The following is a 57,671-nucleotide window of genomic DNA, read 5'->3' as shown; positions in this document are numbered from 1 at the left end:
CCAAACCCATAAATGAGGTTATTCAAGAAGGGGATGTCAACATTGGTAGCCAAGGAAACAGAAACCAATTTGGTAATTATTACTGGGATGTCAGGAGCAGGAAAAACAGTAGCAGTTCAGAGTTTTGAAGATTTAGGTTATTATTGTGTCGATAATTTACCTCCTGCATTACTTCCAAAGTTTTTAGATTTGATGAGAGATGCTTCTAACAATATCGATAAAGTTGCGCTCGTGATGGACTTACGAGGGCGTGAATTTTTTGACATGTTATTTGAAGCATTGGATAAGCTTGGTAAAGAAGATTGGTTAGAGGAGCATATTCTTTTTTTAGATGCGAAAGATGAAACACTCGTTTCTCGATATAAAGAAACGAGAAGATCGCACCCGTTGGCACAAGATGGCTTACCATTAGAAGGGATCAAACAGGAACGGCGAATTCTTGATGAACTTCGAGGGCGTGCCCATCATATTATCGATACAACAAATCTTAAGCCAAAGCAATTACGAGAAAAAATTGTGAAAAAATTTGGGGAAAGGGAACAGCAAATATTCTCTGTTCATTTTGTTTCTTTTGGATTCAAGTATGGTCTCCCCATTGATTCAGATCTAGTATTTGACGTCCGATTTTTACCAAACCCACATTATGTTGAACATATGCGTCCATTAACTGGGTTAAATTCAGAAGTGGCTTCCTATGTGTTTAAATGGTCGGATACACAAATTTTCCTTGAAAAATTGTATGATTTACTTCAATTTATGATGCCGCAGTATAAAAAAGAAGGAAAGAGTCAATTGGTTGTTGCAATCGGATGTACAGGTGGTCAACATCGTTCTGTTGCTATTGCAGAACATTTTGCAAGGCAGTTTTCCAAGGGCTATATAACACATGCAAGTCATCGAGATATAGACAAAAGAAAGGGACATTAATCATATGAAGGAAAAGAGGAAACCGCAGGTAACTGTTCTTGGGGGTGGTACTGGTATGCCAGTACTTCTAAGGGGTCTTAAAGAATATCCCATTGATCTATCAGCCATTGTAACCGTCGCTGATGACGGGGGAAGCTCTGGAAGACTTCGAACAGAAATGGCGATGCCAGCTCCAGGAGATATTCGTAATGTCATTGCAGCGTTATCAGATGTTGAACCAATGTTAATGGAACTTTTTCAACATCGCTTCAAAAATGGAAACAGTCTCTCCGGTCATTCGATGGGGAATTTGTTGTTAGCAGCAATGACTGCTGTTACTGGAGATTTTTACAATGGAATTAAAGAAATCTCGCGAGTACTTAATGTAAAAGGAAACATTTACCCAATTGCAAACCAAAATATGTTCTTGCATGCTGAGATGGAAGATGGAGAAATAATCTCAGGTGAGTCTAATATACCGTTAGCAAATAAAAGGATTAAGCGAGTATTTTTAAAACCAGAACCGGTTCTGCCACTTCCTGAAGCTGTGCAAGCTGTTGAAAAAGCTGATCTTGTTGTCATTGCACCGGGAAGTCTTTATACGAGTACATTGCCAAACATGATTGTTCCAGAAATTGGGGATGCATTAAAAAATACGATGGGGAAAGTAGTATATGTGTGTAATGTCATGACACAGCAAGGGGAAACAAGTGGTTATTCAGCAGCAGACCATGTCCAAGCGATTACAGATCATATTGGCAAGGGAAGTATTCATTCCATCATTGTAAACAATGAACCGATTGTTGGCGACGTACGTAAGGTTTATGCGGAAGAAAATGCAGAGCCAGTTGTTTATGATACCGATCGCTTAAAAGAGATGGGGCTTGAAATTATTGAAGCGGACATTATTGATCATTCGAAAAAAATGCTGCGTCATGATACGGAAAAGGTCGCTAAATTGTTATATTCATTATTGATACAATAAATGGTTCGCTTGTTTTGACAGGGAGGTGATGAGATTGTCATTTGCATCAGATATAAAGAAAGAATTAACGAAAGTAACAAACCGTCCCTGTTGTGCACAATCCGAGCTCACTGCTTTGATTCGAATGAACGGGGCAATATCTTTTTCAAGACAGGAATATGTTTTAGATGTTCAAACGGAAAATGCTGCAATAGCTAGACGAATTTATACATTAATAAAGTCGTTATATCCATATCCTGTTGAGTTATTAGTAAGAAAGAAAATGAAACTGAGAAAAAACAATGTTTATATTGTTCGTTTGATTGAAGGTGCCCATATCATACTATCTGACTTAGAAATCTTGGAGGAACCCTTTCAGCTGATTCGAACAATCTCTGATAAATATACAAAAAAGACTTGTTGTAGAAGAGCATATTTGAGGGGGGCCTTTTTAGCGGGTGGTTCGGTTAATAATCCGGAAACATCCTCCTATCATTTAGAAATATTCAATTTTTATCAAGTACACAACGATGCTGTTTGTGAATTGATGAATTCGTTTCATTTACATGCACGCATATTAGAACGAAAAAAAGGATTTATCGTTTATATAAAAGAGGCAGAAAAGATTACGGAATTTCTGAATTATGTTGGAGCTCATCAAGCATTGCTCAAATTTGAAGATGTACGTATTGTTCGGGATATGAGAAATTCCGTCAATCGACTTGTTAACTGTGAAACGGCTAATTTGAATAAGACGATAGGTGCTGCTTTTCGTCAAGTAGAAAATATCCGCTTTATTGATAAAACAGTAGGTCTAGATGCCTTGCCAGATAAACTAAAAGAAATTGCAGTACTGCGTGTTCAACATCAGGATGTTTCGCTTAAGGAGCTTGGTGAACTTGTTTCTAATGGAAAAATTAGTAAATCAGGAATTAATCATCGATTACGAAAAATTGATGAGTTTGCAGAAAAGCTAAGAAACGGCGAGGCTCTTGAAAATTAAAAAAATTTTTTGAAAAATGCTTGTACTTATTTTCATCAGCGTTGTAGTTTTTGTTTTTTCCGTGATATAATAATAAAAAGCTCTCTTACATATTTTTGAAGAGAGCTTTTTAAAAAAACATAAATGATAGCGCTTTCTTTTGCGTGGGATGAGAGAGGAGAATGTTTATTGGTCGAGAAATCGGTAGTTGTCACGATTGATAGTGGTCTTCAAGCAAGGCCGGCAGCAGAGTTTGTACGAAGAGCAAATAATTTTACATCTGAATTATTTATTGAAAAAGGCGAGAAACGTATTAATGCAAAAAGCATTATGGGATTAATGAGTTTGGCAATAGCTTCAGGAGAAGAAATTACAATTATTGCAGATGGAGCAGATGATCAAGTTGCAATTGATGAGCTTAGTAATTTTGTTACAAAACAATAGGTTAAGGTTTGACATAAATAACAAAGGTCTAATCTTATTCATCGAACAGATTAGACCTTTTGTCTCCCTTTTATAAATGGATTTGTAAGAGCATTTTTTTATTCTGTTGCTTTTTTCTCCATTACTTTGTCAATTAAGCCGTATTCCTTTGCTTTTTGAGCTGACATAAAGTTGTCACGTTCTGTATCACGCTCAATTACATCTAAAGGCTGACCAGTACGTTCAGAAAGAATCTTGTTTAATTTTTCACGCATTTCAATGATTCGTTTTGCATGAATTTGAATATCTGTTGCTTGCCCCTGTGTTCCACCAAGTGGTTGGTGAATCATTACTTCACTATTTGGTAGGGCATAACGCTTGCCTTGCTCACCAGCTGATAATAGAAATGCACCCATGGAAGCTGCCATACCAATACAGATTGTTGAGACATTCGGCTTAATGAATTGCATGGTATCATATATAGCCATACCAGCTGTAATGGATCCACCCGGCGAATTAATGTATAAAGAAATGTCTTTATCAGGATCTTCTGCAGCTAGGAAAAGTAACTGGGAGACGATACTATTCGCAACATTATCATCAATCCCGCTTCCTAGCATGATAATGCGGTCTTTTAAAAGTCTTGAGTAAATATCATATGCACGTTCACCGCGGTTTGTTTGTTCAATAACTGTTGGTATTAAATTCATTTGAAATTTCCTCCTTTGTAATCGTTATGTCATCGATTAGGATGACTAACTACTTTCATATTAACTAATTGGTCAATAAAGGTCAAACAAAACACATTGCTTATTATGTAAAGGCTAGACGTGAAGATTTAAGGCTTTTTACACTTAATATACGTTATTTATGGAATAGAGAATTGATTAAAAATAATAATCAACGTACAACATTCAAATACCTAATTCTATCGTTTCCCGTTTTTAGTTGAAATAAACCTTTCAGAACAATTAACCCTATTGGTACGCCTCCTATCACATCTAGAATGTATGTTAGTATCCTATCTGTTATGCTTGTACTCAAGTTAAAGGACACTACAGATATCTTTGACATAAGTGTAGATAATTCCTCTATATAATGTAATAAAAGTAGGAATTTGTTAGGTCCATTTGAAATTGTCGCTATTATCAGTTATAATAATTTTTGTCCTATTTTAAAACCATTTCAATAATTATATATTTGCGCCCGTAGCTCAGGGGATAGAGCAATGGTTTCCGGTACCATGAGTCGGGGGTTCGAATCCCTCCGGGCGCGCTTACTTAGAAAAAGACAAGGAAGAGTGTTTCTCACCCTTGGATTATTTGGTATTACCATTAAGTATATTATAGAAGTTACTCATACACTTTTTTTGTATTGACAGTATGCATCTGCCATGCTAGACTTCTTGTTAATATATAAAGTGACCTGTTTCATAATCAAATAAAAGTGAATAATAACGTTCTTATCAAGAGAGGTGGAGGGACTGGCCCAATGAAGCCCGGCAACCATTAAGTCTATGACTTAAAAAGGTGCCAATTCCTGCTAAGCAAAGTGCTTGGAAGATAAGAGAGATAATATAAAGTATTAACCTCTCTATCTTCAGAGAGGTTTTATTATTGTAATAAGAAAGGTGGTTGTGCTTCCTATGAAGGTGAAAGTTGCCTTATCTAGGGATACGGGAACAGTTTCTATCGGTGATTTACAGCTTGAGTCAGGGAAGACTCTTAGAAATGTTGAACTTGCTTTTGAAAGAGTAGGATCAATAGACAACCCTGCTATCCTTGTGTGCCATGCATTAACTGGTACACAAAATGCTGTAGGAAGCGATGAAGACCCAGGTTATTGGGCTAAATTAATTCACCCCGGTGGCTATATTGATTTAGAAAAATTCCAAGTGATATCTTTTAATGTCATAGGGGGTTGTAATGGCTCAACTGGTCCGTTAAGTGAAAGCCCTGAAACTGGAGAACCATATCAAACAAGTTTTCCTTTTGTGACGATAAGAGATATGGTGAATGCACAAAAGCTTGCACTAGAGCAGCTGGGAATTCACCATTTAAAAGCAGTAGTGGGTGGTTCTTTAGGTGGAATGCAAGTGCTGGAATGGGGAATTTGTTATCCAAACGCAATGGATAGTTTGTTTCCACTAGCAGTAACGCCATATTTGAATGATTATGCGATTGCATTTAATAATATTGCGCGTTTAGCGATTTTACAAGATCCTAAATGGAACAATGGGCATTATTCCAAAGACTCTATCCCTGAACATGGTTTGAGTCTGGCTAGAATGATAGGGATGATTACGTATCGTTCAGGGGATTTATTTAATGAGCGGTTTGGGAGAGAGCAGCGTGGACCTGTTGGTGTATCACATGAAGAAATTGCTTATGAAATAGAATCTTATCTTGATTATCAAGGAAAGAAATTGACAAAGCGTTTTGATGCGAATAGCTATCTCTATTTATTAAAAGCAATGGATACGCACGATATCGGTAGAGAACGAGGGGGTTGGATGGAAGCAGCAGAAAACTTCCAGGCGCCTTTATATGCATTCAGTTATTCTGGAGATTTATTGTTTCCAACGAAAGAATTCAAGCAATTAACTGACTATTTGCAGAATATTGGGAAGGCTAGCTCCTTTGAAGAAATTGAAACGCAGTTTGGGCATGATGGCTTTTTAGTAGAGTTTGAAAAATGGGGCCATCTGATTCAAGAAAAACTTGATCATTTATAAGTAAAAAGTTCAAGCAACAATCATATTAGAAAATAGTCGAATTTTACAAAACTTTTGACAAAAACTGCGATACGTAGTACATTAAAACAAGTAATTTTTTAATAATTAGATAATTATATGGATCTCTTATCCAGAGAGGCAGAGGGACTGGCCCGACGAAGCCCAGCAACCATTAAGTTAGATATGCCTAACTTAAAAAGGTGCTAATTCCTGCAGGAAATTAATTTCCTGGTAGATAAGAGGAGGATTTATATAAACCCTCTTCTTAAGGAAGAGGGTTTTTTAGTACAGAATGAAACATTTTAGGAGGAATTATAAATGACTAAACCAACGAATACTACGTACGATCTTGAAACATTAACATTACATGGAGGTCAGGCACCAGATCCAACAACAGGTTCTAGAGCAGTGCCAATTTATCAAACAACTTCTTATGTATTCCATGATACAGAGCATGCAGAAAGACTTTTTGCATTAGATGAGCCAGGAAATATTTATTCAAGAATTGGGAATCCAACAGTAGACGTATTTGAAAAAAGAATGGCTCTTCTTGAGGACGGGGTAGCTTCGGTAGCAACTTCTTCTGGTATGTCAGCTATCACTCTATCAATTTTAAACCTAGCAAGTGCTGGAGATGAAATTGTAGCTGCTGTAAACCTTTATGGTGGAACCTATAACTTATTCGCAGTTACACTACCGAGATATGGAATCAATGTTAAGTTTGTTGATCCGAATGATCCAAATAACTTCCGTGAAGCAATTACAGATAAAACAAAAGCAGTATTTGGCGAAATTATTGGAAACCCAGGCTTACAAGTATTAGATGTAGAAGCAGTAGCGGATATTTCTCATGATGCTGGAGTTCCATTAATCATTGATAATACTTTTGCTACTCCATACTTATGCAAACCAATTACACTAGGTGCAGATATCGTTGTTCACTCTGCTACAAAATGGATTGGCGGTCATGGTACATCGATTGGTGGAGTAATTGTAGATGGCGGACGCTTTAACTGGAATTCAGAAAAGTACCCTGCATTTACGGAGCCAGACCAAAGCTATAACGGAATCCGTTATGCAGTAGATTTCGGAACATTGGCGTTTATTACAAAGGTTCGCGTCCAACTGTTGAGAGACTTTGGGGCAGCGCTAAGTCCATTTAACGCATTCCAATTACTACAAGGGTTAGAAACATTGCACCTACGTGTAGAAAGACATAATAACAATGCGGCAGAATTAGCGGAATTCTTAGAAAATCACCCAGCAGTAGAGTGGGTATCGTATCCAGGACTTGGAAATCATCCATCTCATCAGCTGGCTAAACGAATTTTAAATAATGGATTTGGTTCTATGATTGTCTTCGGTATTAAAGGTGGCCGTGATGCCGGAAGAGATTTAATCAATAACGTTTCACTTTGGTCTCACGTAGCAAACGTAGGGGATGCAAGATCACTAATTATTCACCCTGCTTCCACTACACACCAACAGCTAACAAAAGAACAGCTGGATGAGACTGGAGTATCAGAAGAATTGGTTCGTTTGTCCGTTGGAATTGAATCAGTACGAGATATTTCAAACGATTTAAACCAAGCATTGGCAAAAGCAACTGGAATATCTAATGGTGAAGATGAAGAAATTGTTATTAATGATGAAGGTGTCATTCGTTGGGCACTAAATTCTCCATATGAACGTGTGCAGGAGGATGGAGAAGAAAAAACAAGACAAAAGACACTGGCAATTGTTGGTTTGAGCGGGAAGGAAGCTCGCCCAAGTTACCGCTTAGCTAGGAAGATGCAACGTCTTGGTTACAAAATCGTTCCAGTTAACCCAAGAGAGACAGAAATTCTAGGTGAAAAGGCTTATCCAGATATTAAGAGTGTGCCTTTCCCGATTGATATTGTACAAGTGTTTAGAAGTCCAGAAGCAGCAATTGGAATTGCGGAGGAAGCTCTAGAAGTGAAGCCGAAAATTTTCTGGTTACAAGAAGGGGTTGTTTCACCAAAAGCAGCCGAGATTGCAAGAAAAGGCGGATTGCAAGTTGTTCATAACCGCTGTACTTATAAAGAAGCACAGCGATTAAGAGGAACGATTTCCACTTACGCTTGTGAAATTTAAGTTTATAGAACGAAAGAATATAGTTAATTGAAGAGATAGAAAAATGATTCACAAGGGAAAGCCCATTGAGAAATCATACATGGCAACTAAAGGGGGATGCTTTACATGACAGCGGAAGAAACAAAAACAATTTCACCTATTTCAGGTTCGTATAATTTAACAAACTATACTGAGGTAAGTAAATCATTTAATTGGGAAAGTGCAGCACAAGAGCTGAGCTTTCAAAAAACTGGTAAACTAAATGCGGCGTATGAAACGATTGATCGTCATGTAGATGAAGGCTTCGGAGATAAAATCGCTCTTTATTACGTAAATGGTGATGAACAACGGGAGTTAACCTTTCGTGAGGTAAAAGAAAAGACGGATCACTATGCCCGTATTTTAAAGGAGAATGGTGTTGTTAAAGGTGACCGAGTCTTTGTATTTCTTCCAAAAACACCAGAATGCTATATTGCAATTCTAGCTGTAATAAAAATAGGTGCAATTGCAGGGCCGCTGTTCGAAGCATTCATGGAAGATGCTGTGAAGGATAGAATAAACGATTGTAAAGGTACGGTACTAATTACTGATAAAGAACTAGTTCAACGGGTTCCACAATCGGATATCCCATCACTAGAAACGATTCTATTAGCGGAGGATATTGAAAATATCCCTTATGAAGCAAGTGAAAACAGTTTCGTTGAGTGGGTAGATGAAAATGATGGACTGATTATTCACTACACAAGTGGTTCAACTGGTAAGCCAAAAGGTGTATTACACGCACATCGATCTACGGTCCACCATTACCAATCTGGAAAATGGGTGCTAGATGTCAAAGAAGATGATGTGTACTGGTGTACTTCGCATCCAGGCTGGGTTACTGGTAGTGTTTATGGTTTATTTGCACCTTGGCTAAATCGTGCAACAATTGTTATTCAAGGTGGTCGTTTTAAAGCTGAAAACTGGTACCAGCTTATTCAAGATTTAAAGGTAACTACTTGGTACAGTGCCCCAACTGCTTTTCGTATGCTAATGTCTCAAGGGGATTTATTTAAAAAATACGATCTTTCATCGTTAAGGCATATTTTAAGTGTTGGAGAACCATTAAATCCTGAAGTTATTCAATGGGCTTGGAAGAATCTAGGGCTTCGAATTCATGATACGTGGTGGATGACAGAAACAGGTGGACACCTTATTGTCAACCTACCAGCAGAGAAAATAAAGCCAGGATCAATGGGTAGAGCTTTTCCAGGTATAACAGTAGGAATATTAGATGAAGAAGGAAATGAATTACCTAGAGGGTCTGTTGGACAGCTAGCTGTTCGTACTCCTTGGCCTGGATTAATGAAAGAAATTTGGGGAAATGAAGACAAATTTAATTCTTATTTTAAATATGAAGGCTGGTATATTTCTGGTGATTTAGCCTTACAGGATGAAGAGGGTTACGTCTTTTTCCAAGGCAGAAATGATGACATGATCAACTCTGCTGGTGAAAGAATTGGGCCTTTCGAGGTTGAAAGTAAATTAATTGAGCACCCTGCCGTAGCAGAGGCTGGAGTAATCGGTAAACCAGATCCTGTCCGTGGTGAATTAGTGAAAGCATTCATAACTTTACGTACAGGTTATGAAGAGTCAAAAGAATTAATCGAAGAAATTCGTCTATTCGTAAGAAAAAATTTATCGGCACACGCCGCTCCTAGGGAAATTGAAGTTGTTGATGAACTTCCGAAAACAAAAATCAGCGGAAAGATTCTTCGTAGAAAATTAAAAGAACGGGAGATTCAAAAAGTTCAGGCGTAGGAGGCGGAATATGAGCAGCTTAAAAATTGTATTATTAGGCTTTGGAACGGTTGGTGAAGGTGTTTACCAAACGATTCAAACTCATCAGAACCGTCTACAATCTCTACTTGGTAAAAAAGTAGAGATTGTAGGTGTTTTAGTGAATGATATAAATAAAAAACGAAAGATAGACCAGCATGTAGTGATTACTGATGACATGGATGATTTGTTAGAAATACCTGATGTAGATGTGGTCATCGAAGCAATTGTCGGTGTTGAACCGGGGTATTCTTATGTAAAAAAATCTTTAGACAAGGGATTTCATGTCATTACTGCCAACAAAGAGTTATTAGCTAACAAAGGCAAGGAATTAAAAAAGCAAGCAGTGCAAAATCATGTAAGATTAGAATATGAGGCTGCTGTTGCGGGTGGAATTCCTATCATTAGTACGCTTCGACATTTGTTAAGGGTTAATAGAATAACAAAAATAGAAGCGATTTTAAATGGAACGTCAAACTATATTCTTACAGATATAACGGAGAATCAAACGCCTTTCAAGGATGCACTTTATGATGCACAGCAAAAAGGGTATGCAGAAGCTGATCCAAGTAATGATATTGATGGCTGGGATGCTTTTTACAAGTTAATGATTTTAAGTGATCTATTATTTGGAACACAACCTTCATGGGATAGCATCGTCCATCGAGGGATTAGAAATGTTCGTGATGTTGATATCCTTGCTGCACATTCTATCGGGTGTAAAATAAAACATGTTGCATCTTTGGTGAGTGAAGATGGCGATGTAAAACTAGCGGTTGAACCTGTAGTACTGCCATCCTCTCATGCCTTATATTCGGTTGATGGAGTCGATAATGCGGTAATGGTAACTGGAGATATTGTTGGACAATTACAGCTTCAGGGGCCAGGCGCAGGAGCTCTTCCTACTGCTAGTGCTATTATTGAGGATTTAGTTAACATTTATCAAATAAAAGAAAATGTTTATGAAGAGAGTGCAGTTTCTTTTACATCGTTAAGTGAGTCTGCTTTGGAAGATTGGCTCGTCATAGGACTGGCTGATTCAATAGATTCACTAACCATTCAAGATAAATGGGAAATTTCTAAAGATGGAAGTACAACAACCTGCTGGAGAGTAACTGCTTCAGAAGCAGATGTTCAAAGCGTGGTTCAGGATCAACCAGGGGTAGCCTACTACCGGATGAATAGCCAATTCTCTGAAATTAAAAGCTTAAGTACTGTAGGTTAATTCTGCTGAATCATGTTATGGGTTTAGCACAGAAAAACGCTCAGATTAAATCTGAGCGTTTTTTAACGTTTGGAGTTTGGTTTTACGGACTCGCGGATTTCGTGTAGATGAGGGGTCTGACCCCTTTGATGTCACAAATAGCGATACAAATGCATATAAAGTACTCTATACAAATTATTTCCATTTCATTAATATTATTAGTAAAATTAAATTATCTAACACATATCATCAGGAGGCAAAAATGAAGAAAGTGGTTATGTACACGAAAGAAAATTGTCCATTATGCGAAGATGCAAAGGAGCTTCTATTAATCCTAAAGAACGAGGTCTCCTTTTCATTCGAAGAAATAGACATTTATACGGATGATCGATTACTAGAAAAATACCAGCTAATGATTCCAGTTGTTGAAATAGATGGGAAAGAGGTAGATTTCGGTCAAATCAGTATCGAGCATATTCTGTCAAATTTAACATAAAAAACTAAAATTAGACAAAATGGAAGAAAAGAGTTGTGGTAGAAACACCCATCTGATACAATTAATATTAGTTAAGGAATTTTTTTGCCGCATGCGGGACATATTATGACTAGCGGGGACAAAATCAACCCGGTGGATAGACGAAAAGGAGTCAAATGATGAGAGCATTGATTGATATTCAACAGAAATTATTCCCTGATTTGCTCAAAGTCATGCAGCGGAGGTATAAAATTCTTCATTACATACAATTAATGCAACCAATCGGACGGAGAAGTTTAGCCGATAACATTGAACTGGCTGAACGAATCGTTCGCAGCGAAGTTGATTTTTTTAACAAAAATGGTCTTATTGAAGTAACAGCTAAAGGAATGCATCTAACAAATGCAGGCATAGAACTTCTTAATCAGTTAGCAGCATTTATGAAAGAAGTTTCTGGATTTAGTGTTTTAGAACAGCATGTGAAGGACAAATTACAATTGAATCATGTAATTGTTGTTCCAGGTAATAGTGATGAGCATGATTGGGTAAAACAAGAGTTAGGTAAGGCATGTATACATTACTTAAAGACAATCTTACAGATGAAACAAACGATTGCAGTTACTGGAGGAACATCGATGGCAGCAGTTGCGGAAATGATGACTCCTTTTAACGGGGCCACGAATTGCATGTTTGTACCTGCTAGAGGTGGACTTGGCGAACGTGTCGAAAATCAAGCCAATACGATATGTGTGGAAATGGCTAAAAAAGCGCATGGTGAATATCGACTGTTGTATGTACCCGATCCAATAAGTGAAGAATCCTATCAATCGATTATTGAGGAGCCTTCTATAAAAGAAGTATTGGAGATTATTCGAGATGCGGATGTCGTTATTCATGGAATTGGAGATGCTGTAACGATGGCCAAAAGAAGGAAAGCCTCTAAGGATGTGCTAAACAAAATTGTTGATGGTAATGCTGTTAGTGAAGCATTTGGTTACTATTTTAATGAGTCTGGTGAAGTTATTCATAAAGTTCGAACAGTTGGCATTCAATTGGAGGATTTATACAAAACAGATTGCGTAATTGCTGTTGCTGGAGGTAAATCAAAAGCAAAAGCGATTAACTCCTATTTTAAACAAGGAAAAAGCAACGTTTTAATTACCGACGAAAGTGCTGCACAAGAGTTAATAAGGGAATTTTCCCTTTAAATATATATGTAAAAACCAAGGAGGAAATGAATCATGACAGTAAAAGTAGGTATTAATGGTTTTGGTCGTATCGGCCGTAATGTATTTCGTCAAGCATTAAAAAACAATGAGGTAGAAGTAGTAGCAGTAAATGATCTGACAGATGCAAATATGCTAGCTCATTTATTGAAATATGATTCTGTTCATGGAAAGCTTGAAGAAGAAGTATCTGTAAACGGAACTAACCTAGTAGTTGCTGGAAAAGAAATCAAAGTACTTTCTGAAAGAGATCCTGCTAACCTTGGCTGGGAAGATCTTGGAGTAGAAGTTGTTATTGAATCAACTGGTCGCTTCACAAAACGTGAAGATGCTAGTAAGCACCTTGAAGCTGGTGCGAAAAAAGTCGTTATTTCTGCACCTGCAAATGATGAAGATATTACAATTGTAATGGGTGTTAACCAAGATAAATATGACGCGGCTAGCCATCATGTTATTTCTAATGCATCTTGTACAACTAACTGCTTAGCGCCATTTGCGAAAGTACTTAATGATAAATTCGGTTTGAAGCGCGGTATGATGACAACTGTACACTCTTACACAAATGACCAACAAATTCTTGATTTACCACATAAAGATTATCGTCGTGCACGTGCTGCTGCAGAAAACATTATCCCGACAACAACTGGGGCTGCAAAAGCAGTATCACTAGTACTACCAGAATTAAAAGGAAAGTTAAATGGTATGGCAATGCGTGTACCTACTCCAGACGGCTCTTTAGTTGACTTAGTTGCAGAACTAGATAAAGATGTAACTGCTGAAGAAGTAAATGCAGCATTCCAAGCAGCGGCAGAAGGTGAATTAAAAGGAATCCTTGGATATTCTGATGAGCCATTAGTATCAGCTGACTATGTAGGTGATCCTCACTCTTCTACTATTGATGCTCAATCTACAATGGTAATGGAAGGAAACATGGTTAAAGTTGTTTCTTGGTATGACAATGAAATGGGATACTCTTCTCGTTGTGTAGACTTGGCTGTTTTCTTAAAGCAACAAGGACTATAAGTTGAATAATTTTTAACAAGATAAGGAACTGTTAATGGGGAGGGGGATCAATCCTCCTCCCCATTTCTTGTTTTAAAATGGAAACTTACATATGGAAGGTAAAGATAAGGAGGTTATTGGGTAATGAGCAAGCAAACGATTCGTGATTTAGACGTAAAAGGAAAAAAGGTTTTTTGCCGTGTTGATTTTAACGTACCAATGAAGAATGGTGAAGTGACAGACGAAACTCGAATTAAAGCTGCGATTCCTACTATTCAGTATCTAGCAGAGCAAGGAGCCCGCGTCATCCTCTCAAGCCATTTAGGCCGTCCAAAAGGTGAAGTTGTTGAAGAATTGAGACTAGATCCAGTAGCTAAGCGTCTCAGTGATCTACTAAACAAAACGGTAACAAAAACAGATGAAGTTTACGGTCCAGAAGTAGATAAAGCACTAGGTGACATGGAAGATGGCGATGTTTTATTAATAGAAAATGTTCGTTTTCATCCAGGTGAAACAAATAATGATCCAGAATTAGCCAAAGAATTTGCAAAAATGGCTGATTTATATGTAAACGATGCATTCGGAGCAGCTCACCGTGCCCATGCATCAACTGCAGGTGTTGCAGAGCATTTACCTTCTGCAGCTGGGTTCCTCTTACAAAAAGAGCTTGATGTATTAGGGAAAGCATTATCTGATCCTGATCGTCCGTTTACTGCTATCATTGGTGGGGCAAAAGTTAAAGATAAAATCGGCGTTATTGAAAATCTATTAGAAAAGGTAGACAATCTAATTGTTGGCGGCGGTTTAGCTTATACGTTTATTAAAGCAAAGGGATATGAAATTGGAAAATCTCTTTTAGAGGAAGACAAAATTGAATTAGCTAAAGAATTCATGCAAAAAGCAGAAGAAAAAGGTGTTAATTTTGTATTGCCAATCGATGTAATTGTTGCAGATGATTTTTCTAATGACGCAAATACAAAAGAAGTTGATATCGATAGTATTCCTGCTGATTGGGAAGCGTTAGATATTGGGCCAAAAACGCGTGAAAAATATGCCGGCATCGTTCAGGATTCGAAGCTTGTCATTTGGAATGGACCAATGGGTGTATTTGAACTAGAAACATTTGCGAATGGCACAAAAGCAGTTGCAGATGCACTTGCTAAAACAGAAGGATATACCGTAATTGGTGGTGGAGATTCAGCAGCTGCAGTTGAAAAATTTAACTATGCAGACAAGATGGATCACATTTCTACCGGTGGGGGAGCATCCTTAGAATTTATGGAAGGAAAAGTCCTACCAGGTGTAGATGCTTTAAGCGATAAATAATTTAGAGAGGGTGTTTAGATGCGTAAAAAAGTAATTGCAGGAAACTGGAAAATGAATAAGGTGCTAAAGGAAGCTGAACAATTTGTAGCTGATACAAAAGATAATATTCCTTCTAGTGATAAGGTGGAATCAGTTGTTTGTGCACCATATCCTTTTTTAGCTTCCCTTGTAGATAAAGCTGCTGGAACGGATTTGAAGGTTGCAGCACAAAATATGCATTATGAGGATAATGGAGCTTTTACTGGAGAGGTAAGCCCTGTTATGCTAAAAGATCTAGGGGTCACTTATGTAGTGATTGGGCACTCGGAGCGTCGTGAATTATTCGGGGAAAATGATGATACAGTCAATAAAAAAGTGCATGCAGCATTCAATCATCAATTAACTCCTATTGTTTGTGTTGGCGAGACACTTGAACAACGTGAAAATAATGAAACGATGACATTAGTAGAAAATCAAGTAAAGCAAGCACTAGCTGGATTAACGGATGATCAAGTGAAACAAACAATTGTGGCGTACGAACCGATCTGGGCAATTGGAACTGGTAAAACAGCTACTTCTGAACAGGCGAATGAAGTATGCACACACATTCGTAATGTTGTGAAGGAAGCATTTTCAGCGGATGCTGCAGAAGCTGTCCGGATTCAATATGGAGGTAGCGTAAAACCTGCCAATGTTGATGAATTACTTGCTCAATCAGATATTGATGGAGCACTAGTTGGTGGCGCTAGCTTGGAGGCAGACTCCTTCCTAACTTTAGTGGAGGCTGGTGCAAAATGAGTCAAGATAAATTAGCTGCACTGATTATCTTGGATGGATATGCAATTCGCGACGAAGATTTTGGTAATGCGATTAAACAAGCAAACACACCAAACTTTGATCGTTATTGGAACAGCTATCCACATAATCAATTGAAAGCAAGTGGAGAAGCTGTTGGCTTACCAGAAGGACAAATGGGTAATTCTGAAGTTGGTCATTTAAATATCGGTGCAGGAAGAATTGTTTACCAAAGTCTAACGCGAGTGAATTTATCGATTCGCGAAGGAGACTTTTTTGAAAATGATGCCTTACTAAAAGCAGTGAACTATGCAAGGGACAATGACAAAGCACTACATGTATTTGGATTACTATCTGATGGTGGTGTACATAGTCATATTGAACATTTATATGCAGTATTAAAACTTTCTGCAAAGCAAGGTTTGAAAAAGGTGTATGTTCATGGATTTCTTGACGGTCGCGACGTTGGTCCACAAACGGCCAAAAAATATGTAGAAGCTGCATTAGATACGATGAAAGAATATGGTGTTGGTGAGATTGCAACATTATCTGGACGTTATTATTCCATGGATCGTGACAAGCGATGGGATCGTGTAAAGAAGGCATATGATGCCATGGTTTATGGCGAAGGTCCAACGTATACAGATCCATTCGAATTAATCGATGATAATTATAAAAATGAAATCTATGATGAGTTCGTATTACCATCTGTGTTAACCGATGAAAATGGAAAGCCAAAAGCAACCATTGAAGATGAAGATTCTGTTATTTTTTACAACTTCCGTCCAGATCGCGCGATTCAAATTTCACGTACATTTGCGAATGATGATTTCCGTGATTTTGACCGTGGTGAAAAAGCACCGAAAAATATCCACTTTGTAGGTTTGACACATTTTAGTGAAACCGTTGATGGATTTGTCGCTTATGAGCCGGTTAATTTAGATAATACGGTTGGGGAAGTTTTAGCTCAAAATGATTTGAATCAACTACGTATTGCTGAAACAGAGAAATATCCACACGTGACATTCTTTATGAGTGGTGGACGTGAAAAAGAATTTCCAGGGGAAAAGAGAATTTTAATTGATTCCCCGAAGGTTGCTACTTACGATTTACAGCCGGAAATGAGTGCGTATGAAGTGACAGATGCTTTGTTGAAAGAGCTAGATGAAGGAAACCAAAATGCGATCATCTTGAACTTCGCAAACCCTGATATGGTTGGTCATTCCGGTATGCTGGAGCCTACAATTAAGGCAATCGAAGTCGTTGATGAATGTCTCGGCAAGATTGTTGACAAGATCATCGAAAAAGGTGGGCATGCTATTATTACGGCCGATCATGGTAATTCCGATGAAGTGCTAACTGAGGAAGGTAAGCCAATGACCGCACACACAACCAATCCAGTGCCAGTCATTGTGACAAAGGATGGAATTGAATTACGTGACGGCGGAATTCTTGGTGATTTGGCACCAACATTGTTAGATTTACTTGATGTGAACAAACCAAAAGAAATGACAGGTTCATCATTAATTAAAAAATAAAAAATCCTATAAAATAATGTGAGAAAAAGGAGAGAATGAATACAATGCCTTATATTACTGATGTTTATGCACGTGAAGTTTTAGATTCTCGTGGTAACCCAACGGTTGAAGTGGAAATTTTTACAGAAACAGGTGCGTTTGGTAAAGCACTAGTTCCTAGTGGTGCTTCTACTGGGGAACACGAAGCAGTAGAATTACGTGATGGTGATAAAGAACGTTACTTAGGAAAAGGTGTTTTAAAGGCTGTTGAAAACGTAAATGAAGTGATTGCACCAGAATTACTTGGTCTTGATGTTACACGTCAAGTTGTGATTGATGAATTACTTCTTGAACTAGATGGAACAGAAAACAAAGGAAAGCTAGGTGCTAATGCTATTCTTGGTGTATCAATGGCTGTTGCTCATGCTGCTGCAGATTACTTAGGTGTTCCATTATATACTTATCTAGGTGGATTCAATGCGAAGACACTACCAACTCCAATGATGAACATCCTAAACGGTGGAGAGCACGCAGACAACAACGTAGATATCCAAGAATTCATGATCATGCCAGTTGGTGCTCCAACTTTCCGTGAAGCACTTCGTACAGGCGCTGAAATTTTCCACAGCTTGAAAAAAGTTCTTAGTGGCAAAGGCTTAAACACCGGTGTAGGTGACGAAGGTGGATTTGCTCCAAACCTAGGTTCGAACGAAGAAGCACTTTCTACTATTATCGAAGCTATCGAAGCTGCTGGTTATAAGCCAGGTGAAGAAGTACAGCTTGCGATGGACGTTGCCTCTTCTGAATTTTATGAAGATGGAAAATATAACCTAAAAGGAGAAGGCGTTGTACGTACTTCTGAAGAAATGGTTGGATGGTATGAAGAAATGATTAACAAATACCCAATCATTTCAATAGAAGATGGCCTAGACGAAAATGACTGGGAAGGTCACAAGCTTTTAACAGAGCGTATTGGTGATCGTGTACAACTAGTTGGTGATGATTTATTCGTTACAAATACAGTGCGTTTGAAGCAAGGTATTGAGCAAGGTGTAGGTAACTCAATTCTAGTTAAGGTAAACCAAATCGGTACACTTACTGAAACGTTTGAAGCAATTGAAATGGCGAAGCGTGCAGGGTACACAGCAGTTATCTCTCACCGTTCTGGTGAAACAGAGGATGCAACAATTGCTGATATTGCTGTTGCAACAAACGCTGGTCAAATTAAGACTGGTGCACCTTCACGTACTGACCGTGTTGCGAAGTACAACCAATTGCTACGTATTGAAGATGAGCTAGTTGGTACTGCAATTTACGCTGGAAAAACTGCTTTTTATAACTTGAACAAGTAATGTAGTTTAATAAAAAGCTGCTGTGGGGAAGGAACTCTCTACAGCAGCTTTTTTGCACGGTAGGAAAGTATAAAATTTTAGCAAAGAAGCAATTCGAGTAGTGAAAATTTTAAGAAATGAAGGATAAGAAAAACTTCGACACTCGTTATAGGATGAGACGAATGTCGAGTTTTTCTAAAGGTTTATAACAATGTATTAAACGTGAAATTCATACCATCATTGCAATTAATCGATTGTACGAGACTGAATTTCTTGATAGGCCTGTTTTTGTTGTTCTAACTCTTGTCGAGCAAGGTCTATGGCTTGTTGGTTGTCAGTAATTTGTTCAGCTTGAGCAAGAGACTGTTCAGCTCTTTCTAATGAATTTTCAATCTGTTCAATCACTTGGTTATTTGGATGGCTTTGTGCCTGACTAATGGTATTTTGAAGATGTAAAATGGATTGGTGTGCTTGTGCAAGCTGATTTTGATCCTTCATGCTTGAAATATTATTACCTTTCACGGAATCATCCTCCTTTTTTTATTCGTTACTAATTTGCTTAAAAGAAGGTTTAAATATACATGTCAAAGAGATAAATCCATTTTGGGACACTGGACCTGTCCCTTTGTCCCAACAAACAGGGGTACGAATCGTTATACGATTTGTACCCCTGTTTTGAATTACTGATTTGTATTTTCTCTGATGAACTGTTCTACTTCATCAGCAGTATTCATGGATAGCAATTGATCCTTAAATGAAGCTAATTCTTCTTTTGATAGGTCTTTGATTTGTGTACGTGCTGGTAAAATGGACGTAGCACTCATACTAAATTCATCTAGTCCAAGACCTAATAATATCGGAATAGCGATGGAGTCGCCTGCCATTTCACCGCACATTCCAGCCCACTTACCTTCTGCATGTGCAGCTTCAATAACATTATTGACAAGGTTAAGGATGGCTGGGTGATATGGCTGGTATAAATAAGAGACACGCTCATTCATACGGTCAGCTGCCATCGTGTATTGGATTAAGTCATTTGTTCCAATACTGAAGAAATCAACTTCCTTTGCAAATTGCCTTGCAATAACTGCTGTTGAAGGGATTTCAACCATAATTCCTATTTCGATCTCATCAGAGACGTCAACACCATCGTTCTTCAGATTATCTTTTTCCTCTAGAAGTAATGCCTTCGCTTGACGAAATTCATCCAATGTAGCAATCATTGGGAACATGATTTTAAGGTTTCCATACGCACTTGCACGTAGTAATGCTCGTAATTGTGTACGGAAGATATCATCACGTTCTAAGCATAAACGGATGGCACGGAACCCTAGAAATGGATTCATTTCTTTTGGCAGATCTAAATAATTTAATTCTTTATCTCCACCGATGTCAAGTGTCCGTACAACAACAGGTTTATCACCCATTTGTTCTAGTACAGATTTATAGGCTTCAAATTGCTCGTCCTCTGTTGGAAGCTCGCTTTTGCCCATATAAAGAAATTCCGTACGGTAAAGTCCAACACCTTCACCCCCGTTGTTGATTACACCAGCAACGTCGTCTGGGGTGCCGATGTTAGCAACTAACTCAACATGATGATTATCTGCTGAAACAGTAGGTTCATCTTTTAATTGAGCCCATATTTCTTTTTGCTTCTCAAAATCTTCTTGCTTTTTCTTGTAAGTAGTAATTTCTTCTTCGGTTGGATTAATGATGACATCACCATCAATACCATCAACTATAATAAGATCATCTTTTTTTGCATCACTTGTAATGCTTTTTGTTCCTACAACTGCAGGAATCTCCAGTGATCTTGCCATGATAGCAGAGTGGGATGTACGACCGCCTATGTTGGTAGTGAACCCCTTAACGAAATTTTTATTTAATTGTGCCGTATCAGAAGGTGTCAAGTCTTCAGCGACAATAACAACCTCTTCGTCAATAAGAGCTGGGTCTGGAAATGTGACATTTAACAAATGAGCCATCACTCGTTTCGTCACATCTTGAATATCAGCAGCACGTTCTCTCATGTATTCATTATCCATTGCTTTAAACATATCAATAAACATGTTTGCTGTGTCTTCAAGAGCCGCTTCCGCATTAACTTTTTCTGTGTTGATTTTATCTTGAATCGGATTGATCATTTCTGGATCACTTAACACAAGCAAGTGAGCAGAAAAGATTTCTGCATGCTCATCACCAAGTGATTTTCGAGCGTTTTCTTTGATGACTTCCAATTCGTTTTTTGAAATTTCTAATGCTTGATTCAAGCGTTCAATTTCAGCCTCTGGATTGTCGATTGTTGTTTTCTCAAATGTTAGTTCAGGAACTGCTAGTTTATAAACTTTAGCAATTGCAATTCCACTTGATGCTGCTATGCCGCTTATATTACTCATTAAAATTTACTCTCCTAGTCCTTCTTTTTTGATAACTTCTATTAATGCATCTAATGCTTCTTGTTCATCGGAACCATCTGCGGTGATTTTAATCTCTGAGTCTTTTGGAATACCTAAAGACATCACACCCATGATGGATTTTAAGTTAACTGATTTTCCGTTATACTCCACTGTAGTATCTGCTGCGAAACTACCTGCTTTGTTTACTAGTACTGTTGCAGGACGTGCGTGAACACCTGTCGGATCTGTAATTTTAACTGTTTTTTCAACTGCCATAAAAAAAACCTCCTAAATAAATTTATAATACGGGTACACTACAATATAATTTTACTCCTTTTCTAGGTCCTTTTTCAAGAATCCTATAAGAAATGCACTGATAATTGTACCTATTAAAATGGCTAATAAGTATAATAATGCATTTCCCTCCACTAATCCAGCTACTACAATACCACCATGGGGAGCTCTAAGCCCAATATCAAACAACATCGTAAGTCCACCAGCAACGGCTGAACCAAGAATAATAGAAGGAATAATACGTGCTGGATCTGCAGCTGCAAATGGGATTGCCCCTTCGGTAATAAAGAAAGCACCTAACGCATAGTTGGATTTCCCAGCTTCACGTTCTTGTTTCGTAAACCTGTTTCTAAAGATGCTAGTCGCTAAACCTGTTGCCAGTGGTGGTACCATCCCGCCAGCCATAATTGCAGCTATAAAATTAAAGTTTCCAGCATCCAACATTGCTATTCCAAATGTATAGGCTGCTTTATTGATTGGACCACCCATATCTATTGCCATCATCCCACCAAGAATAATACCTAGTAACACAAGGTTTGTATTTCCTAAACCTTCTAACCAATGGGATAGACCAGTGTACAATGTTGTAAGTGGTGGATTGATTATTAACATGATAATACCAGTAAGACCAATGCTAAACACCGGATATAGTAGTACTGTTTTCAGACCATCAAAAACAGCAGGGAGTACTTCTAAAACTTTTTTTACGAATAGCGTTAAATAACCAGCTAAGAAACCAGCAATAAGTCCTCCTAGAAATCCTGATCCTCCGGAAGCACCTTCAATTCCTGTTGTTATTGCAATTAAACCAGCAACCATACCAGGTGCAAAACCAGGTCGATCTGCAATACTTGATGCAATAAAACCGGCTAATACAGGAACCATCAGGTAAAAGGCATTTCCGCCACCAATGGTCATTAGCATTTCTGCAAAACGATTATATTGCTCATGTGTTGGATCTGCAGAATGGATACCAAATAAGAAAGATATTGCAATTAAAATACCACCGCCAACAACAAAAGGCAGCATATTCGAAACACCGTTCATTAAGTGCTTATATAGACCAGTTCTACCTTTATCGTCAGATTTTTCATCCGGGGAAGAATCTCCACCTTGATAAGTAGGTGCGTCCTTTTTAATTGCTCTCTCTATTAACTGTTTCGGTTCATGAATTCCTTTAGCAACAGGAACTTGAATTAAAGGCTTTCCTTTAAAGCGTTCCATTTCAATTTTGGTGTCCGCAGCCACGATAATCGCGTCCGCCTTATCAATTTCTTCTGGAGTAATGCGGTTTTTCACTCCGCCAGAACCATTTGTTTCTACTTTTATTGAAATGCCCATTTCTTTGGCTGTTGCTTTCAACTTATCAGCAGCCATATATGTATGGGCAATTCCAGTCGGACAGCCAGTTACAGCTAAGAGATAGCGGTCTTGCTCAGGTGTTTGTTCATCCTCATCTTCTGTTTCATCTTGTTCCTTTTGATTAATCAGTTCAATAACTTCATCTTCACTGGTTGCTTGTTCAAGCTTTTGACGGAATTTGTCATCCATCAAAAAAGTAGATAAGCGGGACAATGTTTCCAAATGGGTTTGATTTGCTCCTTCTGATGCAGCAATCATAAAAAATAGATGTGAAGGCTGTCCATCCAATGCTTCATAATCAACGCCTTCCTTTGAGCGTCCAAAGGCAATGGCAGGAGTTTTCACTGCCTCGCTTTTCGCATGTGGAATTGCAATTCCTTCTCCAATCCCCGTTGTACTTTGTGACTCCCGAGCTAAAATAGCATCTTTAAAGCTTTGTTTGTCATGGAGGCGCCCAGCTTGATCTAGTTTATCTGCTAATTCATCAATGACAGAGGATTTTGAATTAGCTTCAAGTTGTAGAATAATCGTGTCTTTTTTTAATAAATCTGTAATGTTCATCGTTGAACCTCCTCAATCAATCGCCTCTACCGAAATTTGCTGTAATAGTTTTTCCACTGCATCTCTCGTGCATAAATCATTACTAAAAGCAGTTGCACTACCAGTAGCAATAGCATAACGGAATGCTTCTTTTGGTTGATTGGTTTTCGTGAAGGCAGATAAAAAGCCAGCTACCATGGAATCTCCTGCTCCAACTGAGTTCTTTACTTCCCCTTTTGGAGCGTTGGCAAATAAACATACATCTGTTCCTATGTAAACTGCACCATTTCCGCCCATTGAAACAATGACATGTTTCGCACCTTGTTCGTGAAGCTTTTTTCCATAACTTACTGCATCTTCAAAAGAGTCAATCGTTGTATCAAACAATTCTTCTAATTCATGCTGATTTGGTTTGACAAGAAATAATTCTGTACCGATTAGTTCTTTTAATGCTTGGCTAGACGTATCGGCAATCATGTTCACTTGTTTTTCTTTGCAAATATTAGCAATCTCTACGTAGAAATTATCTGGTACCGTTGATGGGATACTTCCAGATGCAACTAAAAAGTCACCGGTTTTCATCGAATGAATTTGATCATATAGATGAGAAAGCTGTGCCTCGGTGATTGACGCGCCAGGCCCATTAATCTCTGTTTCTGTATTGGACTTCAACTTCATGTTAATTCTTGTTACCCCGTTAACCTCAATAAAATTACTTTTTATGTTTTCTTTTTTTAGTTCACCTTTTATGAAATCACCTGTAAATCCTCCGAGAAATCCCAATGCCGTATTTTCGACACCAAGACGATTTAACACTCTTGACACGTTAATACCTTTTCCACCAGGGTAATAGTCAGGGTTTTCTCCTCTATTTAATCCACCAGCTTGAAAGTTCGGCGTATGAATAATGTAATCTACGGAAGGATTTAACGTGCAAGTATATATCATAACGACACAACCTTTACGCTTGTTTTATTTTGAAATGGAGTCACATCCACATCCACTTTCTCATTCGTTATCATTGTTGCCTGATGAATGTCAGCGATGTTGGCAAACGAAATCGTATTAAGTTTGGTATGATCTGCCAATACAAATTGCTGCTGTGCTAGTTCTAGAACTGACCGTTTGATCATTGCTTCTTCTGGGTCAGGAGTAGTGTACCCATAATGCTCGTGTACTCCATTTACTCCTAGAAAGCATTTATCAAAACGGTAGTTATTCAAACTACTGATTGCTCCGCTTCCTATTAGTGCTCTCGTATTATGCTTTACAAAACCTCCGAGTAAATACGTGGATATTTCATAACGTCCAAGTGCTTCTAAATGTGTTAAACCATTTGTAACAACTATGACATTTTGTTGTGCTAAATAAGGAATCATTTCAAATGTAGTTGTTCCAGCATCTAAGTAAATACATTCATTCGGTTCCACAAAGCTAGCTGCACATTTGGCAATCCCTTTTTTTTCATCGATATATTTCGTTGCCTTTTCTGGAAAGCTTAATTCTTGGTTTTTACTGTGCTTTAATGTAGCTCCACCATGGACTCTTTCGATTTTTTCAAGGCGCTCTAATTCACTCAAGTCTCTTCGAATTGTCGATTCAGATGCATCTGTAAGTTCTACTAAATCTTGAATAGTCACTGTATTATGTTTGTCAATGAAATCCAAGATTAATTGGTGACGTTTAGGAGTAAGCACGGAAATAATCCTCCTGACTTTTTCGTAAGGCTCAAATAAATAATAAAGCAAACCTTTTCACTTTTCAATCATAAAAAGTCACAAAAGTTTACATTTTGTCAAAAACAATCAAATATAGTCAATTGTCTTCGAATCAGACAATTGACTATATATACAGATGGCAATGGGTTGCAATCGTTATTGTTACTGTTCGATTATTTTTCCTATCCATTGATTTATATCATCATAGACTTGTTGTTTATTTATTTCGTTTAGTACTTCATGACGACTTTTTTCGTAAAAAATGTATTCGATATTTTCCATTTCGTGTTTTTGATATTGTGTAATTGCCTGTTTAACACCTTTGGATTTATTTCCAACAGGATCTTGATCACCACTAATAAACAACATCGGTAAATTCTTTTTAATTTGTGCAATATTCCTATTTTTTGCCATTAAACTCATGCCATGAAACATATCAAAATAGAAAGTCGTGGAAGGAATGAAACCTGTATGCGGATCATCGATATATTTTTTAACCTCACTTCGGTCTCTAGATAACCAATCAAAGTTGGTTTGAGCACCTGGAACCGTTCGTTCGTAATTTCCAAAAATTAACTTATTTAAACGGTGTGAAGGTGTTTTTGCCCCTTTCTTTTTTATTTCTCGTTTTGCAAGTTGTTTTAATAACTTCAGGATAACGGTTGGTTGATGACCAGTTCCAGATAATATGACACCAGCTAGCATCTCACTATGTGACTGAATATAATACCTTACTAAAAAAGAACCAAAGCTATGTCCTAATAAAAAAATCGGCAATGTTGGATAACTGTTTGTTATATTCTGTGTGATTTCAACTAAATCTTCAGACATTCGTTCAAATCCATTTTCATTTGAGGAAAACCCGATAGTGTCATATTTTTGTCCAGTTTTCCCGTGTCCGCGGTGGTCATTCCCATAAACAATGTATCCTTTTTTAGCAAAGTAAGTTGCAAAGTTATCATAACGATTAATATGATCGACCATTCCGTGCGCGATTTGGATAAGTCCTTTTGGTTCTAAACTTGAATCTTCCCATTTTTGCATATAAATACTGTGACCATCACGCATTGTTAACCAATAATTTTCCTTATTCATGTCTATCCCTCTTTTCCTGTAGAGGTTTTATCCTCAGTATACAAGTAGGACGGAATCGTTTCCATTCCATATAAATTAAACTTGCTAAAGGGACTACCTTTATGCTACATTATCATTATGTATTAGTGCGTTTTAGGAGGTGTGCGCAACATGGTTGGAGTTGCGGTAACGTTATTAGTTATTGATGCAATTGCTCTTATTGTTTTAGTTTTATTACAATCTGGAAAAAGCGCAGGATTATCAGGAGCCATTTCCGGTGGAGCTGAGCAGTTATTTGGAAAGCAAAAAGCTCGGGGTATTGACGCTGTTTTACACCGTTTAACAATTGTTACAGGTGTATTGCTATTCGTCCTAACGTTTTTCTTAGGGTATATACTATAGGATATATACGTGGTACTTAAGAAAGACCTTCGACTTTTAAAACCATAAAAAATCCCGAAAATCCCTTACCATAAAATGGTAGGGGATTATTTATTTTTTAAGATTGAGTCTTAATGTTTTTTTAGTTGAGGGTTAAGATAGGAAGAAGATGAAAGAAAGCACTAAGTTTAGGGTTGGCCTAGCCAAGTTTCTAAAAATGCACACGAAAAGTAAAATATGGATAACTTTGTTACGATTGGATTAGGCTATAATATAAAGAACTCGAGGAGATGAAGTTTCACCATGAAAGTAAAACAACCACAACCGTTCACGTTTGAAGCCGGAAAACGAGCGGTATTATTATTACATGGATTTACAGGACATACAGCTGATGTCCGTATGTTAGGTAGATTTTTACAAAAGAAAGGGTATACTTGTCATGCCCCGATTTATCGAGGGCATGGTGCACCACCAGAGGATTTAATTGCATCTAATCCGAATCAGTGGTGGGAGGATGTGCAGCAAGCCTTAAATCATTTACGGCAAATTGGGCATAAAGAAATAGCGGTAGCTGGATTATCACTTGGAGGAGTTCTCGGCTTAAAGTTAGCTTATTCAGAGCCAATGATGGGCGTTATTCCAATGTGTGCACCAATGTTTTTTGATAATGAAACACAGCTTACGAAAGGATTTAAGCAATTCTCTACCGAATACAAACAATTAGAGAAAAAAAATGAAGCTACGATTGAAGAAGAAGTAGAACAATTAATGGAGGGTTCAAAAGATCTTTTTCATCGGCTAGGGGGGCTTATCACTGAAGTCAAAGAAGAGGTGGACACCATTTATGCTCCTACCTTTGTCGTACAAGCAAGAAAGGATCAAATGATTAATACAGCAAGTGCTACTTACATATATGAGAATGTTGAAGCAGATCAAAAGGATTTAAAATGGTACGAAGATTCAGGGCATGTGATTACATTGGATAAGGAAAAAGATCAGCTGCATGAAGATATTTATCAGTTTTTAGAATCGTTAGACTGGTCTTAAGCCATACTAACAATAGAAAAATAGGTTATTTTAAGTAGTAAAGGAGGGTGAGCCTTGAGTGATCAAATGAAACAAAGCATCTTGGAATATTTTCGAGTAAATGCTTCTAAACCTTTAAGTGTTCAAGAAATTGAGGAAGTTTTGGAGCTTCAAGATGCTGAACAATTTAAAGAATTAATGAAAGTGTTAAATGAATTAGAAGAAAAGGGAGAATTGGTTCGAACGAGAAAGAATCGATATGGTCCCCCAGAGCGAATGAATTTAATTAGAGGAAAAATTCAAATGCACGCCAAAGGTTTCGCGTTTCTTATCCCTGATGAAGAGGGGCAGGATGATGTGTATATTAATCATGCTGACCTACAATCGGCAATGAATAATGACCGAGTACTCGTTCGGATTGAAGGAAGAGATGAACAAGGCAAACGACCAGAAGGGGTAGTCATCCGTATCCTAGAAAGAGCGGTTACAGAATTAATAGGTACCTATGACGATAATGGAAATTTTGGTTTCGTAATCGCTGATGACAAGCGTATCCCAAATGATATTTTTATCCCGAAAAATGCTTCTATGGGAGCAGTAAACGGACATAAAGTCATTGTTAGAATTACGAAATATCCTGAAGCAAGGATGAGTGCAGAAGGGGAAGTTGTCCAAATTCTTGGTCATAAAAATGACCCAGGGATGGACATTATTTCGATTATTTATAAGCATGGCATCGCAGTTGAATTTCCAGAAGAGGTATTGGATCATGCTGCTAATACACCAGAATCCATTACCGAAGAGGAAATTGCTAATCGACGAGATCTTCGGGATGAAATGATTGTGACGATTGATGGGGCAGACGCAAAGGATTTAGATGATGCGGTTACAGTGAAGAAGCTGGACAATGGCAATTATAAATTGGGAGTTTATATTGCTGACGTTACGTATTATGTTGAAGAAGATTCGCCAATTGATAAAGAAGCGGCCGACCGCGCAACAAGTGTTTACTTAGTTGACCGTGTTATTCCAATGATTCCACATCGACTTTCCAATGGGATTTGTTCTTTGAATCCACAAGTAGACCGTTTGACGTTAGGCTGTGAAATGGAAATTAGCCCAGATGGCGAAGTAGTAGAGCATGAGATTTTTCAAAGTGTGATCAAAACAAATGAGCGAATGACCTATAAAGACGTAAATAAAATATTGGTTGATAAAGATGAAGAAGTGATTGATCGATACAAAGACTTAGTTCCAATGTTTCAGGACATGGAAAACTTAGCTGCAGTCCTTCGTAAGAAGCGTTTTGGTCGTGGAGCAATTGATTTTGACTTTAAGGAAGCGCAAGTTTTAGTTGATGATGAAGGGAAGGCAACAGACGTTGTTTTACGTGAACGTTCTGTCGCAGAGCGATTAATTGAGGAGTTTATGCTTGCAGCTAATGAGACAGTAGCCGAGCACTTCCATTGGATGGACGTACCTTTTATCCACCGGATTCATGAGGACCCTGAGCCATCCAAGCTGCAGCATTTCTTTGAATTTATTGCGAATTTAGGATATGTGGTAAAAGGAACGTCAAATGAAGTGCATCCACAAGCACTACAAAAAGTATTAGATGAAGTGCAAGGGGAACAGGAAGAATTGATTATTTCGAAGCTGATGCTGCGATCGATGAAGCAAGCGAAGTATGATCCGAACAGTATTGGTCACTTTGGTCTAGCAACAGATTTTTACACACACTTTACGTCGCCGATTCGTCGTTATCCAGATTTAATTGTGCACCGTTTAATTCGAACGTATTTAGTAAACAAGCAATTAGATGAAAAAACGCAACAGCACTGGAAGGAAAAAATGCCTGATATTGCGCGACATTCATCGGAAAAAGAACGTGCTGCTGTTGATGCAGAACGTGAAACAGACGACTTGAAAAAAGCAGAGTATATGCAAGATAAAATTGGAGAAGAATTTGATGGCGTGATTAGCTCTGTGACAAACTTCGGATTATTTGTTGAGTTACCTAATACGGTAGAGGGGCTTGTTCATGTTAGTTACTTGACCGATGATTATTATTATTTTGATGAACGGTCTTATGCAATGATTGGAGAACGAACCGGAAATATCTTCCGTATCGGTGATGCGACTACAGTAAAAGTGGCCAATGTTAACTTAGAAGAGCGTGTGATTGATTTTGAAATTGTAGGCATGAAGCCACGGAAAGCTCGGATAGCACCTGAACGACCGAAAGTCATTTCCGCAAAGACTACTAAATCTAGTGGGAAGGTGAAGCCGCCGAAAGGAAAGGAACGGTCACAAAAAGGATCACCAAAAAAGAAAAACAAAGGCAAGAAAAAGAAGAAAAAATAGACGTGGAATTCGCCCACGTCTATTCTTTTGCTACCCATTTTCCATATAATACCCATCCGTCACTTACTTCAAAGGCATCGATATTTGGAATGTTAGCATACCCTTTTTCTGAAAAGTCCATCCAAGCCCTCATTGGTTCTGATTGCTCATTTATATAGTGAAAGGCAGTATCCCATAAGCCTGGCTGTTCAAAATGGTCATCCCAAAAGTACTTCACTTGTGCAAATTTTTCATGCTTTTCATCCTGTTCAATCACTATAAATCGATCTTGTGTTTGGTTTTGGTAAAACGTAGCAGCTTGTAACTTTTCATCTGTTATTAAATCTGAGCTGAATGGAAAAGGATAAAAAATTTCATATGGATAAACCCCGTCAGGAGAATGATCTTTGATTGATTCAAGTAATGCTCTCTTTTCTTTAATGGAATCGACTTCGTTCCAAATTGGACCATTCCTTCCTTGTAATAAAGATTTATCTTTTACCGGATAGGAATAAAGCTTTGTAAAGGGATGAAATCCTATTTTATCAAGCACACGTCTTGCAGGCTTATTACCAATGTTTGTATTTGCCCCTATCCATTTAATTGATGGATTCAATTCTAGTTCTGCTTTGATTTTACTTAAAATTTCCGTTGCATTCCCTTTGGATAATAGACTTTTATCACTTCTTAGTCGACCAAGCATTGCATATCCACCTGGAAATAGGCTGTATCCTGCAATTGCCAACAGTTGACCTTGTTCAAACAATCCATACATTGCATGCGTGTTTGATTCCACTAAATTTGGGTAGATATGTAATATGTAATCATCTTCTACCTTCGTGTTCATGTTTTGAACAAGTTCGAAATCGTCGATGGTTAGTTTCCTTAATTGTAACGTGTTTTGGCTCACTACTTTCTTCCCCCCAAAAAGCTTTTTCTTTTCTTAGTTTCTCATAAAAATTAAAGAAATGTCCATTACTTTAGGCTTCGTTAAGTATTAATGTAGGTTTTCTAATCACGCGAAAAAATTGGAATAACCCCTTATATCTGTTAAAATAAATTTCACGGAGAATAGGAGGATTGGTTATGCCAAAAGGTCAGGGAAAAGTATTAGCACAAAATAGAAAAGCAAATCATGATTTTTTTATAGAAGAAACCTATGAAGCAGGACTTGTATTACAAGGAACCGAAATAAAATCAATCCGTGCAGGCAGAGTAAACATGAAGGATAGCTTTGCAAGAATTGATCGTGGGGAAGCATGGTTGCATAATTTGCACATTTCTCCCTATGAGCAAGGGAATCGCTTTAATCATGATCCAACCCGAACACGAAAATTATTGCTTCACCGTAAGCAAATAGACAAGCTTATTGGAGAAACACAACAGCAAGGTTATTCCTTAGTACCCTTGAAAATCTATGTTAAAAATGGTGTTGCTAAAATGTTAATTGGATTAGGTAAAGGGAAAAAGAAGTACGACAAGCGTGAGGATTTAAAGCAAAAGCAAGCGAAGCGTGATATGGATCGTGCGATAAAGGAACGTTATTAATCAAATGATTAGCAGTCATTACCAGTTAGCATTACTTGAAATTTGAGCTATATTTGTTATAATTAATTATGTCGTTATGATTAACAATTGAATAGTAAGCGAAGAGTTCGCTATTCCTTTTCCGTTGTACCCTTTTTATCATGGGGACGTTACGGATTCGACAGGGGTAGATTGAGCTCAGGTTGCGTGCCGAGGTTACGACTCGTTAAACGTTATTCGCCTAAATATAACTGGCAAAGAAAACAATTACTCTTTAGCAGCTGCGTAAGTAGCTCTAAAGGATCCTTCCTACCATCGCCCATGTGGTAGATAGAAGGGTCTCAAACTTAGTGGGATACGCTGTTGTCCTCCGCCTGGGGATGGACAGAAGAGATGAATCAGGCTAGCTGCTAGGAAGCCTGTTGGTAGGCTGAATAGTTAGCGAATGATAATATACCAACTACGCATGTAGAAGCCTGAGTGGCGATATCTCTGGACGTGGGTTCGATTCCCACCGTCTCCACCAATACATAGTTGGTGGTTTTTATTTTGTCTTTTTGTAAAAGGGCTTTCATTAGATTGAAAGCCCTTTTTCCATGCGGGGCTATTTAGTTGCAGACTTAACTTTTACAAGCTTATCGGCCATTGCATCGGTTAATTCTAAAGTTTTTCTTTGAACGAGAGATGTTAGTACTGGATTTACTATCGTTCCTAACATTCCTCTAGTTGTAATATTAATATATCCTGTAATTTTTGTGTTTGTTTTAGAAAGTGCTTCGGCTTCAAAATATCCAACACCATCGAATTTTTCATTTAATCCTTTTATATCGAAAGTTACCTTCGTTGGTTCTTGCCATTTAATAATATCAATTTGTAAATTAACTTTTTTTTGTACATTGCCCACTTCACCTGTTAACTCCCATATCGATTGCTTTGGGTTACGAATCTGATGCTTAACATACCCCGGTACTAAAGGGGCCCATTTGTTAATATCACTAACAAACTTCCAAATAGTTTCAATTGGAACATTCAATTCTACTGAATGAGTCCCACTTGGCATAATTAACCCTCCTAAATATTTGATAAAACCAAACTGTGATTTTAAACGAAACAAAATGGAAAAATTTTGGACCAAAATACCTTTTTATATCCATTCGTAATTCTTTTCAGTTTAACGGCGGTTGTCCCACTAATAGGATATTACTGAAAAAATGGTTAAGACCTATCTATTTCGTAAATAATAGGAATTAGGCTTAAGCTGTATTAGTGTTAATCGGGTATTTTAATTATCAAACTTTGAAAATCTACACTACAAGAAAGGCGGGGAGTCGCTTGTTTTTTAAATATTTTAATAATCAGAGAAAACAACAAAATAATCAATTGAACCAGTCAGAACAAGAAGATTTTAAGGTTCAATTATTTAGAACGATAGATGAAAACATTGAAAATATTAAAAAACTATATGACTCACCGGATGACTTGATAACTAGGAAGTTTACGATCGGGAATACGAATCAAGAGTGTGCAATCATTTATATAGCAGGCTTAACAAACAAAACAGTCATCGATAATCGAATTATGCAATCGATTCAAATTGAATCTGTTGAAAGCGGTAAAAACGTAGAAGTTAAAGGTGATGCATTACTAAATACGTTACATGAAAAAGTACTCCATTCTAGTGTATCAAAAGTGGTGAACAATTTAGATGAAGTATCGTTAGCGATCCTCTCCGGTGATACCGCACTTTTTGTAAATGGGACTGACAAGGTATTAATTTTAGGAACAAAGGGATGGGAAAATAGAAGCATAGAAGAACCAATTAGCGAAGGTTTAATTCGGGGTCCGCGCGAGGGTTTTATCGAAAATATTCGAACAAACACGGTTTTAGTTAGACGGCGTGTACGAGATTCTAATCTGCGATTTAAAGCTTATCAGGTGGGGCGACGGTCAAAGAAACAGCTAGTTGTGTCTTATATTGAAGGGATTGTCAACCCTGATCTTGTAAAAGAATTAAACCGCCGGTTAGAATCGATCGATTTGGATGATGCTCCGGAATCCGGTTACATTGAACAGTGGATAGAGGATGATTTTTTATCCCCTTTTCCACAACTTTCCCATACGGAACGACCCGACAAGGTAGCATCCGCTCTCGATCAAGGAAAAATAGCAATCTTGTTAGATGGAACGCCGTTTGTTTTAATTGCTCCCATGACATTTGGCAATACGTTACAGTCTCCAGAAGATTATTATGAAAGATGGATTGTCAGCTCGCTAATTCGTTATTTAAGATATGTTGCAGCATTTATCGCCGTGTTTTTACCATCACTATACATAGCTCTTGTTTCTTTTCACCCAGGTATGATCCCATCAAAATTAGCATTTTCACTTGCTGCGACAAGAGAAGGGGTTCCTTTTCCTGCCTTGATTGAAGCTTTATTAATGGAAGCAACGATGGAATTATTGCGAGAAGCTGGGATCCGGTTACCAAAACCAATTGGACAAACGATTGGGATTGTAGGAGGACTTGTTATTGGGGAGGCTGCGGTAAGAGCAGGGATTGTTAGTCCAGTTATGGTTATTATTGTTGCTCTTACAGCAATAGCATCCTTTTCTATGCCGTCATATGGTATGGCACTATCTTTCCGCATGCTGAGATTTGGATTCATGTTAATTGCTTCTGTTCTCGGGTTATACGGTATCATTCTTGGTTATATTGCCCTTAATATTCATTTAGTTAACTTGAAGAGCCTTGGTGTTCCGTATTCAGCACCATTCGCACCTAGTTTTTATGGTGATTGGAAGGACTTAGTTATTAGAGCTCCAATTACGATGCTTACTAAACGTCCGAAATATACCCAAACAGGTGACACAGAGCGAATGGACAATAAGGGAGGGAATTCCACATGAAATCATTTGAATATGGCGACGGCGAAATAGGTCACACGGAGATATTTTACGCCGTTGCTTCAATGGTTATTGCTATTGGAATACTAAATCTCCCTCGAGATCTTGCCCAAGCAACGAATTATGTAGATGGGGTATTTTCACTTATTATTGCAGGTCTTTTTGCTATTCTTTTTACTTGGATGATAGCTAGTCTTGCTGCTAAATACCCAAAGCAATCCTTTTACTCTTACACCGCTTCACTTATTTCCAGGCCGATAGCATTTGTTATTACCCTGGGATTAACGATTCATTTTTTACTATTTGTCGCTTATGAAACGAGAATGATTGGTGTCATAGCAGCCCATTATATCTTTGATCGAACTCCGATTGAAGTTGCTTCATTCAGCTTTCTCATGCTTATCGTTTATGCCGTATCAGGCTCACACGTCGGTATCCTTCGTTTGAATTTAATGTTTTTGCCGATTATTGTTCTAATAGCGATTACCATTTGTTTGATGAATCTAGCCTATTTTGATACTGAAAACCTTTCACCATTTTTTACAACAGATCTAAAGGGATATTGGAAAGGGGTGCAGGAAAGTTATTTTTCCTTTTCAGGATATGAAATTCTATTATTTTATATCGTTTTAATGAATCGTCCGAAAAAGGCACCGAAATTTGCAGCTTTAGGTATGATAATTCCTGTCTTGTTATATGCCACCTTTTACGTCATAACGATTGGCGTTTTTTCTTATGACACAACTCAAACGATGGTGTTTCCAACCATTGAATTGGCAAAAGAAGTGGAAGTACCAGGAGGGTTTTTTGAAAGATTAGAATCTGTATTTTTCATCATTTGGATTATGGCAATCTTTAATACGGCTGCAATGGCTTATGACGTAAGCTTATTGGCTGCTCGTTCTATTTTTAAAAAAGTAAAGAAAAAAACTTTAATTTTTATATTCTCACCAATCATATTTTTAGCTGCTATGTTCCCGCAAAATTTAAACGAAATAAGAACAATGGCAACGTACATTAGTTACTCTAGCTTATTTGTTGTTGTTTTCATCCCAATCGTATTACTAGTTATTGCAAAACTGAGGGGGATAAAAGGAAGTGAATAGAGTGAAAAAAGGTTTCATCATCTTTTGTATGACATTAATTTTGCTTACTGGATGTTGGGATCGGGTTGAAATAGAGGATCGTGGATTTAATATTGGAGTAGCGATTGATTTAGAAGAACAAAGAGGAGAAGAGGTTGAACAGCCACAAGGGGATTATGTGTTTAAAGGGACTTACCAGCTCGTTGTACCCCGTGGATTGCAGCAAGGTGAAGGGGGAGCTGGCGGTGCAACAAAGGCTTATCAGAACCTTGTCTCTAGAAGTGATACGATGTTCGGACAAGTACGTAATTTAGCGGAAGAAACGAGTCGAACTCCATTTATGAAACACCTACAATTGATCATCATTTCTGATGAAGTGGCAAAAAAACCAAAAGTATTTGCTAATATTCTGGATTTTTTTCTCCGTGACCATGAAATGAGAAGAGGGATAAATGTTTTTATTTCGAATGGAGAAGCAGGTCCCATTTTTGATGTGGACCCAAACCCTGATAATCTACCAGTTATGTTTATCAATTCCATTGCTGAAAATGCTAGAAAGCGACCAGAAATGCTACCGGAACAAAGAATTGGGGATATCTATGAACGTTTAGTAGATCATCATAGTTACTTAGTTCCACAAATAAAGTTAGGCGGGGATAATAATATAGAAATAGAAGGGGCTGCTATTATTCATGGACATAATAACCGATTCGAGGAGTTTATTACAGGGGAAGAAACAGAAGGAGTTCGATTTATTAAAGGAGAATATGATGCAGGACTATTAAAAACGATGATTGAAGATAATTTAGTTGTTTATGAAGTGAAACGTGCCGATAGTAAAATTGAAGTAAACACGGAGGATAAGGAACAGATTGAATTTACCATAAATATTTCCACCGAAGGAAATATTGGCGAGTCTTTTGAAACATTAGATTACACAAAACCAGAGGTCATGGATAAAGTAAGGTCTGCTTTAGAAAAAGAAATTGAACGAATCGCTCAGACAACGATTAAAAAGCTCCATCAAGATTTAAAGGTAGATGCATTACAATTAGGCAGTTATGTGGAGCGAAAGGATTATAAAACATGGAAAGAGATTAAGGATAATTGGGATCATGGGGAAAATTACTTTGCCAAAAGCAACATTAAAGTGAATGCAAAAGCAATGATACGTACATCAGGTTCTGTCATACAAATTGAAAAATGATAAAAAGGTGGTGAATCAGTGAATGTGGGAAAAATTTCTTGGACGTTTTCCTTCCAATTTAATCATTTTTTTAACATTTCTATCTGTCGCATTGCCATGGGCTACTTATAAAATAAATCAGAAATTACATCAATACGGGGATCCTCCATGGAAAAAAGACAGTAAGCGCGATTAATGATAAAATGTGCAGCTGCAATTTGGAAAATTAGAGGTAACGGTAAGCAAAAAACTCTTAATAAATAAAGGAAGAGACTCATGTACGAATGGTTTGTTAAGGATGGAAATAATCCTTTTATACTGTTTTCGTTAACCCATATACTGACACTATTATTTATAATCGCCATTTGTATAGGTATATATTTTTTTCGAACACAACTAAAAAAAGCTTTCCCTAACAAAATTGTTCGATACTCGCTAGCAGCTATGTTAATCGTTTCTGAAATCAGTTTGATTTGGTGGTTAAATTATATCGGTACGTGGTCCTTCCGTTATTCTCTCCCTCTTCACTTAAGTAGTATTTCTTTGTTATTATCTAGTGTCTTATTAATCACACGCAGCTATAGACTTTTCGAATTCACTTACTTTGTTGGTCTAGGTAGTGCCCTTCAAGCCATGGTTACTCCTGACATTCAGGCTTATACTTTCCCTCACTTTCGATATGTTCATTTCTTCATTTCTCATGGAGGAATTGTTATAGCAAATATGTTTATGGTATTTGTTGAAGGATTTCGTCCAACCTTTAAGTCTATATTTAAAGCGTTTCTTTATTTGAATGTTTATGCTTTACTCATTTTTATGGTGAATATAATCATGAACAGTAATTACATGTACATCATGAAAAAGCCTGCGAATCCCTCAATTATTGACTATTTAGGTCCATGGCCATTTTATATTATTCCGTTAGAAGTAATAGCTCTTGCAACATTTTGGCTACTATATATCCCATTTTATATTGAAAAATAATGCTAAAGGATGAATCTGTCGTAATTTTCCTATAATGATTTTTCTCATCGACCAATCGTTTATCAGTATAAATACTGTTAGTGGTTATGAGGAAATAGTCTAGTCTTGTAAGGCCGTTTCATGTAATATGGAGATACATCAATCTTGTATAATAAATTTAATGATAACGTGAGTGCAGGGGGGGCCAGGGTAGTGATACAACAGAAGAGTTCATTAACGAATAAAAGCATTGTTTTGATCGGTTTCATGGGAGTTGGAAAGACTACAATTGGGAAAGAATTGGCAAATTTATTACAGCGAGAATTCGTAGATATAGATGACGAGATTGAAAAAAAATATCAAATGCCAATACCTCAGATATTTAAAGAGCAAGGGGAAACAGCATTTCGTGAAAAGGAGAAGGAAGTGATTTCGAGCTTTTGTAAAAAGAAATTACAAGTCATTTCTGTTGGGGGTGGCGCTTTTCTTCAGGAGGAAGTAAGAAATCTATGTATGTCATCTAGTATTGTTGTTTTCTTAGAGTTGTCATGGGAATCATGGAAAGAAAGAATTCACTTACTTATGGATGATCGTCCTGTTCTACAAGGAAAGACGATGGATGAAATAGAAGAACTCTATCATAAGCGGAAGCAAATTTATGCCTCCCATCACTTAAAAGTGGAGACAGATGGCAAGGATCCTGAGGAAATTGCAAATTATATTGTTGAGTCATTAAAACAAGCTTAAGATACATACCGAATTTGCTAAATGGAGGAAAGTTTGATGGAAGCAGGGCTAAAAGTAAAGGATGTTGTCATAGGGGAAGGTATACCAAAAATTTGTGTTCCTTTAGTCGGAGAAACACGTGAGCAGCTTGTGGAAGAGGCGATTCAGTTGCTCGAACATGATATCGATGTAGTGGAGTGGAGAGTCGATTTTTTAAATCAGGCAGATGACCTAGATACGGTAAAACAAGTGTTACAAGATATTCGAAGGGTTCTTCGTGATACTCCATTACTCTTTACATTTCGAACGATTAAGGAAGGTGGAGAAAGGGCAATTAGTGACGCATACTATGTACAATTAAATCAAGCCATGATAAAAACAGGGCTTATCGACCTTATTGACATAGAGCTATTTAAAGAGGAGCAGGATGTCAAAGACTTGATTCAACTTGCTAAAAGTCATCATGTATTTACAATTGTATCTAATCATGATTTTGAAAAAACACCATCAAAAGATGAAATGGTGACACGATTAAGAAGAGCGCAAAGTTTAGGAGCAGATTTACCAAAATTGGCCGTAATGCCTACTTCAAAATCGGACGTTCTTACACTATTAGACGCCACCTTAACGATGAAGGAACAATATGCAAATCGACCAATCATCACGATGTCTATGGCTGGTACGGGAGCCATTAGTCGGTTAGCAGGAGAAATTTTTGGTTCTGCATTAACTTTCGGGACAGTAAAAAAAGCTTCAGCACCAGGACAAGTGCCAATAGCAGATTTGCGAAAAGTTCTTAATATTTTGCATGAAAATAGCTAGTGCAAAAATCCAATGAAAGTCTAAATGGCTTTGATTGGATTTTTTTGCTATAATTATCCTAATATTTTAAATTATTTTGTAAATGACTTTGATAGCTTTAGTCCTTTTTGAACAACCTCTTTAATCTTTACCCTCACAATTAACTTCCGCAGCAACACCTCTTTGTTGATGTTTTCAAGGGTTGTTAATTATATTGGTTTGAAAGCGTTAACAAGTAATTAATTAGTTAGTTAAATTAATTAACAGAACTGTTCTTGAGTGGATAGGGGGGAAAGCATGAAGCAAATGAAATCATTTTATTCTAAATTAAGAATAAAATATAAAATGTTTTTATTAATTTCGTTTATCCTACTATCATTCAGTATAGGGGGTATTTCAATTCTTCAACATGCTTTTAACGTTTATAATGAAGAAATTTATCGGCAATCAGCACAATCATTAGGTGTTTCATCTAACTCGATTGAAAATGAACTGAAAAAAATGGAGCGGTTATCGTTTCAGGTAGCGACCGATTCGCATATCCAAAGCTATTTAAAACGTCTTAAAGACAATCAAAGTGAGTATGAAAAATACATAGTAGAAAATGACATTAAAGATCGATTGCTTCAACTAGGTGCACTAAATAAATACGTGGATTCTCTTCAAGTGTACGACCTTTCCGGTAAAGAGTATGCGACAGGTAAAGATATTGAAATATTATCAAAGGATCGTATACAGGAGGTGGATGCAAAGGCTTCTGTTAAAAAAGGTGGGGTAGAGTGGGTATTTCCAAATAGAGAAGATCCTGCTCTGATTACAGCTAGGAAAATTCGTTCATATTCTGATTATGATTTCTCATTTGAACCATTAGGGTTAGTTGCTGTTCGAATGAACGTTGCAGAGGTCGTTTCAGATTTTACTAGTACGATTAATGGTGAAAATGCACAGTTGGCCATTTTTGATGAAAATAATCAACAGGTTTACCCGGTAGATACTCGGTTGTCAAGTGCTTATACCGCTGCGATTAACAACGAAAAAGGGTATAGCTTAATCAAAGATAATCGAGAAAGATACTTTATAACTTATAGTCCGGCACAGCACACGAAATGGACATATATGATTGTTACTCCGTACAGTAGTCTGTTTAATGCAATTACTTCCGTTCGAGCCGCAGTAATTAGTTTATATACGATTATGTTTATTGTTGTTGCTTACATGTCGATGCGTTTTGTAAATGGTATTATAAAGCCGATTGAAGGTCTAAATAAGAAAATGGAAATCGTGCAAACTGGAGAATTGGATCCATTTTATTCGAATGAAGATGTAAAATATTATCGAGATGAAACTGGGAAAATGCATGAAAATTTTAATATCATGATGAACCAAATCAACCATTTAATTGCTGAAAATTATAAGAAGCAATTGGTTATCAAAGAAGCAGAATTTAAAACGTTGCAAGCTCAGGTGAATCCACATTTTCTTTATAATACGCTTGAATCAATCAACTGGTCCGCAAAAATGGAGGGGAAGGATAGAATTTCACGAATGGCTGAGTCATTGGGGTATATTCTGCAGTCATCAATCAATATGAAGGAGTCAACAATCACGCTAGAAAAGGAAATGACGATTGTTGAAAAGTATATTGTCATTCAGTCTTATCGCTTTGAAGAAAGACTAGACTTTCAAACAGAAATTTCTGAAGAGCTCTATCATTGTATGGTGCCAAAGTTTACACTGCAACCATTAATTGAGAATGCGATTCGTTATGGTTTGCAACAAATGGTCGGAACTTGCACTATCCGTGTCATCGGGAAAAAGGTAAAGGACAATATCATTCTTACAGTTGAAGACAACGGACCAGGAATGGATGCTGACTTTTTACCGAAGTTAAAAAATGGCGATTATCAACCACAGGGAACAGGAATAGGTTTAAGAAATATTGATGAACGAATTCAAATGATTTTTGGGAAAAAATATGGAATTAAAATAGAAAGTACTAAAGTAAAGGGAACAAAGGTATATGTGATGTTACCTTACGAAGGTGGGGGAGAAAATGTACAACGTGTTGTTAGTAGATGATGAGCGCATGATATTAGAAGGGATTTCTTCCATTATTAATTGGGAAGAACAAAAGACCAATTTAGCTGGAACAGCAAGGAATGGTTTGGAAGCCTTTGATTTTATTCATGAATATCAACCGGATATTGTTATTACAGATATTACAATGCCTGGATTGGATGGGATTGAATTATTAGAAAAGGCTCACGCTTCTTTTCCGGAAATTAAGTGGATTTTCTTATCTGGCTATAATGAGTTCGAATATGCACAAAAAGCAATGCGTTATGGTGTAAAGCATTATTTACTAAAACCATGTAATGAGGATACGCTGACGAGTGCAATCAGTGATGTCGTTAGAGAAATAGATGAACAAAATGCAGAGAATCACTATGTGAAAACAATTGAAAACAAGGTAGACAAGTTTAGTCTAATCGAACGCGAACAACTATTGAAAGCCATGTTAACTAATCGAGCAGCAGACCTGGAAATAAAGGATGGCTTTTTACAATTAGTAGGAAATAATAAGAAAGTACAATTGCTCTATTTTTACTTTGAAGGAAATTTCTTATTAGAACAGACAGAAATGCTCCGAACAATTGTTAGCAATACATTGCATGAAGAGTCTGTGATCACGCAAACTAATTTCGGTGATTCCTTCCTAGTTCTCATAAGGAATTATACTGAAGACAAGCAATTGTTGAATGAAATAAAGTCAATTCAGAAATACTATCTTAATTCAGACCGAAAAGGTGTCTCGGTGATAATAAGTAAAGCTGTTAGTCCTTTGTCTATCTATGAAACTTATCGAGAGGTTTATAAACAAATAGATCAGCGTTTTTATTTAGGGGAGCAAAGCGTTATATTTTCTACAGATTCTATTTCTTTTGAAACAGATGATAGTGCCCTATACCAATATGATCCAGAACGAATGGTGTTATTGTTAAAGTCAGATAAAAAAAAGGAAGTGATAACGGAGCTTGAGCAAATCTTTAAGAAAATCAATGAAATGAAGCTGAGACCAAACTTAGTGAAATCTTATCTTATTCACCTTTATATGACAATCGTGAAAATTGGTTCCTTTGATCGTCAGGATACTTATATGAGGGAGATTGCTAGATTAGAAGAAATTGAGACGCTTCCGGCTTTTCGTGATGCATTTGAGGAGCTTTTCCTTTATATGATAGATTATTATAGTCAGAAACGAGGGAATAAATATTCTCCAGCTGTAACGGACATGCTTCGAGCAATCGAAGAGAATTTGGAAGACCCAATGCTATCTTTACAATGGGTAGCTACTGAGAGGCTATATATGAATGCCGATTACCTAGGAAAGTTGTTTAAAAAAGAAGTAGGGGAAAAATTTTCTACCTATGTCACGCGGGCACGAATTCAAAGAGCAGTTAAAATTATAGAGCAAGAGGAGGATGTAAAAGTATTTGAGTTAGCTGAACGCCTAGGATTTGGGACCAATTCACAATATTTTAGTCAAATCTTTAAGCGGATAACCGGTGTTACTCCATCGGATATTATGAAATCAATCTAAATGATTGATTCTCTTTTTTTTGAACAGAAATATCTGTTTTTTCTATCATGTATCTGAACTATTATCTGATATTCTATAACTGTAATCGCTTTCAATGCGAAAAGAAAAGGGGAGGGAATTAGTAAATGAAAAAAACACTTATATTATTACTGGGATTATTCATGACACTTTGGCTAGCGGCATGTAGTAGTGACAGTAGTTCAGGTGACTCAGGGGACACTTCCAGTGGTAATGGGTCAAGTGAAGTAGAAGAAGATAATGGAAGTGGAGAAGATCAAATAACCATTCGATTTGCATGGTGGGGAAACCAAACAAGAAATAATTACACAAACGAAGTAATTGAATTGTTTGAAGAGAAAAATCCAAATATTAACGTTGAAGCAGAATATGCCAGTTGGGATGATTATTGGAAAAAGTTAGCACCTCAAGCGGCTGCGAACGAATTACCTGATATTATACAAATGGATCTTTCTTACATTTCTCAATACGCACAAAATAACCAGCTTGCAGATTTAACACCGTATTTAGATAACGAAATCGATGTATCTAACATTGATCAAAATATCATTAATGGTGGAAAAATCGGAGATGGATTATATGGTTTTAATGCTGGGGTTAATGCAGTAGGTTTTCACTATGATCCAGCAATGCTCGAAGCAATTGGAGTAGATTCTATTTCGGAAGATTGGACATGGGATGATTATATTGAAATTGCAGACCAAGCTGCTGGAGCTGGTTACTATTTTGATACAGGGTTCCAGCCAGATGTTTTCTTTAACTACTATTTACGAACACAAGGCGATCGTTTGTATGCTGAAGATGGTAGTGGTTTAGGGTATGAAGATGACCAATTATTCGTAGATTTCTTCTCCATGGTGGCTGATCGTGTAGAAGCAGGTTCTACTCCGACACCTGATTACTTATCTCAATTATCTGGTGTGGAAGATGATCCAGTAGTAAAAGAAGAGGGTGTAGGTATTTGGCAATGGTCGAACCAATTCCTAGGATTACAACAGGTTGCCGATCGACCACTTGAAATGCACCCAATGCCAGGGCCAAATGTGTCTGATGGTTTATTCTTAAAGCCTAGTATGTTCCTCGCTGTGTCTGAAAACTCAGACCATAAAGAAGCGGCTGCATCATTTATTGACTTCTTTGTTAATGATGTAGAAGCTAACAAAATTATTAAAGCCGAGCGTGGTGTACCTGTTTCTTCTGAAATCAAGGAAGAAATTGCTTCTGAAGTTTCTGAAGCACAGCAACAAGTATTTGAGTATATCGATTGGGCAGAACAAAACAGCTCCGAAATGGGACCACCAGATCCATCTGGTGCAGGTGAAATCATTGAGCTGCTTAATAACCTATCTGAACAAATGAACTATGGAGAGATTTCGCCAGAAGATGCAGCTACTAACTTTAGGCAGCAAGCAGAAAGTATTCTTGCAAACTAAATCTCTGTGAATAATGGGTGTTTTTGGAACAGAGAGATTATTTCCCTCTCTGTTTCAATGCATTCTTATTACCATCCATCATCTTAAGTATTCAGAAAGGAGCTGAGATCTTGAGTACACAGGTAGGTGAAACACAATTAGGCTCACCATTAAACCAGAAACCAACAAGAAAGTTAAGTGCTAAAGTTAGAAATAATTTATGGGGATATTTTTTCATCGGACCATTTATTATTGGTTTTTTATCATTCACTATGATTCCTATCATAGCATCCTTATATTTCGCGTTTACATCTTATGATTTATTTTCGCCACCGAGATGGATAGGACTGGAGAACTTTCAGAAAATGTTTACCGATGACCCTAGATATTTGCAATCGTTAAAGGTGACATTTATCTATGTATTTGGTGGAGTACCATTGCGATTAGGGTTCGCTCTTGCTGTAGCTATGCTTTTAAACACAGCTTCAAGAGCAGTTGGTTTATATCGAACGATGTATTATTTACCTTCCTTAATTGGAGGAAGTGTTGCGGTTGCTATTATGTGGCGTAACATTTTTGGAGACGAAGGGATTGTTAATTTAGGATTAACATTTTTAGGACTAGATGCTGTTCGCTGGTTTGGAGACCCGACGGCAGCACTATGGATGTTAATTTTCTTATCGGTTTGGCAGTTTGGTTCATCCATGTTGATATTTCTAGCGGGCTTAAAATCGATCCCGCAAAGCTACTATGAAGCTGCAAGTGTGGATGGAGCAACCTTTTTTCAAAAGTTTTATATGATTACTATACCCATGCTAAGTCCTGTTATGTTATTTAATATGATTATGCAGACAATCGCAGCATTTATGACATTCGTACCTGCATTCATCATTTCCAAAGGTACCGGTGATCCGTTAGATGGTACATTACTCTATTCCCTTTACCTATTTAAGCAAGGGATTGAGTATTTCAATATGGGCTATGCATCAGCAATGGCTTGGGTAATGCTTCTAATCATTGCAATTCTAACGGCTATTATTTTTGCAACTGCTAGATACTGGGTTCATTATGAATCGGAAGGGGGCAGGTAACCGATGGCAATAGCAAAAACAACTTCTAAATCAAAATACTTTTTATATCACATTATTGTCGGTGGTTTTGCTATTTTGTTGCTCTATCCGGTAGTTTGGTTAATTTTTAGTTCATTTAAAGAAAGTGCAGATATTTTTGTAACTGCTGAGACTTTAATCCCAAATCCATTTACATTTGAAAATTATCCTCAAGGATGGGAAGGATTTGGTGGCTATACCTTTGCTACGTTTATTAAAAACACAATGATTTTCGTAGCATTAATGCTCGTTGGACACCTAGTTTCGTGTTCTTTAATTGCTTTTGGCTTCGCTAGGCTGAAATTTTTTGGACGCGGTTTTTGGTTTACAATTATGCTTGTAACGTTAATGCTTCCTTTTGAAGTAGTGATGATTCCACAGTACATTATATTCGCAAAGCTTGGCTGGTTAAACTCACTTAAGCCACTAGTGGTACCAGGATTTTTTGGGCATCCATTCTTCATTTTCCTGTTGGTACAATTTATTCGTACGATTCCGAGGGAGTTAGATGAGGCAGCCACAATTGATGGTGCTAATACATTTAAAATTTATTATAAGATAATTCTACCATTAATTACACCAGCGCTAGCGACAACTGCAATATTTACCTTTTATTGGACGTGGGATAATTTACTTGGACCTGTTTTATACCTCAATAGCCCTAGTAAATATACCGTGTCTATGGCACTCAATATGTTTTTAAGTAATGAAACTGTGTCTAATTATGGGGCAATGTTTGCGATGTCTGTTGTTACGTTAATTCCAGTATTTGTATTATTCTTCTTTTTCCAACGCTATGTTGTCGAAGGAATTAGTACAAGTGGGTTAAAAGGATAGAGTGAAAGAGCAATTGGGGGACTGTCGTGAGGAAATTACTGTTTCAGTGGGAAAGGAAACGTAATGGCCTCACCATCAGATCCTTTATCATTCCACTTGAATTGGAGGGAGTAAAATGAATGCAGTACATAGATTTTTTGAATGGGTAGCAAAACTGGCTTATATTAATCTATTATGGATTGGATTTTCTATATTAGGGTTATTCATTGTTGGATTATTTCCTGCAACATGTTCACTATTCACAATCACTCGTAAATGGTTAAACGGAGAAACGGATTTACCGATATTTAAAACCTTTTGGAGAACATACAGACAAGAAATCGTAAAAAGCAATTTGCTTGGATATGTGATTGCTATCATTGGTTATATTTTTTATTTAGATTACTTGTTTTTAACCATGCAATCAAATTCAATGGCCGCCTTATTAACGATTCCATTACTGATTATTTCTCTCATTTCACTAGCTACGGCATTTTATGTGTTCCCGATTTTCGTTCATTACGAAATGAAATTTTTGCAAATTTTTAAAAGTGCTTTCTTCATTATGTTAATGAATCCGTTCCCTACATTGGTTATGTTTCTTGGTACAGCAGGAATCGGCTTTATATTATTACAGTTCCAAGGTTTGTTGTTATTTTTTAGCGGCAGTGTTTTAGCTATTGTAATAACGATGCCTGCTCAACGTGCATTTAAAAAGGTGAATGATAAGTATGAGGTAATAATGACTGATAGTGCGAATGCGTCCATATAAAAAAACAAGAAGATTATAATATGCTTCTTCTTGTTTTTTTATTTATAAAATAAAAGTTGCCCCTGTGTATAAAAGAGTTGTGATACCTGCTGCAATCAGTGCCGGTTTCAGTTTGAATCGAGCATAATCGATTACTGTCAGTCCGAGTATTTTTGCAATCGTATTGGTATCATCGCTTAATGGGGAGGCAAGAGCTCCGAATGAACCACTTGCGAATACAGCTCCAATAACGAGTGGTAAAGATATATCAGCAGCACTTGATACAGAGATTCCAAGTGGCATTAGAATTCCCCACGTTCCCCAAGCGGATCCGATAAAAAAAGAAATGACTGAACCAAATACAAACAGCAATGGTGTGATAAACATAGCTGGAATCCAGTCTGTATATGCTGTGACAAATGTAGAGAATCCAAGGTCATCTGTTACAGATGAAAGGCCCCAAACAATCGATAACAAAACTATCACAGACATTAATTCATTCCCGCCTGTAATAAAGGCATGAACAATTTCATTTAACTTGAAACGCTGAACAAGAAAAAACGCAATCGATAACAATACAGTGATTAATAATGCGACAACCATTGCCTCTAATACATCTGCTTCTATAAATGCCTCGAGAAATTGGTAGCCTTGCGTGTAACCATCCCACCATGTCAAAAATAGCGTTAATAAAATAACACAAACGATGGGAAGGATGAGATTCCACGGTTTTTCTGGTAAATCCTTGGAAACAGCGGGGTGACAGTCGTGCCAATCATCCTCTTGATCCTCTTCTGTTTGTTTCTCATCAATATCGGTAGGCCCTCCTGAATGCGATGGGTGAAAAAAGCTTAAATAAATACCAAGAATAATAATAACAAAAGCAAAAAAGTTAAAAGGGATACTTTGTAAAAATAATGTATAAGGATCTGCATCAATCGCATTCGTTTTCGTGGAAATTTGAATAACAGATACCATATAACCAACAAAGGCTGTGGCAACAGGAATAAGGACAATAACTGGTGTTGCTGTTGTTTCAATAATAAATCCTAATTCTTTGGTTGACATCTTCACTTTCTTCAAGAGTGCCTTCATGATTGGTGCTATTGTTACAAAACGAAAGGTAGGTGCACTAAAGGTACCGATTGTTGAAACATAAGTGAGCATTAATGCTTGTTTTTTTGTCGTTATTTTTTCAGCAGCAGTTTCCACAAACCCTTTTACTCCACCTGTCATTTTGATTATTCCAATCAACCCAGAAAAGGCATAAAGGAATACAATAATTTTAATATTATTTTCATCAATTAATGCTTGCACTACATAGTTTAACATTTCTTGTATCCCGCCAATAATAGAAGGGGAGATAAGATAGGATCCAACTAATAATCCTGCCAACAGACCTGGCAGAACTTGCTTAGTTATGATCGCAATCGGAATAACGACTAAAAATGGTATGATTGAAGTCCATGTTGCGTCCATTTGATTCACCTGTCCTATGTGTTAATCATTTTTACTATAAGAGGATGTTCAAAAAGTCCGGGAAAAATCGCTTTGAATTTCTTCGTTGTCTCGCTACTCCGTTCCTCATGTATTCATAATCATATACTCCGGTACTTTTAGCTTTTTCGCCTCGAAATTCTTTGCGCTTTTTGTCCTCCTTTTAAACACGTACTATAACTTAACTTGTACTTTTTACTTAAATTCATACAGTTTCATCATAGGAATAAAGTTTTCTGAATATATTTCCACTATACTTTTACTTTTTAAAGTGTTAAATTAAAAACAGTTTTTTCATTATTCAAATCCAAAGAATAAGTGAGGAACAAAATGATGAAACTATTAAGTAAATGGTTAATTCTGACCTTAATGATTAATTATTTTTTTGCTATTCCTATAGATGCTGAAAAAATAAACAAGCCAAACAGCTTGTTAACTGAATCTGTTATTTTAATGGATTCGAAAAGTGGACAAGTTCTTTACGAAAAGAATCCTAACAAGAAGATGTACCCTGCAAGTATAACCAAAGTGGCTACCGCTATTTATGCGCTTGAAAAGGGGAAGTTAAATGATATCGTAACAGTTAGTAAACGAGCGCGGCAGGTAGATGGTACTCGAGTTTATTTAGAAGAAGGAGAAAAAGTAACACTGCTGAAATTAATTCAAGGATTACTCATAAACTCCGGTAATGATGCAGGAGTGGCAATTGCAGAACATTTAGATGGTAGTGTAGAAAGATTTTCAGATAGTTTGAACAAATATCTGAAAGCTGAGGTTGGATTGGAGCATACTCATTTTAAAAATCCTCATGGTCTCTTCCATCCTGAGCATGTAACAACTGCGACTGATATAGCAAAATTAATGCAATATTCGATGAATAATGAGAAGTTTCAAAGTATAATTGCAACAAAGGAGTTAGAATGGATTGGTGATGCTTGGGAAACAACCATCTATAATCACCATAAAATGTTAGGAGAAATCCCATATGAGGGTGTAATCGGTGGTAAGAATGGATATGTGAGCAAATCAGGTCACACATTAGTGACTACTGCAGAGCGAAGTGGGTTATCGTTGATCGCGGTTACTTTAAATGGGTCTTATCCAATGGATACTTATATGGACACGATAGATTTATTCGATTATGGCTTTGAAAGGTTTGAATCAGTTAAAATTGAAAAGGGAACAGAATATGAAGATGAGTTAGGTACGGTTTATTCAGTATCAGAGGATTTTTATTTTACAAAGTACAAAGACCAAGATGCTACAGTTGAATGGGTGGATGGATCTCTTAGTGTTCTTATTGGTGATGCACCTCTTAACACAACGATCCCTGTGATGAAAGTTGTAAATGAGGTGGAAGCCATTGAAGAGGAAGCCGTCGTTTCTCCCTCTGAAAATGCGCAGGAAAATGGACAGGAACCAGATCATCTGGTAAAGGCAAAAGAAAAGGATCCTGCGAATTGGCCGATGTTTATCGTACTGTTCGTCATAGCAGCAGGTGTAGTTCTATTTGCGGTTAAAAAAGCAAGACAAAAAGATAATGTAGAATGGTAACCGTTTAAAGGTGGGGCAGCTTAGCACATAAGCTGCCCCACCTTTAATGTTAGCATGTTCACTTTAGCCTGATAGATTAGACACCTGCTGGATAAGTTATCGACCTTGATTGTACAGCATCTGTATATCGTTTTAATGTTTCTAGACCTATAGAAGCACGCTTTACTTTTTCCTTTGCCTGTCCGATTGAAACGGGCTCCAAATGCTGACCAGATGGATAAATATTTGCTGCATTTCTTAAACCAAATTTCAAATAAACTGGCGAAGCAATTCGAACGATCTCTGGTATATCATAATATCGAATAAAACCACCAAGATTATCTGGAGACTCAATATATAAATCTAGTGGAGCAGAAACCACTTGCCTAAAGGCTGCAATTTTAGGCAAGGTTAAATCTCCGGGGATATTAATAGTTGTTCCTCCTAGCTCATGCATCAGCTTCGCAGTTATAGGATTTGGTGGACTCATTAGTGCTGACACTTTAATTACTAAATCGTTTGGTAGATCACCACTCTGTTTCGCTTGTTTAATAAGCCAGAGCAAGCCTTCATCTGCTACCAGTATACTACGGATACCTAATTCAACTGCTCGAAAGACATCTTCTAGTGCATAACTCAGTTGATCCATGCCGGAATGTCTCCAACCAAGTAAGCCAGCACTTGGACTATGTGCACTACCTCCGACATCAAAGCTCATCCTTGGTCCGATAAATAAGCAAACTTCCATATTTTCATCTTTACCCATTTGAACCATGTCACCAATATCACTATCAGTAAGTAACATAATACCGCTTCCTTGAGATACACGATTAACTGTTACACCGAATTTGTTTGCTTCCTTAATCACCTGTTCCATTGTAGCAGGGCCTTCTACTGAAGGAATTTCAATACGGAAGTTTCCTCCATCATCAAATGTGTGCGTGGATGTTTTTAAATCATATCCGTCTTGTGTTGGCAACTCTAGCTTTTTTAAAAATGATTGTGCTTTGTTCATGCAAATCCCACCTTTAACCTATTTTTATTAAAAATGAAAACCTTTTCATTTTTTTAACTAATTAATGTTTAAATCCTCCAATAGATCTAAAATATGTGCTTTCATTAACCTTCTTGCTTGAGAAGGGTTTTTATCATAAATAGCTTTAGCTATTAACACGTGGTAATTAACGGCTTTTTCATTTTGACTTTTTATTTTCATAGAGTGACGTCTGCTTTCGTATAAAAGATCATCTATCATCATGATCATATTTAATAGGATTTCATTTTTTGCTGCTTTTGCTATCGTATGGTGGAACTCAATATCCTCATGTAGAAAATCCTTTCCATTGATAAATTTTTTTTGCATGATTCGTGCATATTTTAGTATTTGCTTTGCTTCTTCCTCTGTGCCTTGTTCTGCTACTAAAGCAGCTAATTCTGGTTCAATAATGAGCCGGGCATTTGTTAATTGTTCAATCGAAGACTTTTCCAAAAAATCTAGTTTTTCTTCCGGTTTCTCGCCTAGCTGTTGTTCAACGAAAGTGCCTCTGCCTTGTTCTACGCGCAAAATCTTTTGTTGACTTAGAATTCGTATTGCTTCTCTAACAGAGGAGATGCCAACGTCCAATTGATCAGCTAATTCTTGAACTGTCGGAATTTTTTCTCCTGGTTTCCAAACACCTTTTCGAATGTTATTTTCTATTTCATCATAAACAACCTGATAAATAAGCTTCTTTTTCATAGATGCTTCTCCTAAAAGATAAATTTTAAAATTTTAAAAAATTCGAATTATTTGTTTACATTTTATCTTAATTATCATATGATTTCAATATAATTAAAAATACATCTGATGAATTTGAGCGAAAATTTTTTATAGGGAAATGTAAACGCTTCACTATACGTTGGAGGTGGTTGATTCTTAATTAAAGGCGTTCCATTTCTATTTTTCTTCAAAATAATAATGAGGGGTGAAAAGAATGAGAATTACTGATGTTAACACGTATATCGCAGGTAATGGTTGGAAGAACTGGGTTTTTGTTCAGGTTGATACGGATGAAGGAATTCATGGGATTGGCGAGGCTACACTAAACGGGTTTGGAAAGACTGTTGAGGCAGCAATACATGAACTAAAGCCATATGTTATTGGAAAGAACCCGTTTGATGTAGAAAAACACTCACTAAGCATGTTTCGTGATGTGTTTTCTGATGGTGGTCAGATTCAAGGTGCAGCACTTTCTGGAATTGAATTTGCTTGTTGGGATATTATGGGGAAAGCTTTAAATCAGCCTGTTTATCGTTTGTTAGGCGGTAAGTGTCATGAAAGCTTACGAGTTTATGCAAATGGCTGGTACACCAGTGGGGAAAGAACACCGGAGAATTTTTATGAAATGGCGAAAAAGGTTGTTGATAAGGGGTACACGGCCTTAAAATTTGATCCGTTTGGCTCTGCTTGGAAAGCTGTAGATCGAAAAGATTTTTCTTTGGCACTTGAATTAATTGGAGCAGTTAGAGAAGCAGTTGGTCCTGATGTAGATGTCTTAGTAGAAGGACATAATCGCTTCAGTGTTCATACTGCTCTACGATTTGCTGAGGAAATGGCCAAATACGATCCAACATGGTTTGAAGCACCAGTACCACCGCAAAGTGTTTCGTCGATGATTGAAGTAGCAAAGCGTAGTCCAGTACCGATTGCATGTGGTGAGGATTATTACTGTAAAGAGCAGTTTGCTGAATTATTATCCCATAACCAAGTGCACATCATCCAGTTAGAGCCACAATTTATGGGGCTTACTGCAGCAAAACAAGTAGCGGGTATGGTTAATGCCTTTAATGGTGTCATTGCTCCTCATAGTGCGCAAGGTCCTTTATGCTCCATCGTATGTGCTCATTTAAATACTGCTACACCTAATTTCTTTATTCATGAAATTTTTGATGACTTTAATGAACCATGGACGAAGGATATCTTAACAAATACGTTAGAAATTAAAGATGGTTATATTGAAGTAAGTGACAAACCTGGTTGGGGTACTGATTTGAATTTAGAAGAAATCAGTAAGCACCCATATAAGCGTGAGAATTTCCTACCGTTGTTTAGAGATGGCTGGGAAAGAAGGGAACCAGTTAAGAACTTTTCCTAACCAATTAAATTTCCTACCAGTTATTTGTTAATACAAAACAGCTGAAGAAACGCTTAAATAAGCTGTAGAAGCAATAGCAAATAACAATTAAAAATTGGAAGGCCTGAAGCCTCGGTGAGGTTTCAGGCCTTTTATTAATGTGTTCTATTCAATGAGTTTTGAACACGCACTTATAATAGAACAGTTATCCATTATAAATTTTTCGATTTTACTAAAAACGCTTAAGCTATTTCTCTAGTTAAAAAATTAGTGGTAGGTAGAAGTAAATAGCAACAATCTTTAGAAAAGTGATTTTCGAACTACACACAGAAAAAATGATATGAAAATGGTACTGGTACAATAGTTTTACAAAGTCCGTTTCCACTGATTTTTAAAGGGTTTGTTCTGTTTTTTATATATTAATAGTAACACCTCTCCTGTTATAATCAGTTGCACGAAGGGAGGGAAATATAGTAGTTCGTCGTTACTCCAACAAAAATGAAAACGTTTACTATAAACGACGTTTAACCCCTTTAAATAATCAAAAAGTGGTTAGTCATTTTGTCCATCAAGAAAAAAGAACATCGCGACATAATTTAGGAGAGGAGCGGATGTTTTGAAGAAAAAGAATGGTTCACTAGCAAAGAAAATGTTTTGTAGTCTTTCAGCGTTGACTTTACTTATTTCAGGTTCTGTTAGTGCAACGGCCAGTGAAAAGGGACAGAAGCCAGAGAATCAACCTTCAAATATAGAAGGTGTTCAACTGGAATATTTGGACAGAGGGTTGGTGGCTGCTTCTACGAGTTCAGGGGTATTTCTAAGTTGGAGGTTATTAGCGAACGAAGTAACAGGTTATTCGGATAATGGATTAACAGGTGCTAATTTTAACGTATATCGTAATGGAAAAAAGGTTGCAACAGTAGAGGAAAGCACGAATTATTTAGATGAAGATGGAACGGCGGATTCTAACTATTCTGTTCGTGTTGTTGTCAACGGAGAAGAATTAGGAGAAAGTGTATCTGTTACACCATGGGCAGAGAATTATTATGATTTACCGTTAAAGAAACCAGAGGATGGTGTGACTCCAGCTGGTGAAACCTATACTTATCATGCGAATGACATGAGTGTTGGTGATGTAAATGGCGATGGCCAATATGAATTCGTTGTAAAATGGGAGCCCTCAAATGCAAAGGATGTATCACAAGTGGGTTATACAGGCAATACGTATATTGACACATATACATTAGACGGATCACTACTACATCGTATCGACTTAGGTGTTAATATCCGATCTGGAGCACACTACACACAGTTCCTTGTTTATGATTTTGACGGAAATGGCAAATCGGAATTAATGTTCAAAACAGCTCCTGGAACAAAAATCATAAAATATAATGAGGATGGAGAAATTGCATCAGAAGAATACATTACGATGTCACAGGAAGATGTTGAGGCTGGTTATAGTCATCATGATGATTATCGAATGAGTAGTAATGATTATTATGAACATATTGTAGAATTATTTATGAATTGGCATGAGCAGGAAGAAGTAGTTAATGGAGAATGGCCTCAGACGTTAGAAGAAAGCTTTGGTATTGAAAAACAATACACCTATCCACTCTCAAGAGATGATGCAGAAAGTTTAGCCGATTATTTTATGGATGAGTATGCTCCTAGTAGAAGTGGACGTAACAATCTTCGGGATTTTGAAGGCTTTATTTTAGAGGGGCCTGAATATCTCACTGTATTTGATGGTGAAACAGGCGATGAATTAAAAACGATCGATTATAAACCAGGACGTTCAGATGATGGTTTACGCTGGGGAGATTATGCGATGTCAAGAATCGAACCAGGAAACAGGGTTGACCGTTTCCTTTCAGGTGTTGCATACCTAGATGGTAAAAATCCTTATGCTGTTTTTGCTCGAGGCTATTATACGAGAACCACTTTAGTATCTTATAGCTGGGATGGTGAAAACCTTGATGAACATTGGTATGTGGATAGTGGCTGGACGCCAATGAGTAATCCGTTTAACGATGGTCCTCATGGCGTAGACGGAACAGATGAGGAGTTTGGTTCCATTACCACACAAGGTTTCCATTCACTGAGTGCGGCAGATGTCGATGGTGATGGAAAACAGGAGATCGTGTACGGTGCAGCTACAATTGATCACGATGGTTCTTTATTGTATAGCTCTAAGGATGAGATGCCAGAAGAGGGTGCCGCAGAAGGGGTTGCACGACTAGGTCATGGGGATGCCATGCATGTCACCGATATAGATCCGAACCGACCTGGATTAGAGATATTTACGGTTCATGAAGGTGGTCCTTGGGCACCGTATGGTTTCGCGTTGCGGGATGGTAAAACAGGAGAAGTACTTTATGGTGAGTATTCAGGAAGAGATACTGGTCGTGGAATGATTGGTGATGTTCTCCCTGATGAGCCAGGACTTGAGACTTGGGCAGTTGGTTTATGGACGGCAGATGGTGAACAAATTAGTGATAACTGGCGTGAAGCCCCAGGTACAAACATGAGTATTAAATGGTCCGCAGATATGACGACGCAAATTATTAACGGTTCAAGAGAACAAACACCGACAATCGATGACTGGCAAAAAGGTACGATACTAACTGCTAACGGTACGAGAACGAACAATTGGACAAAGGGAAATCCAGACTTAGTGGCAGATGTATTTGGAGACTGGAGAGAAGAAATGCTTGTGAGAACAGTTGATAGTTCGGCGATACGAATTTACCTTAGTACGGAGGTAACAGACCGTAAACTTTATACTTTAATGCATGACCCACAATATCGTGTAGAGGTTGCAAGACAGAATACGAGTTACAACCAACCATCCTATACAAGCTTTTATTTTGCATCTGATATAGATTGGACAGATGTACCGGTTCCAAATCTGTGGACACCAATTTATCATTCAAAATTACAGCAACTAATGGATGACTATCAAGCATCTGGGGAATTAACTGGTCCATTAGTGCAGCAGCTAACAAATACGTATAACCAGGCCGTTCATCATTATAATAAAGGTTCTGTTAATCAAGCAGTGAAGTTTTTAGAAAAATATGTATTTCATATTCATAAAAAATCAATGCAAAAGTATATTTCTGACAGAGCAAAACAGTCATTAGTTAAACGTGCACAATTGTTAATTAATCAATTGGACAGATAATATAGCGTTGGATAGATTAATGTAATATAACAAGAAAAGTTCTGAAAAAAATTGCAGAACTTTTCTTGTTATTAAAAGTGAAAGCGCTGCAAAAATGCATAGAAAATAAAAGGAGGTAAGACAAGGTGTCTAAAAATGTATCTAGGTTTATGATTGTACTTTTGTTTTTTTCATTATTTGCACATCTACCAAGTAATGCCAATCAGCCTGTTCTAGCAACAGAAACAGAGACGGCTAATTCCTTTTTATTTGATTTTGGTTCCGGATCTAGCCCAGTTGCTGAAGGGTATACTCAAGTTACGAATGCAACAAAATACAACAGTGAAAGAGGCTATGGAATTAGCAAGGATGAAATTGCTTATCGTGATCGAGGAAATCCAGATGATATGCGAAGAGACTTTATCATTGATGGTGATTTTTCCTTTTTAGTGGATGTTCCAAATGGTGAATATTATGTCAACATTATTGCAGGTGATGATATCGCCTTTAATCGGACTGGTATCGCTATTGAAGGGGAAGACAAAGGATCTATTTCTTCTGGTGCAGGAAATTATGCAGAATACACAGAGGTTGTTGCTGTAAACGATGGGCAATTAACCATTGATCTTAGTGAAAATGGTCGTATTAATGGCATTGAAATTGCAGCTATGTTGAAGTCTCCTGAGCTATACTTAGAAAATATCGAAACTACTCCTGAAAGTTCGGTAACGTTTAGCTGGGATACTGTTGATGGCGCGGATCGTTATTATATTTATAAAAAGCAAAGGAATAGCGATGATTTTGTCAAAATGGATAGCACAGAAACTACTAAATTTACTGATGAAGATGTAGAGCTAGGTTTATCCTATAGCTACGCAGTATCTGCTGTTAACAGTGTTGGGATTGAATCAAACAAAAGTCCATCATTAGATGTAACAGTAGCAGACGAATCTATTCAATCTCCAGATGTTCCTTCTAATTTAGGTCTTAAAAGTGTCACTGAAGATGAAGTTTCGCTAGAATGGGAAGCTACTGACAATACAGTTAGTTACTACATTTATCGGTCTTCAAATAAAGATGGAGCTTTTCAAAAAATAGCAACATCAGAAAACCCAAATTACACAGACGATTCAATCGTAACAAGTAAACATTTTTATTATAAAGTATTTTCCGTAAATGAGGGTGGACTCTCGGAAGCACCTGCACCAATTAAGACTCCAATTACGGTGGAAAAGCTTCGTTATATGGAAAAGTTGGATCGTGGCTTAGTTGCGGTTAAAACCGAAGAAGGAATTTATGTCGGTTGGCGTATGCTCGGTACAGACCCAGACAGTATCAGCTTTGATGTAATTCGTGATGGAGAAAAGATTAATGAGCGTCCAATTACTTCCAGCACAAATTTCTTTGATCAAGATGGTAAGGCGGATTCTACTTATCAAGTTCGCGTGTTAAGTGGAGATGAGCCAAAGCTTACTGAGGCTGTTGAGGTTTGGAACGAGAAGTACTTAGATATACCACTTCAAAAACCAGAAGGTGGTACGATTAATGGC

Annotated in this window: 50 protein-coding genes, 1 tRNA gene, 1 other RNA gene and 2 riboswitches (2 of these 54 cut by a window edge); of the genes, 39 read left to right on the top strand and 13 right to left on the bottom strand. The window is 37.3% G+C overall.

What is annotated here, in order from left to right:
- The 5 genes from JOC48_RS07535 to JOC48_RS07515 form a co-directional block, all read left to right on the top strand.
- Positions 1-12: the 3' end of an 8-oxo-dGTP diphosphatase gene (locus tag JOC48_RS07535; RefSeq protein ID WP_204498461.1), read on the top strand. 450 nt of this gene lie to the left of the window's left edge; the window shows 12 of its 462 coding nt (coding positions 451-462); its start codon lies off the left edge, out of view; it ends in the stop codon at positions 10-12.
- A 21-nt stretch (positions 13-33) separates the two neighbouring features.
- Positions 34-927: an RNase adapter RapZ gene (gene rapZ / locus JOC48_RS07530; protein WP_204498460.1), complete on the top strand. Its 894-nt coding sequence runs from the start codon at positions 34-36 to the stop codon at positions 925-927.
- Between the two features lie 4 nt (positions 928-931).
- Positions 932-1,891, top strand: coding sequence for a gluconeogenesis factor YvcK family protein (locus JOC48_RS07525; protein ID WP_204498459.1), 960 nt, complete (start codon positions 932-934; stop codon positions 1,889-1,891).
- Between the two features lie 34 nt (positions 1,892-1,925).
- The gene (gene whiA, locus JOC48_RS07520; protein WP_204498458.1) at positions 1,926-2,873 is read left to right on the top strand and encodes a DNA-binding protein WhiA; all 948 of its coding nucleotides are present in this window, start codon (positions 1,926-1,928) and stop codon (positions 2,871-2,873) included.
- 168 nt (positions 2,874-3,041) lie between these two features.
- Positions 3,042-3,296, top strand: a complete 255-nt coding sequence (locus tag JOC48_RS07515; protein WP_204498457.1) for an HPr family phosphocarrier protein — start codon at positions 3,042-3,044, stop codon at positions 3,294-3,296.
- Between the two features lie 98 nt (positions 3,297-3,394).
- Here JOC48_RS07515 and clpP read toward each other — a convergent pair whose 3' ends face one another.
- The gene (clpP, locus tag JOC48_RS07510) at positions 3,395-3,985 is read right to left on the bottom strand and encodes an ATP-dependent Clp endopeptidase proteolytic subunit ClpP (RefSeq protein WP_204498456.1); all 591 of its coding nucleotides are present in this window, start codon (positions 3,983-3,985) and stop codon (positions 3,395-3,397) included.
- A 492-nt stretch (positions 3,986-4,477) separates the two neighbouring features.
- Between clpP and JOC48_RS07505 the strand changes: the two genes are divergently transcribed.
- From JOC48_RS07505 to eno, 12 genes are all read left to right on the top strand, one after another.
- Positions 4,478-4,550 (top strand) — tRNA-Arg (locus JOC48_RS07505).
- A 184-nt stretch (positions 4,551-4,734) separates the two neighbouring features.
- Positions 4,735-4,844, top strand: a riboswitch (SAM riboswitch).
- Between the two features lie 76 nt (positions 4,845-4,920).
- A complete protein-coding gene (gene metX / locus JOC48_RS07500; protein WP_204498455.1) occupies positions 4,921-6,009 on the top strand; it encodes a homoserine O-acetyltransferase MetX in 1,089 nt (362 codons plus the stop codon).
- Between the two features lie 123 nt (positions 6,010-6,132).
- Positions 6,133-6,251, top strand: a riboswitch (SAM riboswitch).
- Between the two features lie 76 nt (positions 6,252-6,327).
- On the top strand, positions 6,328-8,124 hold the full coding sequence (locus tag JOC48_RS07495) for a PLP-dependent aspartate aminotransferase family protein (RefSeq protein WP_204498454.1): 1,797 nt from the start codon (positions 6,328-6,330) through the stop codon (positions 8,122-8,124).
- Between the two features lie 105 nt (positions 8,125-8,229).
- The gene (gene acsA, locus JOC48_RS07490) at positions 8,230-9,903 is read left to right on the top strand and encodes an acetate--CoA ligase (RefSeq protein WP_204498453.1); all 1,674 of its coding nucleotides are present in this window, start codon (positions 8,230-8,232) and stop codon (positions 9,901-9,903) included.
- Between the two features lie 10 nt (positions 9,904-9,913).
- Positions 9,914-11,146, top strand: coding sequence for a homoserine dehydrogenase (locus JOC48_RS07485; RefSeq protein WP_204498452.1), 1,233 nt, complete (start codon positions 9,914-9,916; stop codon positions 11,144-11,146).
- A gap of 241 nt (positions 11,147-11,387) precedes the next feature.
- Positions 11,388-11,621 (top strand): glutaredoxin family protein, encoded by a 234-nt coding sequence (locus JOC48_RS07480; protein WP_204498451.1) that lies wholly within the window; start codon positions 11,388-11,390, stop codon positions 11,619-11,621.
- A gap of 158 nt (positions 11,622-11,779) precedes the next feature.
- Complete coding sequence (locus JOC48_RS07475) at positions 11,780-12,808, top strand: sugar-binding transcriptional regulator (RefSeq protein ID WP_204498450.1); 1,029 nt, start codon at positions 11,780-11,782, stop codon at positions 12,806-12,808.
- Positions 12,809-12,841: 33 nt separating this feature from the next.
- Positions 12,842-13,849 carry a type I glyceraldehyde-3-phosphate dehydrogenase gene (gap, locus tag JOC48_RS07470; protein WP_204498449.1) on the top strand — a complete coding sequence of 336 codons (1,008 nt, stop codon included), beginning with the start codon at positions 12,842-12,844 and terminating at the stop codon, positions 13,847-13,849.
- A 123-nt stretch (positions 13,850-13,972) separates the two neighbouring features.
- Positions 13,973-15,154, top strand: coding sequence for a phosphoglycerate kinase (locus tag JOC48_RS07465; RefSeq protein ID WP_204498448.1), 1,182 nt, complete (start codon positions 13,973-13,975; stop codon positions 15,152-15,154).
- A gap of 18 nt (positions 15,155-15,172) precedes the next feature.
- Positions 15,173-15,931: a triose-phosphate isomerase gene (gene tpiA / locus JOC48_RS07460; protein ID WP_204498447.1), complete on the top strand. Its 759-nt coding sequence runs from the start codon at positions 15,173-15,175 to the stop codon at positions 15,929-15,931.
- Positions 15,928-17,466 carry a 2,3-bisphosphoglycerate-independent phosphoglycerate mutase gene (gpmI, locus tag JOC48_RS07455; protein WP_204498446.1) on the top strand — a complete coding sequence of 513 codons (1,539 nt, stop codon included), beginning with the start codon at positions 15,928-15,930 and terminating at the stop codon, positions 17,464-17,466. Before tpiA ends, gpmI begins: the two co-directional genes overlap by 4 nt.
- Before the next feature lie 44 nt (positions 17,467-17,510).
- Positions 17,511-18,797 carry a phosphopyruvate hydratase gene (gene eno / locus JOC48_RS07450; RefSeq protein WP_204498445.1) on the top strand — a complete coding sequence of 429 codons (1,287 nt, stop codon included), beginning with the start codon at positions 17,511-17,513 and terminating at the stop codon, positions 18,795-18,797.
- Positions 18,798-19,022: 225 nt separating this feature from the next.
- Here the strand turns inward: eno and JOC48_RS07445 are convergent, their stop codons facing one another.
- The 7 genes from JOC48_RS07445 to JOC48_RS07415 all read right to left on the bottom strand — a co-directional run bounded on the left by JOC48_RS07445 (position 19,023) and on the right by JOC48_RS07415 (position 26,181).
- A complete protein-coding gene (locus JOC48_RS07445) occupies positions 19,023-19,298 on the bottom strand; it encodes a hypothetical protein (protein ID WP_338024244.1) in 276 nt (91 codons plus the stop codon).
- A gap of 158 nt (positions 19,299-19,456) precedes the next feature.
- On the bottom strand, positions 19,457-21,172 hold the full coding sequence (ptsP, locus tag JOC48_RS07440) for a phosphoenolpyruvate--protein phosphotransferase (protein WP_204498444.1): 1,716 nt from the start codon (positions 21,170-21,172) through the stop codon (positions 19,457-19,459).
- A gap of 6 nt (positions 21,173-21,178) precedes the next feature.
- Positions 21,179-21,448, bottom strand: coding sequence for a phosphocarrier protein HPr (locus JOC48_RS07435; RefSeq protein ID WP_204498443.1), 270 nt, complete (start codon positions 21,446-21,448; stop codon positions 21,179-21,181).
- Between the two features lie 51 nt (positions 21,449-21,499).
- The gene (locus JOC48_RS07430) at positions 21,500-23,389 is read right to left on the bottom strand and encodes a PTS fructose transporter subunit IIABC (RefSeq protein WP_204498442.1); all 1,890 of its coding nucleotides are present in this window, start codon (positions 23,387-23,389) and stop codon (positions 21,500-21,502) included.
- 12 nt (positions 23,390-23,401) lie between these two features.
- Complete coding sequence (pfkB, locus tag JOC48_RS07425) at positions 23,402-24,316, bottom strand: 1-phosphofructokinase (RefSeq protein ID WP_204498441.1); 915 nt, start codon at positions 24,314-24,316, stop codon at positions 23,402-23,404.
- A complete protein-coding gene (locus JOC48_RS07420) occupies positions 24,313-25,065 on the bottom strand; it encodes a DeoR family transcriptional regulator (RefSeq protein ID WP_204498440.1) in 753 nt (250 codons plus the stop codon). The genes pfkB and JOC48_RS07420 overlap by 4 nt, the downstream gene beginning before the upstream one ends.
- A 183-nt stretch (positions 25,066-25,248) precedes the next feature.
- Positions 25,249-26,181, bottom strand: coding sequence for an alpha/beta fold hydrolase (locus JOC48_RS07415; protein ID WP_204498439.1), 933 nt, complete (start codon positions 26,179-26,181; stop codon positions 25,249-25,251).
- A gap of 150 nt (positions 26,182-26,331) precedes the next feature.
- On the opposite strand from JOC48_RS07415, the gene secG reads away from it, so the two are divergent.
- The 3 genes from secG to rnr all read left to right on the top strand — a co-directional run bounded on the left by secG (position 26,332) and on the right by rnr (position 29,931).
- Complete coding sequence (gene secG / locus JOC48_RS07410; RefSeq protein WP_204498438.1) at positions 26,332-26,562, top strand: preprotein translocase subunit SecG; 231 nt, start codon at positions 26,332-26,334, stop codon at positions 26,560-26,562.
- Positions 26,563-26,844: 282 nt separating this feature from the next.
- On the top strand, positions 26,845-27,588 hold the full coding sequence (locus JOC48_RS07405) for an alpha/beta hydrolase (protein ID WP_204498437.1): 744 nt from the start codon (positions 26,845-26,847) through the stop codon (positions 27,586-27,588).
- 66 nt (positions 27,589-27,654) lie between these two features.
- On the top strand, positions 27,655-29,931 hold the full coding sequence (rnr, locus tag JOC48_RS07400) for a ribonuclease R (RefSeq protein ID WP_204498479.1): 2,277 nt from the start codon (positions 27,655-27,657) through the stop codon (positions 29,929-29,931).
- A gap of 19 nt (positions 29,932-29,950) precedes the next feature.
- Here rnr and JOC48_RS07395 read toward each other — a convergent pair whose 3' ends face one another.
- Positions 29,951-30,820, bottom strand: a complete 870-nt coding sequence (locus tag JOC48_RS07395) for a GNAT family N-acetyltransferase (RefSeq protein WP_204498436.1) — start codon at positions 30,818-30,820, stop codon at positions 29,951-29,953.
- A gap of 176 nt (positions 30,821-30,996) precedes the next feature.
- On the opposite strand from JOC48_RS07395, the gene smpB reads away from it, so the two are divergent.
- Together smpB and ssrA are read left to right on the top strand one after the other, a co-directional pair.
- The gene (gene smpB, locus JOC48_RS07390) at positions 30,997-31,458 is read left to right on the top strand and encodes an SsrA-binding protein SmpB (protein WP_204498435.1); all 462 of its coding nucleotides are present in this window, start codon (positions 30,997-30,999) and stop codon (positions 31,456-31,458) included.
- 142 nt (positions 31,459-31,600) lie between these two features.
- Positions 31,601-31,963: a transfer-messenger RNA gene (ssrA, locus tag JOC48_RS07385) on the top strand.
- Between the two features lie 78 nt (positions 31,964-32,041).
- Here ssrA and JOC48_RS07380 read toward each other — a convergent pair.
- Entirely contained in the window at positions 32,042-32,497 is a 456-nt protein-coding gene (locus JOC48_RS07380) for an SRPBCC family protein (protein WP_204498434.1), read from the bottom strand.
- A 272-nt stretch (positions 32,498-32,769) separates the two neighbouring features.
- Here JOC48_RS07380 and JOC48_RS07375 point away from each other — a divergent pair, with 272 nt between their 5' ends.
- The 13 genes from JOC48_RS07375 to JOC48_RS07315 all read left to right on the top strand — a co-directional run bounded on the left by JOC48_RS07375 (position 32,770) and on the right by JOC48_RS07315 (position 46,830).
- Positions 32,770-34,344 carry a spore germination protein gene (locus JOC48_RS07375; protein WP_204498433.1) on the top strand — a complete coding sequence of 525 codons (1,575 nt, stop codon included), beginning with the start codon at positions 32,770-32,772 and terminating at the stop codon, positions 34,342-34,344.
- Positions 34,341-35,447, top strand: a complete 1,107-nt coding sequence (locus tag JOC48_RS07370; RefSeq protein WP_204498432.1) for a GerAB/ArcD/ProY family transporter — start codon at positions 34,341-34,343, stop codon at positions 35,445-35,447. The genes JOC48_RS07375 and JOC48_RS07370 overlap by 4 nt, the downstream gene beginning before the upstream one ends.
- Positions 35,440-36,633 carry a Ger(x)C family spore germination protein gene (locus JOC48_RS07365; protein ID WP_204498431.1) on the top strand — a complete coding sequence of 398 codons (1,194 nt, stop codon included), beginning with the start codon at positions 35,440-35,442 and terminating at the stop codon, positions 36,631-36,633. Before JOC48_RS07370 ends, JOC48_RS07365 begins: the two co-directional genes overlap by 8 nt.
- A gap of 22 nt (positions 36,634-36,655) precedes the next feature.
- A complete protein-coding gene (locus tag JOC48_RS07360) occupies positions 36,656-36,808 on the top strand; it encodes a hypothetical protein (RefSeq protein ID WP_204498430.1) in 153 nt (50 codons plus the stop codon).
- A gap of 80 nt (positions 36,809-36,888) precedes the next feature.
- On the top strand, positions 36,889-37,596 hold the full coding sequence (locus tag JOC48_RS07355; RefSeq protein ID WP_204498429.1) for a YwaF family protein: 708 nt from the start codon (positions 36,889-36,891) through the stop codon (positions 37,594-37,596).
- A 192-nt stretch (positions 37,597-37,788) separates the two neighbouring features.
- Entirely contained in the window at positions 37,789-38,322 is a 534-nt protein-coding gene (locus tag JOC48_RS07350) for a shikimate kinase (RefSeq protein WP_338024243.1), read from the top strand.
- A 36-nt stretch (positions 38,323-38,358) separates the two neighbouring features.
- A complete protein-coding gene (aroD, locus tag JOC48_RS07345; protein ID WP_204498428.1) occupies positions 38,359-39,123 on the top strand; it encodes a type I 3-dehydroquinate dehydratase in 765 nt (254 codons plus the stop codon).
- 276 nt (positions 39,124-39,399) lie between these two features.
- The gene (locus tag JOC48_RS07340; protein WP_204498427.1) at positions 39,400-41,181 is read left to right on the top strand and encodes a cache domain-containing sensor histidine kinase; all 1,782 of its coding nucleotides are present in this window, start codon (positions 39,400-39,402) and stop codon (positions 41,179-41,181) included.
- The gene (locus JOC48_RS07335) at positions 41,156-42,703 is read left to right on the top strand and encodes a response regulator transcription factor (protein ID WP_204498426.1); all 1,548 of its coding nucleotides are present in this window, start codon (positions 41,156-41,158) and stop codon (positions 42,701-42,703) included. The genes JOC48_RS07340 and JOC48_RS07335 overlap by 26 nt, the downstream gene beginning before the upstream one ends.
- 125 nt (positions 42,704-42,828) lie before the next feature.
- A complete protein-coding gene (locus JOC48_RS07330; RefSeq protein WP_204498425.1) occupies positions 42,829-44,154 on the top strand; it encodes an ABC transporter substrate-binding protein in 1,326 nt (441 codons plus the stop codon).
- A gap of 215 nt (positions 44,155-44,369) precedes the next feature.
- Entirely contained in the window at positions 44,370-45,224 is an 855-nt protein-coding gene (locus JOC48_RS07325) for a carbohydrate ABC transporter permease (RefSeq protein WP_338024245.1), read from the top strand.
- A gap of 3 nt (positions 45,225-45,227) precedes the next feature.
- Entirely contained in the window at positions 45,228-46,079 is an 852-nt protein-coding gene (locus JOC48_RS07320) for a carbohydrate ABC transporter permease (RefSeq protein ID WP_204498423.1), read from the top strand.
- A 115-nt stretch (positions 46,080-46,194) separates the two neighbouring features.
- Positions 46,195-46,830 carry a YesL family protein gene (locus tag JOC48_RS07315; RefSeq protein WP_204498422.1) on the top strand — a complete coding sequence of 212 codons (636 nt, stop codon included), beginning with the start codon at positions 46,195-46,197 and terminating at the stop codon, positions 46,828-46,830.
- Positions 46,831-46,872: 42 nt separating this feature from the next.
- Here JOC48_RS07315 and JOC48_RS07310 read toward each other — a convergent pair whose 3' ends face one another.
- A complete protein-coding gene (locus JOC48_RS07310; protein ID WP_204498421.1) occupies positions 46,873-48,288 on the bottom strand; it encodes a Na+/H+ antiporter NhaC family protein in 1,416 nt (471 codons plus the stop codon).
- A gap of 348 nt (positions 48,289-48,636) precedes the next feature.
- On the opposite strand from JOC48_RS07310, the gene JOC48_RS07305 reads away from it, so the two are divergent.
- Positions 48,637-49,860 carry a D-alanyl-D-alanine carboxypeptidase family protein gene (locus JOC48_RS07305; protein WP_239584242.1) on the top strand — a complete coding sequence of 408 codons (1,224 nt, stop codon included), beginning with the start codon at positions 48,637-48,639 and terminating at the stop codon, positions 49,858-49,860.
- 76 nt (positions 49,861-49,936) lie between these two features.
- Here the strand turns inward: JOC48_RS07305 and JOC48_RS07300 are convergent, their stop codons facing one another.
- Together JOC48_RS07300 and JOC48_RS07295 are read right to left on the bottom strand one after the other, a co-directional pair.
- Entirely contained in the window at positions 49,937-50,854 is a 918-nt protein-coding gene (locus JOC48_RS07300) for a U32 family peptidase (protein ID WP_239584241.1), read from the bottom strand.
- A gap of 57 nt (positions 50,855-50,911) precedes the next feature.
- Positions 50,912-51,577 carry a FadR/GntR family transcriptional regulator gene (locus tag JOC48_RS07295; RefSeq protein WP_204498420.1) on the bottom strand — a complete coding sequence of 222 codons (666 nt, stop codon included), beginning with the start codon at positions 51,575-51,577 and terminating at the stop codon, positions 50,912-50,914.
- Positions 51,578-51,812: 235 nt separating this feature from the next.
- Here JOC48_RS07295 and JOC48_RS07290 point away from each other — a divergent pair, with 235 nt between their 5' ends.
- From JOC48_RS07290 to JOC48_RS07280, 3 genes are all read left to right on the top strand, one after another.
- Positions 51,813-52,973 carry a mandelate racemase/muconate lactonizing enzyme family protein gene (locus tag JOC48_RS07290; protein WP_204498419.1) on the top strand — a complete coding sequence of 387 codons (1,161 nt, stop codon included), beginning with the start codon at positions 51,813-51,815 and terminating at the stop codon, positions 52,971-52,973.
- Positions 52,974-53,568: 595 nt separating this feature from the next.
- Positions 53,569-56,142 (top strand): rhamnogalacturonan lyase, encoded by a 2,574-nt coding sequence (locus JOC48_RS07285; protein WP_420829211.1) that lies wholly within the window; start codon positions 53,569-53,571, stop codon positions 56,140-56,142.
- A gap of 125 nt (positions 56,143-56,267) precedes the next feature.
- A protein-coding gene (locus JOC48_RS07280; protein WP_338024242.1) for a rhamnogalacturonan lyase crosses the window boundary here: on the top strand, positions 56,268-57,671 show its 5' portion. 1,803 nt of this gene lie beyond the right edge of the window; only the first 1,404 of its 3,207 coding nucleotides appear in the window; its start codon is at positions 56,268-56,270; the stop codon falls past the right edge of the window.

This window comes from Aquibacillus albus, assembly GCF_016908325.1.
GTDB classification, from domain to species: Bacteria; Bacillota; Bacilli; order Bacillales; family Amphibacillaceae; genus Aquibacillus_A; species Aquibacillus_A albus.
This window is presented reverse-complemented; position numbering and strand designations above follow the sequence as displayed.

What these genes read in the sequence shown, in the direction of transcription:
- acsA (WP_204498453.1), top strand. Translation starts at nt 8,230, where the DNA reads ATGACAGCGGAAGAAACAAAAACAATTTCACCTATTTCAGGTTCGTAT.
- JOC48_RS07525 (WP_204498459.1), top strand. Translation starts at nt 932, where the DNA reads ATGAAGGAAAAGAGGAAACCGCAGGTAACTGTTCTTGGGGGTGGTACT.
- secG (WP_204498438.1), top strand. Translation starts at nt 26,332, where the DNA reads ATGGTTGGAGTTGCGGTAACGTTATTAGTTATTGATGCAATTGCTCTT.
- JOC48_RS07335 (WP_204498426.1), top strand. Translation starts at nt 41,156, where the DNA reads ATGTACAACGTGTTGTTAGTAGATGATGAGCGCATGATATTAGAAGGG.
- JOC48_RS07315 (WP_204498422.1), top strand. Translation starts at nt 46,195, where the DNA reads ATGAATGCAGTACATAGATTTTTTGAATGGGTAGCAAAACTGGCTTAT.
- JOC48_RS07475 (WP_204498450.1), top strand. Translation starts at nt 11,780, where the DNA reads ATGAGAGCATTGATTGATATTCAACAGAAATTATTCCCTGATTTGCTC.
- JOC48_RS07495 (WP_204498454.1), top strand. Translation starts at nt 6,328, where the DNA reads ATGACTAAACCAACGAATACTACGTACGATCTTGAAACATTAACATTA.
- gpmI (WP_204498446.1), top strand. Translation starts at nt 15,928, where the DNA reads ATGAGTCAAGATAAATTAGCTGCACTGATTATCTTGGATGGATATGCA.
- rapZ (WP_204498460.1), top strand. Translation starts at nt 34, where the DNA reads ATGTCAACATTGGTAGCCAAGGAAACAGAAACCAATTTGGTAATTATT.
- JOC48_RS07330 (WP_204498425.1), top strand. Translation starts at nt 42,829, where the DNA reads ATGAAAAAAACACTTATATTATTACTGGGATTATTCATGACACTTTGG.
- JOC48_RS07310 (WP_204498421.1), bottom strand. Translation starts at nt 48,288, where the DNA reads ATGGACGCAACATGGACTTCAATCATACCATTTTTAGTCGTTATTCCG.
- aroD (WP_204498428.1), top strand. Translation starts at nt 38,359, where the DNA reads ATGGAAGCAGGGCTAAAAGTAAAGGATGTTGTCATAGGGGAAGGTATA.
- JOC48_RS07405 (WP_204498437.1), top strand. Translation starts at nt 26,845, where the DNA reads ATGAAAGTAAAACAACCACAACCGTTCACGTTTGAAGCCGGAAAACGA.
- ptsP (WP_204498444.1), bottom strand. Translation starts at nt 21,172, where the DNA reads ATGAGTAATATAAGCGGCATAGCAGCATCAAGTGGAATTGCAATTGCT.
- clpP (WP_204498456.1), bottom strand. Translation starts at nt 3,985, where the DNA reads ATGAATTTAATACCAACAGTTATTGAACAAACAAACCGCGGTGAACGT.
- JOC48_RS07480 (WP_204498451.1), top strand. Translation starts at nt 11,388, where the DNA reads ATGAAGAAAGTGGTTATGTACACGAAAGAAAATTGTCCATTATGCGAA.
- JOC48_RS07300 (WP_239584241.1), bottom strand. Translation starts at nt 50,854, where the DNA reads ATGAACAAAGCACAATCATTTTTAAAAAAGCTAGAGTTGCCAACACAA.
- JOC48_RS07435 (WP_204498443.1), bottom strand. Translation starts at nt 21,448, where the DNA reads ATGGCAGTTGAAAAAACAGTTAAAATTACAGATCCGACAGGTGTTCAC.
- rnr (WP_204498479.1), top strand. Translation starts at nt 27,655, where the DNA reads ATGAAACAAAGCATCTTGGAATATTTTCGAGTAAATGCTTCTAAACCT.
- JOC48_RS07465 (WP_204498448.1), top strand. Translation starts at nt 13,973, where the DNA reads ATGAGCAAGCAAACGATTCGTGATTTAGACGTAAAAGGAAAAAAGGTT.
- JOC48_RS07485 (WP_204498452.1), top strand. Translation starts at nt 9,914, where the DNA reads ATGAGCAGCTTAAAAATTGTATTATTAGGCTTTGGAACGGTTGGTGAA.
- JOC48_RS07290 (WP_204498419.1), top strand. Translation starts at nt 51,813, where the DNA reads ATGAGAATTACTGATGTTAACACGTATATCGCAGGTAATGGTTGGAAG.
- JOC48_RS07355 (WP_204498429.1), top strand. Translation starts at nt 36,889, where the DNA reads ATGTACGAATGGTTTGTTAAGGATGGAAATAATCCTTTTATACTGTTT.
- JOC48_RS07415 (WP_204498439.1), bottom strand. Translation starts at nt 26,181, where the DNA reads ATGAATAAGGAAAATTATTGGTTAACAATGCGTGATGGTCACAGTATT.
- JOC48_RS07360 (WP_204498430.1), top strand. Translation starts at nt 36,656, where the DNA reads ATGTGGGAAAAATTTCTTGGACGTTTTCCTTCCAATTTAATCATTTTT.
- metX (WP_204498455.1), top strand. Translation starts at nt 4,921, where the DNA reads ATGAAGGTGAAAGTTGCCTTATCTAGGGATACGGGAACAGTTTCTATC.
- pfkB (WP_204498441.1), bottom strand. Translation starts at nt 24,316, where the DNA reads ATGATATATACTTGCACGTTAAATCCTTCCGTAGATTACATTATTCAT.
- JOC48_RS07340 (WP_204498427.1), top strand. Translation starts at nt 39,400, where the DNA reads ATGAAGCAAATGAAATCATTTTATTCTAAATTAAGAATAAAATATAAA.
- smpB (WP_204498435.1), top strand. Translation starts at nt 30,997, where the DNA reads ATGCCAAAAGGTCAGGGAAAAGTATTAGCACAAAATAGAAAAGCAAAT.
- JOC48_RS07320 (WP_204498423.1), top strand. Translation starts at nt 45,228, where the DNA reads ATGGCAATAGCAAAAACAACTTCTAAATCAAAATACTTTTTATATCAC.
- eno (WP_204498445.1), top strand. Translation starts at nt 17,511, where the DNA reads ATGCCTTATATTACTGATGTTTATGCACGTGAAGTTTTAGATTCTCGT.
- gap (WP_204498449.1), top strand. Translation starts at nt 12,842, where the DNA reads ATGACAGTAAAAGTAGGTATTAATGGTTTTGGTCGTATCGGCCGTAAT.
- JOC48_RS07305 (WP_239584242.1), top strand. Translation starts at nt 48,637, where the DNA reads ATGATGAAACTATTAAGTAAATGGTTAATTCTGACCTTAATGATTAAT.
- tpiA (WP_204498447.1), top strand. Translation starts at nt 15,173, where the DNA reads ATGCGTAAAAAAGTAATTGCAGGAAACTGGAAAATGAATAAGGTGCTA.
- JOC48_RS07380 (WP_204498434.1), bottom strand. Translation starts at nt 32,497, where the DNA reads ATGCCAAGTGGGACTCATTCAGTAGAATTGAATGTTCCAATTGAAACT.
- JOC48_RS07370 (WP_204498432.1), top strand. Translation starts at nt 34,341, where the DNA reads ATGAAATCATTTGAATATGGCGACGGCGAAATAGGTCACACGGAGATA.
- JOC48_RS07430 (WP_204498442.1), bottom strand. Translation starts at nt 23,389, where the DNA reads ATGAACATTACAGATTTATTAAAAAAAGACACGATTATTCTACAACTT.
- JOC48_RS07295 (WP_204498420.1), bottom strand. Translation starts at nt 51,577, where the DNA reads ATGAAAAAGAAGCTTATTTATCAGGTTGTTTATGATGAAATAGAAAAT.